Source organism: Acidocella facilis ATCC 35904 (assembly GCF_000687875.1).
GTDB classification, from domain to species: Bacteria; Pseudomonadota; Alphaproteobacteria; order Acetobacterales; family Acetobacteraceae; genus Acidocella; species Acidocella facilis.
Window position 1 is genome coordinate 393,372 of the sequence record NZ_JHYG01000001.1, and the last position, 55,290, is coordinate 448,661.

Here is a 55,290-nt window from a genome sequence, read left to right on the forward strand (position 1 = left end):
CTGACGATCGAGACCGAGCTGGTCGCGGTCCGCGATGCTGGCCTGGATGTGCGGCATTTCACCCTCGCTGGCGTGGCGGGCGCGTTGCCGCCCTTCAGCGCCGGCGCGCATGTGGATGTGCATCTGCCTGGCGGGCTGGTCCGGCAATATTCGCTGTGCGGCGACCCGGATGAAGGCGGCCCTTACGAAATCGCGGTGCTGCGCGAGCCCGCCTCACGCGGCGGTTCGGTGGCGATGCACGGGTTGCAGGAAGGGGCCAGGCTGACGATCAGCCCGCCACGCAACCTCTTCGCCCTGGATGAGACGGCATCGAAAACCCTGCTCTTCGCGGGCGGCATCGGCATCACGCCGCTTTTGGCGATGGCCCGGCGGCTGCACCGGCTGGGGGCGGAGTTCGAGCTGCATTATTGCGCCCGCACCCCGGCCAGGGCCGCGTTTCTGGAGGCGCTGCGGCAGGCGCCGTTCGCGGCCAGGGTGGTCACGCATTTCGATGACGGCGCGCCGGCCCAGGCCCTGAACGCCGCGGCCGTGCTGGCCCATCCGGATGCAGGCACGCATCTTTATGTCTGCGGCCCGGGCGGCTTCATGGCGCATGTGCTCGCCAGCGCCCAGGCGGCAGGGTGGGACGAATCGAGGCTGCACCGGGAATATTTCACAGCCCCGGCAACGGACACCGTCGGCGACCAGGCGTTCGAGATCGAGATCGCCAGCACCGGCCAGGTGCTCACCGTGCCGCCAGGGCGCAGCGCCTGGGCGGTTCTGGACGAAGCCGGGCTGTTCGTGCCGGTATCCTGCGAGCAGGGCATTTGCGGCACCTGCCTGGTCGGGGTGAAATCCGGCCTGCCCGACCATCGCGACAGCTATCTGACCGATGCGGAGCATGCCGCCAATGATCAATTCACCCCGTGCTGCTCACGCGCCAAAACAGCGAGACTGGTGCTGGATCTTTAACAGGGCGCTCGGTCCGGCTTGAATCAAGAGGCGATCAAGCCGGACCGTTCCGCCTACTGGATAGGCTGTAAATATGAAACGCGGCCGGTGCGAAACCGGCCGGGTTTTTAAAAATTTACGATCAGCCTTTTGCGTTTCGAAGCTCAAAGGCGGTCGCGAACTCAAAGCTGCCATCCGGCTTCTTACGCGGCGCGCCGAACAGCCTTGCCTTCACAAAGACATTGTTGCGCACCTTCACCGTCAACCAGATCAGAACAATCGGCAGCAGAACGCCAAGCAACAGCTCCAATAGCGGCAGCGCGCCGGAGGACGGGTCGGCCAGCGTTTGCATGGTGGCGCTGAGGGATTGCGGAATCATCAGCAGCAACAAGACCACCGCGCCAATATAGCCGCCATATTTATATTTGAAGATACTGAGCGAAACAGAGGCGAAAACGCCGAAAAACAACAGCCCGAGCAGGGTGGCGACGACCGCCGACGTGCCGGGATCCAGTTCCGGCCCCAGCTTGGCGCTGACCTGCGCGGCCTTCGCCAGCCCGATGAGAACCGCCAGCAGCATCATCAAAGTCGCAAGCACGATATTCATCCGGCGATAGCGGCGCATGCCTTCCGGCGAGGGAATGGAGGCGACAATCCGCGCCGCCATCAGGGGTTTTTGGACCTCTGACGCAATCTGTTTGAAGATTTCCGGCTTGGCCACGCCCTGGTCGGAAAGCGCCCTGGCGCGCAAGGCCGCATCCTTTAACTGGCGTCTGCTCATCGGCCTCTCCTTGCCATTGTCATTTTTTGAATGCCTGGAGATCTTGATAACCGGCGCGCGCCCCGGTCACAAGGCCATTTGTTTTGATGCAGATAGCAAAACCACGCGGCCTACATTTCGCGCAGCCGCCGCTGCCTACCGCGAGGCGGGCGCATGGAGGCTCATCGCAAAGCCTCCATGCCTTTTTGCACGCTCAAAGTTTCAAAACCGCCTTCACGCAGGCGCCGCTTTCCGACTCATGCACGGCCTCGTTGATCTGCGCGAAATCGTAAAACCGCATCATCTTCTCCGCCGGGAAGCGGCCCTGCGCGTGCAGTTCGATCAGCTTGGGCAGGAACACGGCCGGCTCGGCATCGCCCTCGACGATGCCGCGTATATGCTTGCCGCTGGTCAGCAGGTCGATCACCGGCACCGGCAGCACCTCATCCGGGCGCGAGGCGCCGATGATGCCCAGCGTGCCGCGCGGCGCCAGCGCCGCCAACGCCTGGGAGAGCACCGGGATCAGCGCCGTCGTGTCGATCGCGTAGGCCACGCCGCCGCCGGTGATTTGCCGGATCGCCTCGACAGGATTGTCCGTGCCGGCATTCACCGCATGGGTGGCGCCGAGATCCCTGGCGAGATCGAGCCGGGCCGGGTTGCGGTCCACGGCGATGATGGAGGTGGCCCCCACCAGCTTCGCCGCCATCACCGCCGAAAGCCCGACCGAGCCGGTGCCGAACACGGCGAGGCTCTCACCCACCCCGACCTTCAGCGCATTGATGACGGCGCCGGCACCGGTCTGGATGCCGCAGCCAAACGGCGCCAGCACCGCGAGATCGGCATCCGCCGCCACCTTCACCACATTGCTGTGATGCGCCACCACATGGCTGGCAAAGCTGGACTGGCCGAAGAAATGGCTGTGCACCGGGCCTGAATCACAGCTGAGCGCGGTGCTGCCATCGGCCCGCGCGCCGCTGAAATTGAGCGGAAAGAAGCCGTGGCAATAGCTGGGCGCATGCACCGCGCAAGAGGGGCAGGCCCCGCAGGCGCGGTAGCTCATCACCACCTTGTCGCCCACCGTAAAGCCGGACACCCCCGCCCCCACCTGCTCAACGATGCCCGCCCCCTCATGCCCCAGCACAATCGGCTGGGGCACCGGAAACACCTGGTCGCGCATCGCCAGATCCGTGTGGCAGATGCCAACGGCGGTGATGCGGATCAGCAGCTCATCCGCGCGCGGGGCTTCGAGGCTGAGGGTTTCGAGATGGAATTTACCACCCGGCGCGCGGGTGACAGCGGCCTGAATATGCATCCTGACCTCCTCAGAACGGCTTCATCGGCGCGTCGGCCTGCATCGTCATCCATTGCCACATGGAGAACTCCTCCCAGCTTGCGGGGCCGCCGACGGCGGTGCCGTTGCCCGAGGCGCCGCGCCCGCCGAACGGGTTGGCCACGTCATCGGCGACACTCTGGTCGTTGATGTGGATCAGGCCGGTTTTCAGCTGCCGGGCAATCTTCATGGCGCGGCCGATATCCTTGCCGATGATGCCGGCGGAGAGCCCATATTCGGTGTTGTTGGCGAGCGCGATCGCCTCCTCGTCGGTATCGAACGGCACGATATTCACCACCGGCCCGAAAATCTCCTCATCGAAGCAGGGCATGCCCGGGCGCACATCCTCCAGCACGGTGGGCTTGTAGAATAGCTGCTCATAGGTGCCGCCCGCCGCCAGCTTCGCGCCGGCCGCGACAGAGTCTGTGACCAGCTTGTGCACACGGTCCAGCTGGCGCTGGTTGATCAGCGGCCCCAGCGCCACCTGCCCGGAGGCCGGGTCGCCCACCGGCAGATGATTGGCCTTTTCCACCAGCGCCGCGGTCAGTGCCGGCACCAGCGACCGCTCGACCAGGATGCGCCCGGAGGCCATGCAGATCTGCCCCTGATGGAACCAGGCACCGAAGGCGACGTTGGAGGCGGCGGCGGCGAGATCGGCATCGCCGAGGACGATGACGGAATTCTTGCCGCCCAGCTCCAGCGAGACCTTCTTCAGATGCCGGCCGCAGCTCTCGCCCACCTTGCGCCCGGCGGCGGTGGAGCCAGTGAAGGCGACCATCTGGATATTGGGATCGGTGCAGACCGCCTCGCCCGCCTCCACATAGCCGGGGACCATATGCAGCAGCCCTTTCGGCAGCCCGGCCATCTCGAAGATGCGGGCGATGATGACGCCGCCCGAGACCACCGTCTGCGGGTCCGGCTTCAGCACCACGCCATTGCCGATGGCCAAAGCGGGCGCCACGGCGCGCAGCCCCAGGATCAGCGGGAAATTGAACGGCGAGATCACCCCGACAACCCCCAGCGGCACACGCCGCGCGATGGAGAGGCGCTCCGGGGTGGAGGGCAGCACCTGGCTCGGGATATGGTGCAGCAGGGCGGCGGCGGCGCGGCAGATCTCCACCGCCTCGCGCACCTCGTGCTGGCCCTTGGGGATGATGGCGCCGGTCTCGCGGGCGATCCAGAGCGCCAGCTCCTCCGCATGGGTTTCAAAAAGTTCGGCCGCCTTCAGCAAAATCGCCTCGCGCTGGCGCTCATGGGTGGCGAACCAGGCGGGCTGGGCCGCCGTCGCCGCCTGGGCGGCGGCGGCAATCTCCGCCGTACCGCCAATGCCGGCGCGGGTCAGCACGCCAGCGGTGGCGGGCTCCAGCACGTCAGCGATGGTGGGGGCGGCGACCCAGTCGCCATTGAACAGCTTGCCCTCCCAGCCGGTACCAAGGAAAGCGCCTTGGGTGATTGCGTCCAACATGATGCTAACTCCGTGTTTGATTGATTCAGGATGGTTCGGAAGCCGGGCTTGCGGCGGGCGGCTTCGTGGAGGGGCGGCGAGCGAAGCCACGCTGCCGGCCAGCCTCCCCGCCCCGCAAGTTCAACATGTAACCAACAGGCAGCAGGCGCAGCGCGTAGCGGCGCTCCACCCAGCCCCAGATGCCCTGCGGCAGCAGCAGGGCGAACCCCACCGCGGCGGCGCCAATGCCGATGAGATACCACACGCCCTGGGCGCCGAAGCCGGCCTCCACGGCGAAGAACAGGATGGCGCCGAGGATCGGCCCCTCGAACGTGCCGATGCCGCCGACGAGGGTCATGAAGATCATGTAGGCGGTCCATTGCACGCCGAAATAGGTGTTCGGCTGAAACGAGATCGAGGTGGCGAGCCACACCGCCCCGGCCATGCCCGCCCCCAGCGCCGCCAGTACGAAGATGATGCGCTTGGTGCGCCCGACCTGCACGCCCACCGAGCGCGCCGCCTCCTCATTGTCGCGGATCGCCTGCACCGCCGCCCCCAGCCGCGAGCGCAGCAGCAGGAACAGCAGCAGCGCCACCCCGGCCATGGCCAGCAGCCCGAACCAGTAGGTGTCCGCCCTGCGCGCGGCGGGGGCGAAGCTGTTGAGCGCCAGCAGCGAGGTACCCGTCGCCCCTTGCACGATCGGGTCCAGGCTGACCAGCAGCTGCACCAGCGCCGCCAGCACCCACATGCCGATGGCGAACTCCCCCGCCCGCAGCTTCAGCATGAAGCTGGACACGATAAGCGCCAGCACCGCACTGCTCACACCGCCCAGCAGCAGCGCCGCATAGACCGGCACACCGGCCTGGGAGAGCCGGATCGCGCCATAGGCGCCGAAGCCGAAGAAGAGCTGCTGCCCGACCGAGACCAGCCCGCCATAGCCGGCCAGCGCGTTCCAGGTGATCGCCAGCATCACATACACGAACAAGGTGGTCAGATGATCGACCGCATTCGCCGAGAGCAGCAACGGGCCCGCCAGGAGCGCTAAATTCAGCGCCACGATCAGGGCGGTGCTGGCGATGGAGCGGCGTGTCCAGCGCTGGACGTGATAGGCGTGCGTCATGCGACCCTCATGCGGAGACGGCGGAGATAGGCGCTGAGCGCGCCGCCCTGGTAGAGCCGGGCGATCAGCACGACGAGAAACACGGCATGGCCGGCGATTTGCGACAGATGCGTGTTGAGCGCCCCGCCCACGCCCTGCGCCACCCCCAGCACGATGCCGCCGATGAGCGTGCCCCAGAGCGAGCCGGTGCCGCCGATTACCACCGCCTCGAAGGCGTAGAGCAGCTGCGGGCCACCGGCATAGGGGTCGAAGCTCCCGCTCGCCCCCAACGCCGCGCCGGCCAACCCGACCATGACCATGGCCAGCGCCGTGGTGGCGGCGCGGACCAGCCTGGTATCGACCCCGGAGAGCCTGGCGGCATCCTCATCCTCCGCGGTGGCGCGGATGCGCCGGCCGATCTGGGTACGCGAGAGCAAAAGCTGCGTGCCCCCCAGCACCAGCAGCGCAGCGGCGAACACCAGACAGGCGAGCTGGCTGATGAAAATCCCGCCGATGGCCCAGCTGCCGTAAGAGAGTGTGCCGATATCCGCGGCGAAGGACTGCGTATCCGCGCCAAATATGCTGAACAGCACATTGTCGCAGATCAGCGCCAGGCCGAACGTGGCCAGCAGCGGCACCAGCGCGCCGCCTTTCAGGCTGGGCTCGATGATGCAGAATTGCAGCGCCACGCCCAGCAGCGCCATCACCGGCAACATCAAGGCGAGACCGCCCAGCGGCGAGATGCCAAGCGTCTGATAGATCACCATCATGATGAAGGCGCCCAGCACCGCCAGCGACCCATGCGCCAGATTGATGACGCGCATGACCCCGAACAGAAAGGAAAGCCCCGCCGCCAGCAGCGCGTAATACCCGCCGAGCAGTACGCCTTGCAGAAACTGATTAAGCCAGAACATCGCTACATCCTTTCAATGCGCTTGCCGGTTGAGGCCGAAATAGGCGTCCATCACCGCCTCGCGCGTCAGGCTGCCGGCGGCGCCGGAGAGCACGATGCGCCCTTCCAGCATGCAAACCAGCCGCGTCGCCGCCGCCATGGCGCGGCGCAGATCCTGCTCGACGAGAATGATGCTGGTGCCGGCCGCGCGCAGCTTCGGCAGGGCTTCGTAAACCCCATCGACCGCCACCGGCGAGAGGCCAAGCGAAAGCTCATCCAGCAGCAGCAGCTCAGGGTTGGTCATCAACGCCCGGCCGATCGCCACCGCCTGCTGCTGCCCGCCCGAGAGTAGCCCGGCCTGGCGCTTGAGAATGGGCTTGAGCTGGGGGAGCGCCTCCAGCACGGTCTCGAAATTCCACACCCCCTTGCGGCAGGCGGCGAGGTGCAGCGTGTCCTGCACGTTCATCCCCGGAAACAACCGCCGCCCCTCCGGCACCAGCGCGATGCCGCCCCGCACCCGCCGGTGCGCGGACAACCGGGTGACATCCTGCCCGCGAAACATGATCCGCCCCTGCACGGGACGGTGCGCGCCGGCGATGCTGCGCATCAACGTGCTCTTGCCCGCGCCATTGGCGCCGACGATGGCCAGCACCTCGCCAGGCGCCATGCTGAAGGAGAGATCATGCAGCGCGACCAGCAGCCCATGGCAGGCCTTGAGATTTTCAATCGTCAGCAGGGTCATGCCGGAACCTCCTCCGAACCGAGATAGGCGCTGATCACCACGGGGTCTTTCAGCACCGCCTGCGGCTCCCCTTCGGCGATGATGCGCCCGGCATCCATGCAGACCAGCCGGGTGACGACTTTGACCAGGATGTGCACGATATGCTCGATCCAGACGATGGCGATGCCGCGCCGGCGCAGATCCAGAATCACCTCCACCAGCTCCAGCGCCTCGCCATCGGTCAGGCCGCCGCCGATTTCATCGAGCAGCAGCAGATCCGGGCCAGTGGCCAGAGCGCGCGCCAGCTCCAGCCGCTTGCGCTCCAGCAGCCCCAGCGTTTCCGCCGGGCGGTTGGCGACGGCGAGCATGCCGCACAGCTCCAGCGAATCCACCGCCCGGTCATAAGCCTCGCGCTGCGCGAAGCCGCCGCCTTGCGTTGCCGCCACCAGCAGATTTTCGAACACCGTCATGCCGCCGAACGGCTTTGGCACCTGGTGCGACCGGCCAATGCCGTGGCGGCAGCGCCAGGCCGCGTCTTGCCCGGTGATCTCCTCCCCGCGCAGGGTGATGCGCCCCTCGCTCACCGGCACCGCGCCGGAGAGCAGGTTGAGCAGGCTGGTCTTGCCGGCCCCGTTGGGGCCGACAATGCCGACAGCCTCGTTCGCCGCCACGTGGAACCCCACGCCATTGACGACGGCCAGCGCGCCATAACGCTTCACCAGCCCGGTTGCTTCCAGCAGCTTGGTCATGAAGCCACCAAATGGCCGCGAAGGAAGCTGGCAACCTCCTCGATGGAGTCCATCCCTTCACGCACCAGCGGCGCGTAAAGCTGCCAGGAATGGCACATGCCATCCCAAACCCGCAGTTCGGCCTGCACACCTGCACCGCGCAGCCTCCGCGCGATGGTGACGGAATCGTCGCGAAGCATCTCCCGCGATCCGACATGAACGAGCACCGGCGGCAAACCGGAAAGCTCCGCGAATAAAGGTGTCACCGCCGGGTCGCGCAAATTCCGGCCGGGCAAATAGGCGCTGAGGAACAGACCGACCAGCTCCTTGGAGAGAATCGGATCATCGGAGACGCTGTGATGCGTCTCACCATCCCCCGCAAAATCCAGGGCAGGTGACATCAGGGCCAGGGCGGCGGGGCTTTGCCCTCCTCCGTTGCGTGCCCTGACGGCCGTGGACAAAGCAAGATTGCCACCCGCACTGTCCCCCGACAGGGCAATTGCCTCGTATCCTTCAGCCAAGGCCCAATGAAAGGCGGACAGAGCATCGTCATGGGCGGCGGGAAACGCGTGTTCCGGCGCAAGACGGTAATCCGCGGCCAGAACCGCGATGTTCGCGGCGCGGGCGAGATTGGCCGCCACCGTCCGGTGGGTCCGAGCGGACCCCAGCACGAAGCCACCGCCATGATAATAAATGATCAGCCTGCCGGGCACGGCATCGGCCGGCAGGATGAGATCCCCGCCCACCGGCCCCGCCTCAACGCGCCGGATCTCCAGCCCCTCTGGAACCGGCAGGGCGGCATGCGCGACGTTGAACCAATCCCGCAATTCCAAGGGACCGCCTTGCGGTGGAGGATTTGCCGCCATCACTGCCAAAAGAGCATCAAGTTCAACCAACGACATGCCGCGCCTCCTCACATCTTGTACGGCTCAAGCGGGCCCTGGATGGGCACGGAGGGATCCTCCGCATGCTCGAAGGTGCGGTAATCCAGCTTATATTTGCCAGACGTCGCCTTCAGCCATTGCGCGCCGATGAGATTGGTGGTGGCGACATTGGGCACCGGACCGTTGACGAAATCGATCCGGCCCATCACCGTGGTCGTCTGCAACCGGCTCATCGCCTTCGCCACCGCGGATTTGTCCTTTGGATTTCCGGCGGATTTCAGCGTCGCCACCATGGCGTCGAACAACGCCAGGGAAGGCCCGAGCTGTTGCTGCCATTGCCGCCCGGTCGTGGCCTGGTAGGTGCTGGCGAGCTGCGCCGAGCTGAGCCCGGTGAGCGCCGAACCATACGGGAAGGCCGGATGCCAGTAGGCGCCGGCATTGATCCGGTAGCCCAGCGGGCCCAGCGCCTCCATCTGCGAGGGAAACAGACCGGTTTTGGCGACGGTGACGATCTTCATCTGCCGGGTCAGCCCCTGCTGCGCCGCCTGGCGCCAGAAGCTGGTGAAATCCGGCGGGATCGGGAAGGTGCAAAATACCTCGCAGCCGGCCTTCTTGAACATCGCGATCTGCGCGGAATAATCGGTGGTACCGTCCTGGTAGCCACCAGGATCGACCATATCGAACCCGGCCTTGGCGAGGTCGGGCAAGAGATGCGCGCGGATGGCATTCCCGTCCGCATCGTTGGGGCACAGCACCGCCACCCGCTTGTTGCTGGCCACATCATTATTCCAGCTGGAAATGTAGAGATCCCGGAACTGCGCGGTGCCGAAGCAGAAATGGTAGGTCCATTTGAACGGCGAAGGCTGGCCCGGCTTGGCGCCGCGCCCGAAATACCAGGACTCCCAGGGTACGATGGTGGACAGGCACGGCACGCCCGCCGCCTCGCACGCATCGGCCACCGGATTGACCACTTCCGGCGTCGAGGTGGTCAGCATCAGATCGATCTGCTGGCCATTGATCAGATCCTTGGCGAGCTGGCTGGCCCGGGCGGGATCGGACTGGGTGTCGCGGTCGAAAATCGTGACCTCGTAGGTGGTGCCGTTCAGCGTCAGCCCGTTCGCGAATGCCTTGCGGACCAGCCCGAGAATGAACGGATCGCCCTCGCCGAAGCCGGCCAGCGGCCCGGTGCGCGGGCTGATGAAGCCGATGCGCAGCGTATTCGCCGCCGCCGCCCGCGCCGGGCGCCAGCCGGCGCCAAGCCCCAGCGCAACGCCGGCACCGGCGCCGACGAGCAGCCGGCGCGACAGCCCGTCACGGGTGTTTGAATCGTGAACGCTCATGGTGTTTCCCCGTTCTTTGCTGTTGGCATCTCAGAAGGCATGGATGTAGCGCAGAATGACATTGAAGCCGTTGGTGGTGTTCTTCTTCACCACCGGCAGATAGACATTCAGGAAGCCAATATTGTTCTGGTTGAACATGTAGGTCGCCCCCGGCCCCATCGAGAGGCTTTCCGTCTCGGTGCCTTTCTGGGTCACGCCATTCACCTGGTCATCGGTGAATTGCTTGAAGTAATAGCCGTTTAGCCCGACATTGAGCTTCGGCAGCACCTCGTAGGAGGCGGTGAAATTCACCCAGCCCGCATCACCCGCCTGGGTGGTGGTGCCGGCCGGCAGCGGCGCGCTGGAGGCCGGCTGGGAGTTGGTGAAATTATGCAGATAGTTGAACCGCGCCGACAATTCGGTTTTGGCGGTCGGCAGCACTGTCACCGACCAGTAGGGATTGATCGACCAGAAGCCCGAGCTGGGATTGATGTCCTTCGAGGTGTCATACGACCCGCTGGGCGAGATCACGTCGAATTCCATGCGCTGCGCGAAAACCGGGCGGCCGCCGCGAATGACCGGCGGAAACGCGATGAACGGACCCCAGGTGATGTCGCCAACCCCCATGCCGCGATTGGCGACCAGCCGGACTGGGCTGTCATGCGCGAAGGAGGCATTGAGATCGACCAGCGGCACGATCGCCATCGCCCCAAGCACCCCGCCGAACAGATGATAAGGCGACACATAGATGAACTGGTTGAGCGAGACGATCGCGGTGATGCTGGTGTTCTTGAACACCGGAATCGCGTTGCCATTGGTGTCGTTGATGGCGTTGAAATGCTGGATCTGGAAATATTGCTGGTAGATCAGACCAGGCGTGTATTTACCCAGCGCATCGAAGAAACTGGTGCCGCCGAGATTGATGCCCGACGGCTCGTTGACCGTCACCGCCTGGGCGGGCTTCAGCGCCGCGCCGCAGGCCAGCGCCAGGGCAAGAACCGCGGATGAAACAGCCTTGAATTTTCTTGTTTTCATTGAACGCTCCCATATTGGATACGCCTTTGCGGCGTTGATTTTAAGGAACCGATGGACCGGCCCAAGCTTTTATTATGTTATATTACATATTTTTGAGCGATACCGCACAGCACTCACGGCATTCCGATCCTCCCTTCCCTTACCTCTGCCGCCGCGTTGAATCCGGCGCTGGCGAAGCTTATCGCATCATGGCCTCGGCCACGCTGTTCCAGGGGAGACATGGAAATTTGTCCGAAAGGGACAGGCTCTCAAGACTCAATCTTGGCGGCACAGGCCGGATTTAGTGGTTCGTCTGCCGATACGCACTGGGGCTGCAGCCGAAACGCTCTCGAAATGCCCTGCTGAAATGCGAAAAATTATTGAACCCATAAGCGAATGCGATTTCGCCGACAGCAAGATGGCGTTGCGCCGTGGCGCGCAGCGCCTGGGCACAGCGCTCCAGGCGAGACTGCCAGATAAAATCTGACAAGGAGATGTCGCTCCCGGCAAAGGCGCGATGCAGATGCCGCTTCGAGCACCCGAACTGCTCGGCCAGGGTCTGCACCGAAAGCTCCGGGTCGGCGATATGGGTACGGATATAATGCTTCACCTGAAATTCCAGCGTCTGGGCGGCGGAAACGCTAGCGCGCTCCTGCGCCGCGCCGGCGATGGCAAGGCGCAGCAGATTGGTCGCCACCTCCCCAAGCCCCGCCGCTTCGCTGGCGTTGGCCCGCGCGCCCTCGGCCAGAATGCTGTTGATGTAATTCGGAAAAATTCTTCCTACGGCCGACACTTGGCCGAAATCATGCACCCCGAAACAATCCAGTTGGGCAGCGGGTAAATGCAACTCTGCCTTCGGCACCAGAATCACGAATTGGTGGACCTCGGTCAGATTCACCACCCGATAGGGCCGCGCCGTATCGTAAAATGTCCACCCCGCCCCGTCGAGCACCACCTCCCGCCCGGCCTGGGCGAACAGGCTGCGTCCGGATAATTGGACAGCGACTTTTACGAATTCACGTGGACCGTTATTGGCACTGCGCGCCTCCCGCACCACCGCCACAGAGGAGGATGAAAGCTCGCAAAGCTTGACCTGCCCCGCTTCCTGGAAGCGGGCACGGCCAAAAAACGGTGCGTCGTCAATGATGTTGGATTTCAACCCCCCCATCATTTGCCAAAGCGCATGATCCCAAACGGGCATCTGACTCGCGCCAACAGCCTCGATCCATGTCCCCGGCGTCGTTTCACATGACATGCCGTTTCATCCCAATGCCAGCAGCAGCTGTTTTAGTTTTGATTTTAACGGTCAGAATAGAGCGATCGGCGGAACGCCGTCAAGAATTTCGGGTCAGATCGATTTAATATATATCATATCATATCGGCCTCATGCCCAGGGCGCCTGCCCGTGTCAGCGACATCAACGGCAGACAACACCACCTCACCGGCGCCAAAGCGCGTGGGCGATCCCTCTACGATACAGATTCAGATTGACGCGCCAACTCAAAAGCTAGAGCAGTGGCAAGCCGACATAATTCTCCGCCAGGCTCCGCTGCGCCGCCTCGGATTGGCGGATATAATCCAGCTCCGCCATTTGCAGCCGCCGGGAAAATCCATCCATCTCCGGAAAGCGATGCGTCACCGAGGTAAACCACCAGGAAAAGCGTTCCGCTTTCCACACCCGCGCCAAGGCGCGCGCGGAATAGCCCTCAATCCCGCCAGCCTTGCCGGACTTGAAAAATTCAACAAGCGCCTCCGCCAGAAACGTGACATCGGAGGCGGCCAGGTTCATCCCCTTGGCGCCGGTCGGCGGGACGATATGGGCGGCATCCCCGGCCAGAAACAAACGCCCCCAGCGCATCGGCTCGGCAACAAAAGAGCGCAGCGGCGCAATGGATTTCTCAAAAGCGCCCCCGCGAGTTACCTTCCCGGCCAGCTGCGGGCCAAGCCGCAGGCAGAGCTCATCCCAGAACCGTTCATCCGGCCAATCCTCAAGCTTCTCCTCCAATCCGCACTGCACGTAATAGCGGCTGCGGGTCGGCGAGCGCATCGAGGCCAGGGCGAAGCCGCGCTCGTGATTGGCATAGACCAGCTCTTCATCCGCCGGCGGCACATCGGCGAGGATGCCGAGCCAGCCAAACGGATAGACACGCTCGAACTGGCGCAGCACCGTGGCGGGAATCGCCGCCCGGCTGACGCCATGAAACCCGTCACACCCGGCCACGAAGCGGCAGGCGAGCTGCTTCGCCTCCCCCTGCGCGGTCCAGGTCACAATTGGCTCATCCCCATCCAGCCCATGCAGCGCCACATCCTCGGCGTTCCAGACGATCTCGACCCCGCGCGCCGGCGCGGCATCGAACAGATCTTTCATCACCTCCTGCTGGCCATAAACAACAACATGCCGCCCGCCGGTGAGTGCTGCCAGATCGATGTGGAACAACTCTCCATCCAGCGCCAGATTGGTGCCGCCATGCACCAGCCCCTCACGCTCCATCCGCGCATTCAGCCCAAGCCTGCGCAACAGATCAACCGTCACCTGCTCGAGCACGCCAGCCCGCACGCGCGCCTCGACATAAGCCCGGTCGCGCCGCTCCAGCACCACCGCGCTTATCCCCTTCTGGGCCAGCAGATGCGCGAGCAACATGCCGGCAGGGCCAGCGCCGATGATTGCGATGTCAGTTTTCATGGTCAGGATGTTCCCCAAACGCCAGGATAACGGCGCGTTGTATATGTTACATCACATAATAATCAGCCGCGCCGCGCCGCCCATGGAGGCTACGCCAAAAAACTTGGATATTTCACCAAGTCCAGGCTAAGTGGCGGCATGCAGGATTCCAGCGCGGTACCAAGCTTCTATTTATATGGCGAATCCCACCGCGCCGCCGCCCCCGGCTTCGTGCACGCGGAAGCGCTGGATGACCGCTCCCGCCCCTCGGACTGGACAATCCGCCCGCATGCGCATCGCGAGCTGGCACAGCTGATTTTCATCAGCAAGGGTGGCGGCGACATGCGCGCAGAGGCCCGCACGCTGCGCTTTCAGGCGCCGAGCCTGCTGGTGGTGCCCGCCGGACTCGTCCATGGGTTCACCTGGGTGGCGGAAACCGCCGGGGTGGTGATCACCATGGCCAGCACCTACCTCGCCGGCCTCACCGCGCGCGATGCGGATGCCAGCGCCCTGTTCGCCAACGCCGCTTCACTGGCGCTGCCGCCGGGCGCGGCAGCGTCCTTGCAGCGCCACACACGGGATTTGATGCGTGAACTAGGCTGGTCCGCCCCCGGACATAAAACCGCGGTGGATGCGGCAATGCTGGCGATTTTGCTGGCCGGCATCCGCGCCTGCGCGCAGGCCGGCGCACCGGCGCCTCGCGCCGGGCACTACGCCGGGCTGGTCGCCAGGCTGCGGGCGCGCATCGAAGAGCGCTTCAGGCTGCGCGAACCTGTCCCCGCCTACGCGGCGGCTTTGGGCGTCTCCGTCACCGCCTTGCGCAACGCCTGCACACGCATCGCCGGCGCCGCCCCGGCCACCTTGCTGGATGAACGCGCGATGCTGGAAGCCCGCCGTGCGCTGCTTTATTCAAACCTGTCCGTCGCCGAGATCGGCTATGCGCTGGGCTTTGCCGATCCCGGACATTTTTCCCGGTTTTTCACGCGCCATGCCGGCCAGTCCCCGCGCGCCTTCCGGGCGGCGGCGCAGTGAGGCGGCGCTCAGGTCTGGTCGGGCCGCGCGGAGAGCAGATCACGTAGGCCAGGCTTCAGGATCTTGCCGGTGCCGGTGCGCGGCAGCGCCGCGACGAAGCTGACATATTTCGGAATCTTATAGCGCGCCAGGCGGGTATTGAGAAAGGCGAGGATCTCCTGCGCATCCGGCCCGGGCTCGGCCACCACCACCGCCAGATGCCCCACCTCGCCCCAGCGCGAATCCGGCACGCCGATGACCGCCGCCTCGCGGATCCCCGGCATCCCCGCCAGTACCGCCTCGATCTCCACCGGATAAACATTCTCGCCGCCGGAGATGAACATGTCCTTCTTGCGATCGACCAGGAAAAAGAACCCGTCCTCATCCTGGCGGGCGATATCGCCGGTGCGAAACCAGCCCTCAGCGGTGAAGGCCTTGGCGGTCTCATCCGGCGCGCGCCAGTAGGCGGTGAAGATGTTTTCGCCCTTCAGCAGCAACTCCCCGGCCATGCCTGGCGCCACATCATCGCCATTGGCATCGACGATACGCGTCTGGATGGAGGGCGGGATCAGCCCCGCGGCACCCGCCTTCTGGTCGATCAGCGGAATATGAACCGGCATGCAGGAGACCGTCCCGGCCTCGCTCATGCCAAACCCATCGGCAATGGCGATGCCATCGTGCAGCCAGGCGCGTATGTCGGCGGCCGGGTGCGGCGCGCCGCCGGAAAAAATACCGGTGAGGGTGCGCAGGCGTTGCGGGTCGAAGCCCGGCTCGGCGCGCAGCATCTTCGCCATTTGCGGCACACAAAAATAATGCGTGATCCGCAAGTCAGGATCGGAGAGCCGGGCCAATGTGCGGGCGGCGTCAAAGCCCTCGCTGATCAGCACCGCGCCGCCGCGCATGAAGGCGGGACGCAGATTGGTGATGATCCCCATGACATGAAACATCGGCGTTTCCGCCAGCATCGTGCTCTCATGGGTGACACGGGCCAGCAGGCCGAAATTCACCGCGGTCTGGGTGATGTTGCGTTCGCTCAGCAACACGCCCTTGGGCCGGCCGGAGGTGCCGGAGGTGTAGAGAATGAGGCTGGGCGCGGCACGGTCGAACGGCACCAGCGCCAGCGCCGGCGCCTGTTCAATCTCGCTACGCAGCGCGGGCAACAAGGTCTGCCGCATAGCAGCGCCGAGCGGGTCCAGAAACTCGGCATCGCCAACCAGCAAGGCGGGATCACAATCATCGAGCAGCCGGCGCTGCTCGGGCAATGCCAGGCGCCAGTTCAGCGGCACGAAAATCGCGCCGATGCGCGCGCAGGCGAGGTGCAGCAGCGCCTGCTCGGCGCAATTGCGCCCCAGCGCCGCGATGCGCTCCCCCGGCTTGATGCCGTAATGCGACACCAACAGCCCGGCGGTCTGGGCGATCGCCTCGTCCCATTGCGCGTAGTTCCATTTGCGGCCGCTGGCGAATTCCAGCACCGCCAGCGCTTCCGGCTGCAGCCGTGCCTGCAGGCCGGGATCGTCCACGATATTGACCATTGCGGTTCCTCCCCTGGTAGGCGCGCTCAGTCTTTCAAACGATAGGCGCCAAGCCCGGGCTTGTAGGTTTTTTCATCGATGAACTGCCGGATCCCCTCTTTTCGTCCATCATTATCATAGGAATTCGCCGCCTCCTGGGCACGCACCAGATAATCCTCGGCATTCTCATAGGTCATCTCCCCTACCCGGCGCACGGCATCCTTTGTCGCCTTCAGCGCCACGGGGTTCTTCTTCAGCAGCACGTTGGCAACCTCGGTCACGCGCTGGCGCAGGCCAGAGAGCGGCGGCGCCTCATTCACCAGCCCCCAGGCGGCGGCGGTTTTGCCATCCACCATCTCGCCCATCATGGCGTGGTACATGGCGTTGCGGAAAGAGAGCAGCTCCACCGCCACCTTGGTGGCCCCACCGCCGGGCAGAATGCCCCAATTGATCTCGGAGAGGCCAAACTGCGCCTCCTCTGCCGCAAAGGCGAGGTCACAGGCGAAGAGCGGACCGTAGCCGCCGCCAAAACACCAGCCATTCACCATCGCGATGGTCGGCTTCTGGTACCAGCGCAGCCGCCGCCACCAGCCATAGGATTCACGCTGCGCCTTGCGCGTGGCGCCCAGCCCCTGCGCCTCCGTCTCCCGGAAATATTCCTTCAAATCCATGCCCGCGGACCAGGCCGTGCCCTCACCGGTGAGCACCAGCACCCCGACATCCTCGCGGAATTCCAATTCGTCGAGCACCTCCATCATCCGCCGGTTCAGCCCCGGGCTCATGCAATTGCGCTTCTCCGGACGGTTGAATTTCACCCAGGCGATGCGGTTTTCAACCGTGAACGCGACGGTATCGGTCTCAGACATTTTCATTCCCCTTCAAAAGCAAGGCCCGCGGCAAAGCCGGCGCGCCTCATCTGCATCCGGTTTTAATGCTATATATCATAACATACAAGCCCCGACGATGCCGCCTCGGTGGGGGATGAGATTGCGTCGGCCTCAGGCCGCGGGCATAGTCGCGCCATGGCGCTGAAACTGAAATCCCCCGCCCCTGCCCCGGTTGAAAGCGCGGGCCCCAGCAATCCCCTGGAACAGCTTCTGGGCTACCAGCTGCGCCGCGCCTCCCAGGCGATGATGGCGGATCTCGGCACCGAGCTGGCGGATCTGGACCTCAAGGTCACGGAAATGTCGGTGCTGATGGTGATCGAGGAGAATCAGGACATCACCCAGAGCGAAATCGGCCGGGTGCTGGCCATCCAGCGCGCCAACATGGTGCCGCTGACCACGCAGCTGGAACGCCGTGGGCTGCTGCGCAAGGGGGTGACCACGGGGCGGGCGCAAGCGCTGCGCCTGACGCCCGCCGGGCGAGCGCTGATGCGCGAATGCCGCAAGCGCGTGGCCCGGCATGAGGCGCGCTTCCTGGCCGGTATCGGCAAAACCCAGCGCGAGGCGCTGTTGCGGCACTTAAGGATGGTCTGGGAGGGTTAACGCTATCTGCGTTTCGGTTGACGCGCCAGACAGCGCCACATCATGCGCCGCGCCTCAACCAGCGTCTTGCAGCGCCGTCTCCAGCCGGTGATAGCGGCGCTGGTGATAGACCAGCCCGGTGGCCTGGGGACATAGTTTGACCGCCCGCACATCGCAGAACAATACGCGATGCGTCCCAATTTCGACGACACTGGAAATCACCCCATCAAAGGCGGCGGTGGCGCTCTCCAGCACCGGCGCGCCCGTTTCCAGGCGCCCCCAGCCCGCCTGGGCGAAGCGCTCCGCCATGCTCAGCCCCTGCTGACCGGAAAACCAGCGCGAAAGCGGCTCGCCATCCGCATTGAGCACATTCACGCATAACGGCCCGCCCTGCTGAAACGCCCCCGAGAGCCGGCTGTTTTTATTCATGCAGACCAGCAGCGTCGCCGGCGTGTCGGTCACGCTGCACACGGCGGAGGCGGTGAAGCCCATATCGCCCTCCGGCGCGCGGGTGGTGATGATGTTCACCGCAGCCCCAAGCCGGGCCATCGCATCCCTGAACAAGGTGGTGTCGATTGTCATCGGGCTGGCCTTTCCAAAACTCAACGCATCACGAACGGATCAGGCAATGGCGCATCCGAGAGATTGATCCAGACCGATTTGGTTCTGGTATAATCCAGGATCGATTCAACCCCGCCCTCGCGCCCCAGCCCGCTTTCCTTGTAGCCGCCGAAGGGCACCAGCGGCGAGATGACCCGGTAGGTATTCACCCACACCACCCCAGCCCGGATGGCGCGGGCCAGCCGGTGCGCACGCGCGAGATTTTGCGTGAACACACCGCTGGCCAGGGCGAATTTCGAATCATTCGCCAGCGCCAGCGCCTCGTCTTCGGTATCAAACGCCATCACGCTGAGCACCGGGGCGAAAAACTCCTCACCCCAGCAGGGCGGCTTGGGCGTGTCGCAGAGCAGGATCGTCGGGCGCAGATAGAAGCCCGCCTCAAACCCCGCCGGCACATCGCCACCGGTGATCAGCACCGCGCCCTGGTCCTGGCTGTCCTTGATCAGCGCCAAGGCCCGGTCGCGCTGGCGCGCGGTGGCCAGCGGGCCCATCTGCGTGGCCGCGTCGGCCGGGTTGCCGATGACGATCTGCTCCGCCCGCGCCTTCAATCTTTCCAGCAGCGCCGGCAGCAGCGGGCGCTGCACCAGCAGCCGCGAGCCGGCCACGCAGCTCTGCCCGCTGGCCGCGAAAATCCCGGCGATGACCGCGCTGACCACATTATCGGGATCGGCATCCGCGAAGGCCAGCACCGGCGATTTGCCGCCCAGCTCAAGCGTCGTCGCGGCCAGGTTGGCGGCGGAATTGCGGACGATATGCCGCGCCGTCTCCGGCCCGCCGGTGAAGGCGATGCGCGCGACCAGCGGATGCGTGGTGAGCGCCTGGCCACATTGCGCGCCAGTGCCGGTGATGATGTTCACCACCCCCGGCGGGAAGCCGGCCTCATGCACCACACGGGCGAATTCCAGCAGCGGCGCGGCGCCATCCTCGGCGGCCTTCAGCACGATTGTACAGCCCGCCGCCAGGGCCGGGCCCAGCTTCACCGCCGCCAGGAAAAGCTGCGAATTCCAGGGTACCATGGCGGCCACCACCCCCACCGGCTCGCGGCGCAGCGTCACCTCCATCTCCGGCTTGTCCACCGGCACGTGCAGCCCCATCACCTTGTCGGCCAGCCCGCCATAGAAGCGGAAATATTCGGCGATATAGGCGATCTGGCCGCCGGTCTCGCGGATGATCTTGCCGGTATCCCGGGTTTCCAGCGCGGCCAGGCGCGGTGCCGCCTCGGCCAGCAGATCCCCCAGCCGGGAGAGCAGCTTGCCGCGCGCGGTGGCGGTGAGCCCGGCCCAGGCGGGGGCGCGCAAAGCGGCATCGGCGGCGCGCACGGCGCTGTCCACATCCTGCGCGCTGGCGGCGGGCATCAGCGCCCAGGGGGCACCGGTTGCCGGGTCCAGGCTTTCGAAATGCGCCGCCGCATCCTCGAACCGCCCGTCGATATAATGCTGAAACCGCTTGAGTTCAGGCATATTCAGGGGCTTTCTGGAAATGCGGCATCACCTCTTCGATGAAGCGCCGCAGCGAGGCCTGCTTACGCGCAAAGCTCATGCCGCTATCGATCCACAGGCTGAACTGGTCATAGCCCAGCGCCTCATAGGCTTTCAGCCTTGCCACCACCTCGTCGGCGGTGCCGATGACCAGGCTCTTGCGCACAATCTCCGGGGCGTATTGCGGCATCGCGGCCATCTCTTCGGCCGTCAGCGCTTCCATCATGCCGCGCGTCACCGGCTTTTTGTTCTGGAACCAGGCGCCGAAATAGCAATAAAACCGGCTCAACTCCTCGGCCCCTTGCGCGGCGTCTTCCTCGTCGGCGGCGACATAAGTGTGCTGCAGCAGCATGATCTGCGGGCGCTTGACCTGCGGGTTGGCGTCGCAGGCGGTGTTGAAGCGCTGCATCAGACTCTCCACCTCCGCATCGCCGCTGGCCAGCGGCGTGACCTGCACATTGCAGCCCGTGCGCACCGCGAATTCATGCGAGTTCGGGTCACGCGCCGCCACCCAGATCGGCGGCCCGCCCGGCTGCAGCGGCTGCGGCACCGCGCTGGTTTTCGGAAACTGCCAATATTCGCCCTGATGTTCGTAATCGCCCTGGAACAGCTTCTGCACCGCGGGCACCAGCTCGCGCATGCGCAAGCCTGCCTCCATCGGTGTCAGCCCCGGCTGCAGCCGCTCATACTCGAAGCTGTAGGCCCCGCGCGCGATGCCAAGCTCCAGCCGGCCACGGGTGATCAGATCGGTCATCGCCGTCTCCCCCGCCAGCTTGATCGGGTGCCAGAACGGCGCGATCACCGAGCTGGTGCCCAGCCGGATCTTCGTCGTCTTCGGCGCCAGATAGGCGATCTGCAGGAACGGGTTGGGCGCGATGGTGAATTCCATGCCGTGATGCTCGCCGATCCAGGCGGCCTCCATGCCGCCGGCTTCGGCCTGCGTCACCAGCACCTCCAGCTCGTCCAGCAGCTCAATCTGGCTCTGCCCCGCGGAGAGGCGTTCCATATGCACAAACAGCGAGAATTTCATAATGTCGCTCCGTCGTAAAGCTATTGCGCGGCCTGCAACAGCACGGTTTCATCAAGAAAACGGCCAAGAACGTCATTCACAACCCCGGGTGCGGCCAGGCTCATCATGTGGCGCTGGCCGGGTAGCGCCACGGCCCGCCCTTGCGGGGCGGCGTCTGCCATGCGGCGGGACATAGCGGGCGAGGAATTCTCATCCTCCTCGCCGGTCAGGAACAAGGCCGGCATCGCCAGGCTCCCCAGCCGGCCTTCATGCGCGGCATCGGCGCGGGCAAACAGCCCATAGGCGCGGGCATAGCCGACCGGATCCACCGTCGCCAGCGCGGCGCCGACCCAGGCGGCGGTCTCCAACTGCTCGGGCGGCACCGGCGCGCCGAACCAGCGATCAATCGCCGCCTGCCGCCAGCCCAGCTCACCGGCCCCGGCCCGCAAGGCGGCGGCGCGTGCGGCCACGGCGCTGCGCTGTGCCGGCGTACGGCAATAGACCGCATTCATCGGCACCACCGCCCGCACCCGTTCAGGATGCGCCAGCGCGAATTCCAGCGCGACCAGCGCGCCCATCGAGTGGCCGACGAGGCTGACACGCGCCAACCCCAGCCCATCGAGCAGCGCCAGGAGCTGTGCCGCATAATCGTCGAGCGTGGGCACCTGCGGCGGCAACGCGCTGCTGCCATGGCCCAGCGTGTCATAGGCCACGACATCCCAGCGCGACGCGAAGGCGGCCATCTGCGGCGCCCAGAAGCCGGCATGCATGCCCACCCCATGGATCAACACCAGCGCCGGGCCGGCGCCCGCCCGGCAATAGCCGGTGCCGCCCAGCCGGCCGAGATGATAGCCCTCAGCCATTCAGGTCGCCCAGCTCGGCCAGATCCTTGTAACGATCGCCGATGCGATGGTGCGGGCGCCCGCCGATGGAGGCGCCGAGTGCCACCAGGATTTCATCCGGGCCTGGCGCATCGTCGATGCTGAACTGCACGGTGAGATAATGCGAGCGCATCCCCTCATCATGTTTGTGCATCAGCGGAATCTGGATCGAGGCGCCCGGCCCGCCACGGGTGTTGGTGAAGGCGAGATAGGATTTCGCTCCGACGGCGCGGCGGTAGTGATTGCCAAAGCGCAGCGTATGGATCAGCGCCGAGGCATGTTCAACCTCCCCCGCACTGCCGACGATGGCGCATTTGCCATAGCCTTCCACCGCCTCGCCCGAGCCGGCCAGGCGCAGGATTTCGGCGGTCAGCATCTCGCCCAGCACCGGCCCGATGGCGCGGATTTCCGGCGAGAGATCCTCCACGAAGCCCCGCCCGGCCCAGGGATTGGCGAGCACCGCGGCGGCGCCGAACAGCTTGAACGGCCCAGGCGCGGCGCGCCCGCCCTCGATGCGGATATCTTCGGTGTAGGTGACGAGCTTGCGCAGGGACAGCGTCATGGCGAACTCCTTATTGTCTTATGGTATACCATAAGATTGACAAGAGCGGGCTGTAAAGAGGAAACTGGCATTGCGGGTCGTTTTTGACTCACGACATGATAAACAAAGCCACGGGAAACAGGTCTTCTTCCATGCCGGACAGCCAACCAGACGCATTGCTGATCGACCGCCCCGCGAAAACCTTGCGGCAATTGGCGCTTGAGAAAATGCGCGAAGCCATCCTCACGATGAAATTCCGCCCCGGCGAGCGGCTGGTGGAACGCGCCTTGTGCGAGCGGCTGGGGGTCAGCCGCTCAGTCGTGCGCGAGGTGCTGCGGCATCTGGAATCCGAAGGGCTGGTCGAGACGATTCCCAATCACGGCCCGGCCGTGGCGGCCCCGGAGCCGGCGAAGATCGCGCAGATCTATGAGCTGCGCTCGATGCTGGAGGCGCTGGCCGCGCGCCACTGCGCCGCCCGCGCCACCCCGGCCGACCTCGCCGCCCTGCGCACGGCGCTGGAGGCGGTGCGCGCCGGCTACGGCGCCGGCGAGCCCTTCACCGTGCTGGCCGCCACCGCGCGGTTTTACGAGGCGATGTTCCGCGCCGCCGGACGGCAGGTGGCGTGGGAGCTGCTGGTGGCGTTGAATGGGCGGATCACCCATCTGCGCGCCCGCACCATCTCGACCTCGGGGCGGGAGCGCGACGGGATGGCGGAGATGCAAGCGATCCTGGACGCCATTATCGCGCGCGATCCGGACGCGGCGGCGGCGGCTTCGGTGCGGCATCTGCAAAACGCCCTGCAGCTGGCCCTGAAGCAGGGCCCCGCCGAAAGCCAGAGCCCAAACTGACCCGCCGCAACGCACAAAAAATCGCCAGACCGCCGCTTTTTGCAAAGACGCCTCATCGGCCTCACCCAGTTTGGCGATAAATACGGCAAGCCGGGCGCGTTTTCCTCTTTACAGCGTCTTTCCCTCGCTCTTATGGTATACCATAAGATAAACATACCGAGGCCCGCTCCGATGTTCTACGAGATGCGTACCTACAGGCTAAAGACCGGCATGGTTCCGGCCTATCTGAAACTGGTCGAGGAGGAGGGCATCGCCATCCAGAGCGCGCATCTGGGCGGGCTGGCGGGCTATTTCTTCACCGAGATCGGCCCGCAGAACGAGATCGTGCATATCTGGGCCTATCCCAGCCTGGATGAGCGCGACCGCCGCCGCGCCGCGCTCATCCGCGATCCGCGCTGGCTGGCGTTTCTTCCCAAAATCCAGGCCCTGATCGAGACGATGGAGACGAAAATCCTGCGTCCCGCGCCCTTCTCGCCGCTGCCTGGCAACCCGCTCAACAAGGAGGTCTGATGATGCGACGCTTAGGCTTGGGGCTTTGTCTGGCATTGGGCGGCATCGCCGCCGCGCAGGCGCAGAGCAGCATGGTGTTCACCAGCTGGGGCGGCACCACCCAGCAGGCCCAGCAGAAAGACTGGGCCGACCCGTTCACCAAGACCACCGGCATCAAGGTGCTGCAGGACGGGCCGACCGATTACGGCAAGTTCAAGGCGATGGTGGAGAGCGGCAATGTCTCCTGGGACGTGGTCGATGTCGAAGGTGATTTCGCGCAGGCAGCCGCCAAGGCCGGCCTGCTCGCCCCGATCGATCTGCCCGCGGCGGATGCCGCCCAGCTCGACCCGCGCTTCAACAGCCCCGACGCCGTCGGCTCTTTCTATTATTCCTTCGTCATCGCCTACAATAAATCGAAATTCAAAGGCGACGCGCCGAAGACCATGGCGGATCTGTTCGACACCGCGAAATTTCCCGGCAAGCGCTGCTTCTATAAATGGTCCTTCGCCGGCGTGCTCGAAGCCGCCTTGCTGGCCGACGGGGTGAAGCCGGACCAGCTCTACCCGCTGGACCTCGACCGCGCCTTCAAGAAGCTCGACAGCATCAAGAGCGACATCGTCTGGTGGAGCACCGGCGCGCAATCCCAGCAGCAGCTGGCGTCCGGCCAATGCCCGATCAGCCTGATGTGGAATGGCCGGGTGCAGGCGCTGCAGGATAGCGGCGTGCCGGTTGCGATGAGCTGGGACGACAACCTCACCACTGGCGACATGCTGGTGATCCCCAAGGGCGCGCCGCATCTGGCGGCCGCGCAAAAATTCATCGCCTACGCCACCAGCGCCAAGGCGCAGGCCGCCTTTGCCACCGATACCGGCTATGCCCCGGTGAATAAAGGTGCCGCCGCGCTGATGGGCCCGAAAGCCCTGGCCGCGCTGCCAGGCGCTCATGCCGCCAGCCATGTGGATCTGAACATGGCCTACTGGGCCGCGCATCGCGATGACATCGCCAACCGCTGGTATGCATGGCAGACCAAATAAGCCTGAGCAGAGCGGCGCCCGCCGCTTCGCGTGAAGCAAGGCGCCGCCGCGCCAGGGGCTTTGCCCCGGCGGCGCCGGTTCTCGCCTTCCTGCTGCTCTGTTTCGCGCTGCCGGTGCTGGCGCTGCTGCTGCGCTCGATCCTGGAGCCGCATCCCGGGCTGCAGAATTACGCCGCGCTGCTCGCCACCGGCACCTACGCGAATGTGCTCGAAAACACCTTTCTCATCTCCTTCATCGTCACCGCCATCACCGCTGTGGTCGGGCTGCCTCTGGCCTGGTTCATCACCGTGGCGCCGCGCCGCCTCGGCCGGCTGGTCTTTGGCATTGTCATTCTTTCGATGTGGACCAATCTGCTGGCGCGCACCTATGCCTGGATGGTGCTGCTGCAGGATACCGGGCCGATCAATAATTTCCTGATCTGGACCGGGCTCATCAAAAATCCCCTGCCGCTTTACGGCAGCTTGGCGGGGGTGGTGATCGGCATGGTCTATATCATGCTGCCCTTCATGGTGATTTCCCTGCGCGGGCCGCTGGCCGCGCTCGACCCGGCGATGTTCCAGGCCGCCTCACTGTGCGGCGCCGCGCGGCTGCAGAGCTTCACCCGCATCTTTCTGCCGCTGCTGCTGCCGGGGCTGGGGGCGGGCGGGCTGATCATCTTCGTGATGTCGCTTGGCTATTACATCACCCCCTCCCTACTCGGCGGCGCGCAGGACATGATGCTGGCGGAACTCATCGCCCAGCAGGTACAAACGCTGCTCAATTGGGGGCTGGCCGGCGCGGCCTCCTTCGTGCTGCTGGTGGTCACGCTGGCGCTCTATGCCGTGCAGGCGCGCTACCTCGCCCCGCATGGCCGGAAAGGGCACTGATCGATGTTGATGGAGTTCTCACTGCTCGGCTGGTGGCGGGTCGTGCTCTCGGCGGTGGCGGGGCTGGCGGCGTTGTTTCTGCTCGCCCCTCTGGGGCTGCTGATCGCGCTGTCTTTCGACAGCTCGCAATGGCTGCAATTCCCGCCCCCGGGCTGGACGCTGCAATGGTACGCGCAGGTCTTCGCCGACCCGAACTGGCTGGCCTCGCTGCTCACCTCGCTTGAGCTGGGGGCGGTCGTCACCCTCGCCTCGGTACTGCTGGGGCTGCTCGCGGGCTTTGCCATCGCGCGCGGGAGCTTCCCCGGACGCGAGACCCTGCGCGGCTTTTTCCTCACCCCGATGATCATGCCCTCGATCGTGTTGGGCATCGCGCTCTATGCGGTGTTTCTGCGCCTGCATCTGGCCGGCACGTTTTTGGGCTTCGTGCTGGCGCATCTGGTGCTGGCCCTGCCCTTCTCCATCGTCGCCATCACCGGCGCGCTGGAAGCGACCGACAAATCCCTGGAGGACGCCGCCATGCTGTGCGGCGCCGGGCTGTGGGAGGCGCGGGTGCGGGTGATTTTGCCCGCCATCCGCCACGGCATTTTCTCCGCCGCCATCTTCTCCTTTCTCACCTCCTGGGATGAGGTGGTGGTGGCGATTTTCATGGCCAGCCCTGGCCTGCAAACCCTGCCGGTGCGCATGCTGGGCGAGGTGCGGCAGAATCTCTCGCCGGATATCGCCGTGGTCTCCTCCCTGCTCGTGCTCGGCACGTTGCTGCTGATGGGATTGGCGGCCATTTTCAACAAGGATGCAAAGCGATGAGCGCCTATCTTGAGCTACGCAACCTGCGCAAGGAGTTCGGCGATTTCGTCGCCATCGACAATATCTCGCTGCGCATCGAGAAGGGCGAGTTCATCACCTTTCTCGGCCCGTCCGGCTCGGGCAAGAGCACCACGCTCTACGCCATCGCCGGCTTCGTCGAGCCCAATGCCGGCGATGTGCTGCTCAATGGCCGCTCACTGGTCGGGGTGGCCCCCAATCATCGTGATATTGGCATGGTGTTTCAGCGCTATACGCTGTTTCCGCATCTCAGCGTCGCGGAAAACATCGCCTTTCCGCTGCGTGTGCGCCGCCGGCCAAAAGCCGAGATCGAGGCGAAGGTGGCGCAAATGCTGGAGCTCGTCCATCTCACCCCGATGCGCGCGCGCAAGCCCGCCCAGCTCTCCGGCGGCCAGCAACAACGCGTCGCCCTGGCCCGCGCGCTGGCCTATGATCCGCAGATCCTGCTGATGGACGAGCCGCTCTCCGCCCTCGACAAGAAACTCCGCGAAGATATTCAAGGGGAGATCAAACGCATCCATGCCGAGACCGGGGTGACCATCATTTACGTCACCCACGACCAGGAGGAGGCGCTGCGTCTGTCGGACCGGATCGTGTTGTTCAACCATGGCGGTATCGAGCAGGTCGGCACCGGCGAGGATCTCTATGACCGCCCGCGCAGCAGCTTCGCCGCCGGGTTCATCGGCAATTCGAATCTGATCGAGATCCGCCTGGATGCCGGCGCCGCCCATCTGCCCGATGGCACCAGCCTGCGGCATTTCAATCACCCGGATCAGGGCGCCAAACGGCTGATGGTGCGCCCGGAGGATATGCATCTCGCCGCGGAGGGGATTGCCGGGCAGGTGACGGAGCGGATTTATCTCGGCGATGTCATCGCCTACACGGTGCGGACAGGCTGGGGGCAGGATCTATCCATCCGCGCCCAGCGCCGGGCGGCGCAGCACCAGGCCTATATTGGCGAGACGGTGAAAATCGACTTCAACCGTGAACAGGCCTACATCATTCCCGAGTAGGCCACGGACCCTGTGCACCTATGGCTTGATATAGCTGCCGAACAGCACCTCGTAACCTACATCGAACCCGTTCGCCGTGCGCGCCAAAGCCCGCCGCATCACCGAGGCTGGCACCGGGCGATGCCCGGCACGCGGCGTCTGCGCGCCGATCGCTTTCAAAGCCCGCAGAAAATCCCTGCCACTTGCATGATGCTCGACAAACATCTCCGCCTCGATTTGCGCCCGCCACGGAAACGCACGCGCCTCGGGATAATCATGCAAGCCGCCCGCCTCGCCCAGCACCGCCCGCCATTCCGCGAACGTCCCTGCCCCCAGCGTGGCGAAGCGCATTTCGCCACCTCGGGCCAGCATCGCCGCCAGCCGCTCCAAAGATGTCGGCAAATCCTCAAACCATTGCATCGCCAGGCTGGAGACGATCAGCTCGAAGCACCCCAACCCTGCATCCGGCGCCTGCCCATCCATCCGCAGAAACCGCCCGCGCCCTCCCAGGCGCGCTTCGCAAACCGCCAGCATTTCAGCGGAAATATCCGTCAGCACCAACTCCGCCTGCGGAAACAGCCGCGCCAGATGCTGGCTCAACCCGCCCGTCCCGCAGCCGATTTCCAGAATCCGCCGTGGCGCCCCGCCCAGCCTTGCCGCCAGTGCCGCCGCCACACGCGGCTGCACCTGCGCGATCTCGTCATAACGCGTCGCCGCCTTGGCGAAATGCCGCGCGATCAGGCTCACAGCAACCGCCCGATCGCATCCGCCAGCGCGTCGATCTCGCTTTGCGTATGCAGTGCGCACAAGGCCAGCCGCAAGCGCGACGTGCCGGCCGGCACCGTCGGCGGGCGGATCGCCACCGTCGCGAACCCATCCCGTTCCAAAGAGGCCGCCAGCGCCAGAGCTTTCGCCTCCTCGCCCAGAATCAACGGGACGATCTGGGTGAAACTCTCGCCCGTATCCAGCCCCATCGCCCACAGCCGCGCGCGCAGATGCGCTGCCAGCCCGTGCAAATGTGCCCGCTCAGCCGCCATTTGCGGGATCAAATCCAGCGCCGCGTTCATCGCCCCCAGCACCGCCGGCGGCAGGGCGGTGGCATAAATCACCCCCCCGCAGCGATTGACCAGATACTCCCGCAGCATCGCCGAGCCCGCCACATAGGCGCCGAACCCGCCCAGCCCCTTGCTGAACGTGCCCATCGCCAGCCCGTTTTTCAGCCCATGCGCCAGCCCGAAGCCGGTCTCGCCCAGCACGCCGGTCGCGTGCGCCTCGTCGATATAAAGAAACGCCCCGAATTTTTCCGCCAGCGCCTGCAGGGCGGCCATATCCGGCCCGTCCCCATCCATGGAAAACACCGACTCGGTGATGATGAAGCGCGGCCGGTCCAATTCCGCATCCCGCGCCAGCAGTTCTTCCAGATGCTCCAGATCGTTATGCCGGAACCGGATCTGCCTTACCCCGGCCGCGATGCAACCTTGGATCAGGCTGGCATGGTTCAGCCGGTCCGCATAAACCAGCGGCGCCGCGCCCAGTGTTTTCACATCCAGCAGTGCCGGCAGCAGCGTGAGATTGGCCTGCGCGCCGGAGACGAACACCAAGGCCGCCTGCGCCCCCTTCCCCGCCGCCAGCTTGGCCTCGATCTCCTCCAGCGGCGCCAGATTTCCCGCCACCAGCCGCGAAGCCCCGGCCCCGGCGCCGAAACGCTGAGCATAATCCCGCGCCGTCTCGATCAGCGCCGGATGATGCGCCAGGCCGAGATAATCATTGGAGGAAAAATCGATCAGCGCCGGCCCGTCACCATAGCGCAGCCGCGCGTTGGGCAGTTTCACCACCGGGCGCAAGCGGCGCCTGCGCCCGGCCGCGGCCGCCTCGTCCAGCGCCCGGCCCCATAGCTCGTCGAACTCAAACATCGGGGCCGGGTCTAGCCCAAAAGGCCTGGGGAGCGAAATCTAGCCTAAGGACGATGGTCCTGGGCATCCGCCCCTTTTTTGTAAAAAAGGGGCGGCCCCAAAAAACTTTTGGAAGTTTAAGGCTTTGTCTTAGGCCGCGAAATCCAGCCCGATATCCAGCACCCTGGCGCTATGCGTCAGCCAGCCAGCGGAGATCAGATCCACCCCGGCCTCGGCAATCGCCGGGGCGGTCTGGGCATTGATCCGCCCGGACGCCTCCGCCACCGCCCGCCCGGCGATCATCCCCACCGCCTCGCGCAACACATCCGGCCCCATATTATCCAGCAAAATCGCATCCGGCCCGAACCGCAGCGCCTCTTCCAGCTGTACCAGATTATCCACCTCGATCTCGATCTTCACCAGATGCCCGGCATAGGCCTTGGCCGCCTGCATCGCTGGCTCCACCCCGCCGGCAATGGCGATATGGTTGTCCTTGATCAAAATCGCATCATCCAGCCCGAAGCGATGATTCGCCCCGCCCCCGGCCCGCACCGCATATTTCTCGGCAAAGCGCAGCCCCGGCGTGGTCTTGCGGGTGCAGGAAATCCTGGCCTTGGTATGGGCGATGGCCCGCGCTATGCCGTTGGTCGCACTGGCAATGCCCGAGAGATGCCCGAGGAAATTCAGCGCCACCCGCTCCCCGCTCAGCAGCGCCCGGGCATTGCCGGAAATCCGCGCAATCTCCACCCCCGGCGCCAGCGCCGCGCCATCCTGCAGCACGGGCTGAAAGCTGATCTCGGGATCGATCAGATGAAAGGCAATGCGGGCGAAATCCAGCCCCGCCAGCACCCCCTCCTCGCGCGCATTCAACACCAGAGCGGCTTGCGCATCCGGCGGGATCACGCCCTCCGAGGTCACATCCCCGGCCCGGCCCAGATCCTCCAGCAGCGCCGCCCGCACAGCGGGTTCGATCATGATATCGGGAAGTTTCGTCACACTCATCATCAAGCCGCCTGAGACAAAGGTTGGTCGATGCGCGCATGCGCCCCGACGGAATGTTTACGCGCCCGCGCCGCCTGCACGATGGCCAGCGACAGCTCGGCGGCGGGATTACCGGCCATTGCCGCCAGCGCCGCCTCGGCCCGCGCCAGCCCGGCTTCCGAGCGCATTACCCCGCAATCGGCGGACATGATTTCGCGCACAGCTTCAGCGTCAGGTGCCGGCGGGGCCGCCATGTCCGGCAGCGACCGCAATGGGCGCGCTGTCATCCCGGCCATCACCCGGCCCGCCTGCGCCCCGCAGATCGCCGCCTCCAGCAGCGAGTTGCTGGCCAGCCGGTTGGCGCCGTGCAGCCCGGTGCAGGCCACCTCACCGGCGGCGAACAGCCCGTCCACATCGCTGTGGCCATCCGAATCCACCGCGACACCGCCCATATGATAATGCGCCGCCGGGCGCACCGGGATAGGGTCGCGCGCCGGATCAATCCCAGCCGCCAGGCAGGCGGCCTGGATGGTCGGGAAATGGTTCGCGAAATCCGCCAAGGGCCGCGCATCCAGATACACTTTATGCCCGGCCGCCAGATGCCCGAACACGCCCCGCGCCACCACGTCACGCGGCGCCAGATCCCGCCCGTTCATGAAATGCGCCCCGGTTTCGTCGATAATCCGCGCCCCTTCGCCGCGCACGGCTTCCGAGACCAGCGGGCAGGGAAAGCTCTCGCTTGCCAACGCCGTCGGGTGGAACTGCACGAATTCCAGATGTTTCAGCCCCGCCCCGGCCGCCTTCGCCAGCATCAGCCCCTGGCCGATGGCGCCCGCCGGGTTGGTGGAATAGCGAAACAGCCCGCCAATACCGCCCGTCGCCAACAGCACCCGGTCCGTCGCCAGATTGAACAGGCGCATACCCTGGCGCAGCTGCACCCCCTCGACCCCGGCCTCGCCGACGAAAATCCGCGTCGCCACCGCCTGGAGCAGCGTGATCGAGGGCGTCTGCGCCATTTTTTCGATCAGCGCGCGCATGATCGTCGCCCCGGTCTGGTCGCCGCCGCCATGCAGGATGCGATGGCGGGAATGCGCCGCCTCCAGCCCCAGCGAGAGTGCTCCATCCGGCCTGCGGTCAAACGCCACGCCATAGCCCAGCAGCGTGTCCACCAGAGCCGGCCCGGCGCCGACAATCCTCTCCACCGCCGCGCGGTCGCACAAGCCCGCCCCGGCAGCCAGCGTGTCCTGGATATGGAGCGCGACATCGTCATCCGCCCCCACCGCAGCCGCCATGCCGCCCTGGGAGAGCCAGCTCGCCGCCCCCTCGCCCAGAGGCCGCGGATTGATCAGCGTCACCGGCGCCGGGGCGGCTGCCAGCGCCGCCATCAGCCCCGCCACGCCGCCGCCGATGATGGTGATCATTTGACCGCCAGCATCCGCTCGACCGAACGCCGCGCCGCCTCGAAATGCTCGGCCGGGATGGTCACTTCGGTCCGCATCTCCTCCAGCGCCGTGCGGATATTGCGCAACGTGATCTTCTTCATATGCGGGCAGAGATTGCAGGGGCGGACAAACTCCGTCTCCGGCGCACCCTGGGCGATATTATCGCTCATCGAGCATTCGGTGATCAGCGCCACCCGGGCGGGTTTCTTCTCGCGAACGAAATCCGCCATCACCGCGGTCGAGCCTGAGAAATCCGCCACATCCACCACTTCAGGCGGGCATTCCGGATGCGCCAGCACCACCACGCCGGGATGCTGGGCCCGCAGCGCATGGATATCCTCCGGGGTGAAGCGCTCATGCACCTCGCAATGGCCCTTCCAGGCGATGATCTTCACCCCGGTTTCCTTGGCGACGTTCTGCGCCAGAAACTCATCCGGGAGCATGATCACTTCCGGCACGCCCAGCGATTCCACCACCTTCTTGGCATTACCCGAGGTGCAGCAGATATCGGAGGCGGCCTTCACCTCGGCGGTGGAATTCACATAGGTCACCACCGGCCGGCCGGGATAGCGGGCGCGCATCAGCGCCACATCGGCGGCGGTGATGCTGTCGGCAAGCGAACAGCCGGCCTCGCTGTCGGGGATCAGCACGATCTTGTCAGGGTTCATCAGCTTGGCGGTCTCGGCCATGAAATGCACGCCGGCCAGCAGGATCACATCCGCATCCACAGTCTGCGCCTCGCGCGCCAGCGCCAGGCTGTCGCCGACAATATCCGCCACGCCGTGGAAAATCTCCGGCGTCTGGTAGTTATGCGCCAGGATGACGGCGTTGCGGGTTTTTTTCAGCTCCAGAATGGCCTTCGCGTCCTCCTCCATCGCGGCCCATTCGAAGGGCGGGATCACGCGGGAGACACGGTTATAAAGCTGGTCCAGCGGCATGGCGGCTCTCCATTTATACTCAACATGAGTATAATCATTGGGCCGGTTATACTCAGAGTGAGAATAAGCTTCAAGTCAATTTTCTTACAGGCGCGGCGGCAGATCCCGCACGGCTGCCATGTGTGGAGGGCTTAATATTTGCAAAAGTTTTTGGTGCAGCTTTTTTTCAAAAAGCTGCGAAAAACGTTCGGGGTGGTGACGACGCCGTTGCACACACACGAACCTTCTGTGGCCCTTTTTGAAAAAAGGGCCACGCCCCAAAAACTTTTGAAATTTAGCGCACCAGCGGCAGCTTCGTCCCCGACAACCCCCGCTCCGCCAGCACCTCCGCCCGGAACCGGAACAGCTTCGCCGGCCGCCCCGCCAGGCCCGAGGCCAGCTCGCCAGTTTCCTCCACCAGATTCTGCGTCTCGATCAGCCGGCGGAAATTCGGCTTATGCAGGCTCTGCCCGGCCAGCGCCTCCATGCTCTGCTGCAATTCCAGCAACGTGAATTCCTTCGGCAACAACTCAAACACCACCGGACGATATTTGATCTTGGCGCGCAGCCTGGCAATCGCCGTGGCCAGAATCCGGCGATGGTCATGGGTCATTTCCAGCCCGGTGCCGGGGAGAACATGCGCCTGGGTCTTGCGCATCGCCTCGGGCAGCAATCCGGCCTCCCACAGCAATTCGTAGCGCTGCAAAACCAGCTCTTCGTTCCAGCCCTCGCCTTCGGGGAACAGCCAGGCCAGACGCGCCCGGCGCGTCGGCTCTTCCCCTGCCCAGCCCTCCAGCGCCGCTCGCAAAGGCGCCAAGGACGGCGGCCCCTTGCGGGCATCCTCCCAGGGGAAATACTCATACCATCCCCGCCATTGCGCGCCGGGATAGGAAGCGCCGACCTCGCGGGTCAGCCCCAGATACGAAATCGAAACGCTACGATCCGCGCCCCCGCGCTGGTCCGCGAAGGTGTAGAGCTGTTCCACATAGCCCAGCGGATGATGGGTCTGCGCCTCCACCCAGGCGCGCAGACCCGCCTGCAGGCTGCGATGGCCGGTCTGCAACGGGCCCGAGGGCAGCGCAAACCCGTCCTCGATGGTCAGCACGCGCGGCTCCCCGCCGGTCACGGCGACCAGCACCGCGATCAGATCCGCCTGCACCCCGCTATCCGGCATGGTCAGAACAGGAAATAGCGTTGCGCCATCGGCAGCACTTCGGCCGGCTCACAGACCAGCAGCTCGCCATCCGCCCGCACCTCATAGGTTTCGGGATCGACCTCCAGATGCGGGGTGGCGTTATTATGGATCATCGAGGCCTTGCCAATGCCCCCGCGCACATTCTCAACCGGCGCCAGCGGGCGGGAGAGTTTCAGCCGCCCGCCAATATCCTCCGCCAAAGCCGCCTGGGAGACGAAGAGCAGCGAGGATTCAATCCCCGCCCGGCCATAGGCGCCGAACATCGGCCGGTAATGCACCGGCTGCGGGGTGGGGATGGAGGCGTTCGGGTCGCCCATCTGCGCCATCGCAATCGAGCCGCCCTTCAGCACCATATCCGGCTTGATGCCGAAAAAGGCCGGGCTCCACAGCACCAGATCCGCCAGCTTGCCGGTCTCGATGGAGCCGACATGCCGGGAGAGCCCCTGCGCGATGGCGGGGTTGATCGTGTATTTGGCGATATAGCGCTTGATCCGGGCATTATCGGCCGCCCCGTCCCCGGCCAGAGACCCGCGCTGGATTTTCATTTTATGCGCGGTCTGCCAGGTGCGGATGATCACCTCGCCGACACGGCCCATCGCCTGGCTGTCGGAGGAGAACATCGAGAGCACGCCGAGATCATGCAGAATATCTTCGGCCGCGATGGTCTCCTTGCGGATGCGGCTTTCGGCGAAGGCGATATCCTCGGGGATCGAGCCGTCCAGATGATGGCAGACCATCAGCATGTCCAGATGCTCATCCAGCGTGTTCACCGTGTAGGGCCGGGTCGGGTTGGTGGAGCTGGGCAGCACGTTGGGCAGGGCCGCCACACGGATGATATCCGGCGCATGGCCACCGCCGGCCCCCTCGGTATGGAAAGCATGGATGGTGCGGCCCTTGAAGGCGGCGATGGTGTCCTCGACAAAGCCGCTTTCATTCAGCGTGTCCGAATGCAGCATCACCTGCACGTCGAACCGGTCGGCCACACTGAGGCAGTTATCGATGGCGGCCGGGGTGGTGCCCCAATCCTCATGCAGTTTCAGCGAGGACGCGCCGGCGCGGATCATCTCCTCCAGCGCCTCCGGCCGGCTGGCATTGCCCTTGCCGGTGAAGGCGATGTTCATCGGGAAGGCTTCCGCCGCCTGCAGCATACGCGCCAGATGAAACGGCCCCGGCGTGCAGGTGGTGGCGGCGGTGCCGGTGGCGGGCCCGGTGCCGCCGCCGACCATGGTCGTCACCCCGCTGGAGAGCGCTTCCTCGATCTGCTGCGGGCAGATGAAATGGATATGCGCATCGATGCCGCCGGCGGTGAGGATCTTGCCCTCGCCCGCGATCACCTCGGTCCCCGGCCCGATAATGATATCCACCCCCGGCTGCACATCCGGATTGCCGGCCTTGCCGATCTTGCCGATGCGCCCGCCGACGATGGCGACATCCGCCTTCACGATGCCCCAATGGTCGATGATCAGCGCATTGGTGATGACGGTATCCACCGCCCCTTGCGCGTTGGTGATCTGGGACTGGCCCATGCCGTCGCGGATCACCTTGCCGCCGCCGAATTTCACCTCCTCGCCATAGAGGGTGAAATCCTTCTCCACCTCGGCGAACAATTCCGTATCGGCCAGCCGCACCCGGTCGCCCACGGTGGGGCCGAACATATCCGCATAAGCGGCGCGCGTGATTTTCGCCATTACTCAGCGCTCCCCATGGTCAGGCCGCGAAAGCCGTAGATTTTGCGCGCCCCGCGGAAAGGCACCAAGGTCACTTCCCGGCTCTGGCCGGGCTCGAAGCGGATCGCCGTGCCGGCCGCGATATCCAGCCTTTTGCCTTGCGCCGCGGCGCGGTCGAACACCAGCCCGGCATTGGTCTCGGCGAAATGATAATGCGAGCCCACCTGGATCGGCCGGTCGCCCTTATTGGCCACGAGAATGACGGTCTTTTCCAGACCTTCATTCAGCTCGATCTCGCCTTCGGGCGTAAAAACCTCGCCCGGGATCATCGGATCGGCTCGTGCACGGTGACAAGCTTGGTGCCGTCCGGGAAGGTGGCCTCCACCTGCACGTCATGGATCATCTCCGCCACCCCTTCCATCACCTGGTCGCGGGAGACCACATGCGCCCCCGCCTCCATCAGATCCGCCACCCGCCGCCCATCGCGCGCGCCCTCGACCACGAAATCCGTGATCAGCGCCACCGCCTCGGGATAATTCAGCTTCACCCCGCGCTCGAGGCGCTTGCGCGCGACGATGGCGGCCATCGCCACCAGCAATTTGTCTTTTTCTCGCGGTGTCAGAATCACAATCTTGCCCCTCAGCTTTGCCAGACGCGCGGCAGCCCAAATTCGCTTAATATCGCCAGCGCCGCAACCACAGAGCGACGAAGCGTGATCGCATCCGGCGCCAGGATGCGGGCCAGCAGCAGATCATCATGCAGGCTCACCCCCGCGCCGGGCAGTGCAGCGCGCAAGCCGGGCAGTTTCGCCGCAAGGTCAGGCCCGATGGCGAACAGGCTGGCCATCGCCCGCGCCCCGCCGGCCAGCCCCGGCTGGTCGAGCTGGGCGAACAAATCCCCCTCCAGCCGCGCCACATCGCGCCAGAGAGTCTTGCCGGCGCGGGTGATGCTGATGCGGTCTTTCAGGCAGCCGGAACGCAACGCCTCGCCCATCGCCAGCCGCCCGAAGAGCAGGCTCTCCACCCCGACCAGCGTGGCGCCGGGGGCGATGTCGATGTCTAGTTGCCGATCCAGGGAAAACCCGTCGAACAGGATGGTTTCCTGCGGCAGGTAGAACAGGCGGGCCTCCGGGGCGAGGGTCAGGCGGGTGCTGATACGCGCCGGGGCCTCGCCCAGCGCCCGATAGATGCGCTCCGCCGCCTGCGAGGCGAACATGCAGCACGCACCCGCACCTAGATCCAGATGCGTTTCCACCGCGTCGCCGCTGGCGATGCCCCCGGAAATATTGATCGCCACCAGCTCGGGGATTGGCCCGCTCCGCAGCAGCCGGGCTTTCAGGCAGCCTTGCTGGTAGAAGCTGCGCAGCCGGGTGCGCCCGTTCTGCGCAGCCAGCGCCAGGTCCAGCCGGCCCGCCGCGCGTTGGTGCGGGGCGGCGCGCAGCGCGTCGCGGGCGGAGATATGAGTCATTGGCCCAGCATGAGCAAGGCTAAAGACCGGGGCAAGGGGGCAAATGACTTAGCGGCGGTGGGAGAAATTATAAACGTTTTTTGGTGCCGCTTTTTTGAAAAAAAGCGGCGAAAAATTTTGGGGTGTTGGCAACGCCGTTGCCAACACCCCAAATGTTTGTGGGGGGCTTTTTGTAAAAAGCCCCCCACACCCCCCAAAAACTTTTGCAAACTTAAGGCTAAGTCCTGCCCCATAAATACAAAGGGGAGGCTAAAAGCCTCCCCTTTGCGGCGCCGCGCCAACACCCCCAGGCGATGTTGCGAGCTCGGGCGCCACCGCCCCAACAGCTTTTATCCGTATCGGCTGTGGGAGCGGGTCTCAGAAGCGCAAGGCGAGCTCCGCCTGCACGGATTGGGTGTGATCACTGGCGGCCAGCGCGGCCTCGTAGCGCAGGCTGAGCTGCCAGGCCCCGCGCCCGATGGTGAGCCCGGCGCCAAGCTGGGCACTGACCGGGGAGAGATGCGTGGCGCTGGTGGAGGTCAGGCTGCCATCAGCGGCGACAAGGCTGGTCGAGGCGCCAGGATTGGTGGCATTCACCGTCACCCCCAGCAGTGCCCGCGGCACAATCTCCACCCCGCTGGCGGTCAGGAAGCGTTTCGCCACGCTCATCCGCAGATAGGGCGCGACATAAGTGCCGGAGGCGCTCTTGGTCTGCACCGCGAATCCCTGGGTGGCGGCCGTTTCAGAGAGGGCGCCGAGGCTGATATGGGTGATACGCAGCCCGATGGCGGGACGCAGGACCAGCCCGTTCAGTTCGATGGGCAGCGCCGCCTGCAAGCCGCCCGAGATCAGCCCGCCGGTGCCTTTGCCGATGGCATAGCCAGCCCCGGTCGGCCGGGTAGTGCGATCCGTCAGCAGCCCGCCGGAGAGCGCGCCGTTGATCTCGACCCGGCCGAGGCCAAAGCCGCCATAAAGCCCCAGCCGCACAGCCTGCATCGAGGTCTTGCCGGATTGCTTGTCCAGCAGATCCTGCTGGTCATAGCCCACCGCGAAACCGATCCGGCCATTCCCCAGCTTCCGGTCCAGCCCAGCCAGAACCCCGCCACCCTGGGCGGAATAGGCGCTGGTGGAGAGATCCGTGGCGCTGGCCTGCACCCAACCACCCAGCCGGCACATCCCGGCTGCCAAAGCGGTGGCGAGATTGCCCGCCTCACCGGAGGCTTGCGGCACCTGGATGGAGCAGAACTGGCCGGTGCCGGACGCGGGCGGGGCCAGCAGGGTCTGGGTCAGCGCGTCGCCGGACAGCGCCTCATCCTGCGCCGCATTGGCGAAGAGGCTGGCATCCTGGGGGGCGACCACAACGCTCTGCGCCAGGCTGAGCAGCGGCACGGTCTGGGTGGTGGTGGAGGTAGTCGTCACCGTGGCGGCGCTGGCGAGCGCACTGGGGGCCAGGCTCTGCGCCGTGCTGACCAGGAGCGGGCTGGCCGCCGGGCTGCTCGTCAGGGTGCGGGCATGCTGGGCCGAATCGGTGCTGACGATGCTGGTGAAATCCCCGCTCACCCCACCGGCGGCGTTCAGGAAGGCGTAGGTCCCCGGCGCGTAGGTGCCGGGCGAGAGCACATAGGCCAGCGTGCCGCCAAGCTGGGCATGGCCGGTGACGATGAGCTGATTCATCCCGGTTGGGGTGACGACAACCCGCAGCGTGCCGGTCGCCCCTTGGGTAAAATTGCCCTGGATGGTCAGAGGCGTGCCGACCAGCCCGGCGGTCAGCGTGCCGTTATTCGTCACCTGCCCCACCGCCCAGTTGCCGGTGACGGTCCAGGCCGCGTTCGGGGCCACAGTCAGGCTGCCGGCCCCGAAATTCACGATCGGGCTGGAAAGATCGCCATGCCCGGCGAGGGTGATGGCACTGGCGGTGCCGGTGCCATCAATGGCGCCGTTGATCTGGGCCCCGGTGCCGAGCGTCAGGCTGGAGGCGCCGTTATGCAAGGCGATGGCGCTGCCCCCGGTGCCGGTGACCATACCCGTCTCGTCGATGGTGACCGCGCCGCCGACCAGAATGCCGATGCCGCCGGTGATGCTGCCCTGATTATTGATGACACTGCCCGCCGTCGCCGAAACCCCGACAACGCTCCCGGTGATCTGTCCGGCCGCCGCATTGGTCAGGCTGCCCGCCGCGCCGAGCTTCACCCCGACGACGCCGCCATTGATGTTGCCCGCATTGTCGAGGCTGGCGCCGTTGGTGAGCTGCACGCCGGTCTGGCCGCCATGGATCAGCCCGGTATTGGTGATCTCGCCGCCATGGCCGATATCGATCAACCCGACCGTGCCGCCGGCAAGGCTGCCGCTATTGGTCACAGCGCTGTCGCCCATCAGATAGACCCCGAAGGCGGGCCCGGTGATCAGCCCGGCATTATTGATGCTGGAGCCGCTGCCATTGGCATAAACCCCGGCGCTGGCGCCCAGAATGCGGCCGCTGGCCTGGTTGGTGAGGGTGCCTCCGGCAAAGAGCGAGACCGCATCGCCAGTGCCGGCGGAAATCTGCCCGCTATTGGAGACACTGCCCGCCGCGCCACCGGTATAGACGCCGATATGGCCGCCGAAGATGGAACCGCTATTCGCCACGCTGCCCCCCTGGGTGAGGCTGACACCGTCAATGCCGCCGCCAATGGCGCCGCTATTGATCACACTCACCCCGGCGCCGTTGCCCTGTACCGCATAGCCCGGCGCATCGATGATGGCGCTGTTGATCAGGGCGCCATTGCCGGGCAGCGCAATGCCGATGGCGGTGCTGGAAAGCAGATTGGTGGTGTTGTCGATGGCGCTTGGTTGCTGGGTCTGCGCCATCGTCGGCTGGACGAGCGAAATGGCGGCAGGCAGAGCCAAAACCGGGGCGCAAACGGTCAGCGGCGCCTTGCGCGCGAGCCTCCTCAGGGTGGTCATGGGATGGGGGTCTTTCAACAAGCCCCCATTTTGCGGGCATGGCTGTTTAATTACGGATAAGTTATTTTTAGAGAGAAAACGTGAAAGAAAAGTTAATCGCCCGCAATGTTGATTTGCTTTTCTTTAATCAGCCCCGCAGGCCGAAATGCCCACAAAGCCTTGCCTCCCGCGCCGGGGCGGCGTAAGCCCCGGCCTCACGATCATTCAAAGTTCAATCCGCAGGGCAGTATTATGAAGCAGCAGGCTAACCTCATCCGCGCCGGCCAGGTCATCGAGCACGATGGCGCGCGCTGGACCGTGCTGAAGCAGCAAATCATCACCCCCGGCAAAGGCGGCGCCTTCATCCAGGTGGAAATGCGCAATCTCAAGACCGGCAATAAAACCAACGAACGCTGGCGCACCGCCGATACCGTCGAACGGCTGACCACCGAAGACCGGGACTATACCTACTCCTACACCGATGGCGATAACCTCGTGCTGATGGACCCCGAAACCTTCGAACAATTCATGGTCCCCACCGCCATCCTCGGCGATAGCGCCCCCTTCCTGCAGGATAACATGGCCGTCTCCGTCGCCCTCGTCGAAGGCGACCCGGTCGGCATCACCCTGCCGCCCCACGTCACCCTCGAAATCGTCGAGGCCGACCCGGTGGTCAAAGGCCAAACCGCCTCCTCCTCCTACAAGCCCGCGAAACTTTCCAACGGCGTCAAAACCCTCGTCCCACCCTTCATCGAAGCCGGCGAACGCGTCGTCGTGCGCACCGAAGACGGTAGCTACGTGGAACGCGCCAAGGGGTAAGCAAGGCCAGGGGCTCCGCCCCTGGACCCGCTGGGGCCGTCGCACCGGAGGTGCGCCGGATCTGAAACCGGCGGCCCTTTGGGCCGACGGCCCCAGACCCCCATTAGTTTAGGTTCCGGGTGGGAGGGGTAACTCGCCGCCCGGTTTTTCTGTTTTATGGCCCTTGTCCGGGGCGGCGAGTTACCCCTCCCACCCGGAACCCAAGTAGCGGGGTCTGGGCCTCAGGCCCAGCGGGGGTCCAGGGGGCGGCGCCCCCTGGGTTGCCCATCTCTAGGAGCGTATTTCCATGATGCCACGTCTTTCGGCGCATATGACGGTGATGCACAACGCTGCGAACAAGGCGGCGAAGCGTTTGTTGCGTGATTTCATGGAGGTTGAGAATCTCCAGGTTTCGGTGAAGGGGCCGGGGGATTTTGTCAGCCAGGCGGACATGCGCGCGGAGCAGACGCTGCGTGAGGAGCTGGAGAAGGCGCGCCCTGGCTATGCGTTTTTGATGGAGGAGAGTGGGGCGTCGGGGTCGGATAAATGGTCCTGGCGCTGGGTGGTTGATCCGCTGGATGGAACCACGAACTTTCTGCATGGCATTCCGCATTGGGCGATTTCGATCGCGCTGGAAAAGCGGCTGCCGGATGGCGGCAGCGAGATTGCGGCGGCGGTGGTGTATTGCCCGGTGAATGGCGAGATGTTCTGGGCCGAGAAGGGGGTGGGCGCGTATCTGAACGATAAGCGTCTGCGGGTTTCGGCGCGCCGGGAGTTGCATACGGCGTTGTTCGCGACGGGGATTCCGTTTGCGGCGACCTCGGCGAAGAACCGTCTGGCCTTTGCGCGCACGCTGGGGGCGTTGATGCCGGCGACGGCGGGTGTGCGCCGGTTTGGCTCGGCGGCTTTGGATCTCGCCTGGGTCGCGGCCGGGCGGTATGATGGCTATTGGGAAATGGGCATCAAGCCGTGGGATATTGCGGCGGGCATGCTCATTGTGCGTGAAGCCGGCGGTTATGCGACCGATGGCGAGGGCAAGGATCTGGTGGATGACGTGGTGGTGGCGGCGAACCCGCATCTGCACGGCAAGCTGCTGGAGCTGGTGCAGGACGGGCTTTCCGCCAGGAAGGGTTAAGGCTAGTTTGCCAGATGTGAAGATTTCAGTCTGGCTGTGCGGCCTCCTCCTCGTTGCTCCGGCCTACGCGCACGCGCAGGTTACGGTGAATCCAGCGGCCCTGCGGCAATTGCAGGGGCTGCCCGAACCCGCGCCAGTGGCGGTGCCGGCGGCCAAGCCGGCAATGGAGCGGCCGCATAAGAACTATAAGCGGCATACCGAAAACCGTGCGGCGGTGAAGCCGGTGCCGGCGGTGGCCAAGCCGGCCCCGGCTCCCAAACCGGCCCCGCCGGCGCCGCAGCCGGTGGTGGCGAAGCCTGTAGCGCCCCCTGCCCCGCCGAAGCCGTCGATTCCCAGTTTGGCGACCCTTGATTTCGCGCCCGGCAGCGCCGCCTTGCCGGCGAATGCGCAGGCAGTGCTCAAGCCCTTCTGTGCGGCCAGCACGCCGGTGCCGGTGATCGCGCATGCGCCGCGTGACCCGAACGATGCCTCCGGCGCGATGCGGCTTTCTCTGGCGCGGGCCTTTGCGATTCGTGATGCGCTGACCGCCTGCGGGGTGAATGCGGCGAATGTGATCCCGCGCGCGGCGGGTCCGGCGAAGAGCGGGGACAGCAATCAGGCCGAGATCGGCGCAGGGGCGAAGCCATGACCAGACCGACCAATTATCTGATCCGGATGATTTTGTTCTGCATCATCGTCTATGGCGGGGCGGCAGCGCTCTCGCCGGTGCTGGCGCGGTTCTTCATGGCCAATCCGGTGATCAATTCGGTAATCCTGCTGGTCGAGATTTTCGGCGTGTTCTGGAATATCCGGCAGGTGCAACGGCTCTATCCGGAGGCGGCCTGGGTGGAGGAATTTCGGCGCAACCGGCAAAAGCTGGTGGAAGCCCCGGCGCCGACGCTGCTGGCGCCGATGGCGCGGATGCTGCAAGGGCGCGCGGATGGCGAGCGACGGCTGACCCTCTCCGGCCAGTCCATGCGCACGATTCTGGACGGGATTTCCACCCGGCTCGACGAATCCCGGGAATTGTCGCGCTATATCACCGGGGTGATGATCTTCCTCGGCCTGCTCGGCACCTTCTGGGGGCTGCTGCATACGGTGTCCTCGGTGGCCGAGGTGATCAACGGCATGAACCTGACCACCGGCGGCGATGTGAATGCGATGTTCGCGCAGCTGAAAACCGGGCTGGCGAAGCCGCTGGCGGGGATGGGCACGGCCTTCTCGGCCTCGATGTTCGGCCTTTCGGGCGCGCTGATCCTGGGTTTTCTGGACCTCACGGCCGGCCAGGCGCAGAACCGGTTTTTCAATGAGCTGGAGGAATGGCTGGCCTCGCTGACCAGGCTGGGCACGGGCATCCTCTCCGGCGATGGCGAGGGCAGCGTGCCGGGCTATGTGCAGGCGCTGCTGGAGCAGACGGCGGAGAATATGGACCAGCTGCAGCGTGTGCTGGCGCGTGGCGAGGAAAGCCGCGAGCAGGGCAACCAAGCGCTGCGGGCTCTGGGCGAGCGCATGGGGGATCTGGACGAGACGCTGCGGGTGCAGCAGCAGCTGATGGAGAAGCTGGCGCGCAACCAACTCAGCCTCACCCCGATCCTGACCAAGATGGCGGAGGAGCGCGAAAGCGCCACCGACCCGCTGCGCGCGCATCTGCGCAATATCGAGCTGCTGCTCAACCGCTTCATCACCGAGACCGACCAGGGCCGGGCGCAGAGCCTGAGTGAGTTGCGCGCCGATCTGCGGCTGCTGACACGGACGCTGGCCAACCGGCTGGATGAGCCGCGAACCAACCGGCTGGACGAGCCGCGCGGATGAGCCGGCGGCGCGGCGGCGGCAATAACGGGCTGGAGGCCTGGCCGGGCTATGTGGATGCGCTCTCCACATTGCTCATGGTCACCATCTTCGTGTTGCTGGTGTTCGTGCTGGCGGAGGCGTTTCTCTCCTCCGCGCTGAACGGCTCGGACAATACGATCACCCGGCTGAAGGAGCAGATCGCCGAGCTAACCCAGAGCCTGTCGATGGAGACGGCGAAGGACAGCACGCTCGCCCAGGAGCTGGCGGCGCTGAATGCGCAGCTGGCGGCCGCACAGAGTGCGAATGCGGCGCTGAGCCAGCAGGCGACGCAGGATAAGAGCACGATTTCCGGGCTGCAAAGCGCTGAGGGCGCGTTGCAGGCACAGCTTTCGGACGCGCAGGCGCAGCTGGCGGCGGCGAGCGGGCGGCTGGCCAGCCTGCAAGGCGGCGGCGATACCGCCTCCAAGCTCGCGGATGCGCAGAAACTGAACAAGCAGGATGCGGCGCAGATCGCGCTCCTGAACCAGCAGATGGCGGCCTTGCGGGCGCAGCTGGCGGCGTTGCAGCAGGCGCTGGACGCGGCCCAGGCGGCGGATGCGAAGGATAAGGTGCAGATCACCGATCTCGGCAAGCAGCTGAATGAGGCACTGGCCCGCAAGGTGGAGGAGTTGCAGCAATATCAGAGCGTGTTCTTCAAGACGCTGAGCCAGAGTCTGCAGGGCGAGAAGAACATCAAGGTGGTCGGCGACCGCTTCGTGTTTGAGAGCGACGTGCTGTTTCCGGTGGATGAGGCGACGATCACCCCGGCCGGCAAGGCGGAGATCGCGCAGGTGGCGAATGCGGTGAAGAAGATCGCCACGAAGATCCCGGATAATGTGAACTGGGTGCTCTCGGTGGATGGCTATGCGGATGCGCAGCCGATCAAAGGCGGGCCGTATAAGTCGAATTTCGACCTCTCGGCGGCGCGCGCACTGGCGGTTCTGGATCTGCTGATTGCCGACGGGGTGCCGGCGAACCGGCTGGTGACCTCCGGCATGGGCGCCAACAACCCGATTGCCACCGGCAACACGCCGGCGGATTACGCGCAGAACCGGCGGATCGAATTCCGGCTGACCACGCCCTGATGGAGATGGGGGCGCGCAAGGCGGCGCTGCGGGCGGAGCTTCTGGGGCTACGCGCGGCGCAGGACCCGGCGCTGGGGGCAGCGCTTTGCGCGCATGTGCTGGCGAGCGGGATTATCCCGCCGGATGCGGTGGTCGGCGGCTTCATGCCGATGCGCGGCGAGATCGATATCCTGCCGCTGCTGCACGCGCTGGCGGCGCGCGGCCAGGCCTTGGCGCTGCCGGAAACGCTGCCTTTGGGTCAGCCCTTGGTGTTTCGCGCCTGGATTCCGGGGACGAAGATGCTGCCGGGGCGGTTTCGCACCACTTACCCGGATGCGGTTGAGATTGTGCCGGATTTTCTGCTAATCCCGCTGCTGGGGTTTGATGCCAGGGGACACCGGCTGGGCTATGGCGGTGGGTATTATGACCGGACCTTGGCCGCCTTGCCGGGGGCATTCCGGCTCGGTTGCGCCTATGCGATGCAGGAGGTTGCAACGCTGCCGGTGGAGGCGACGGATTTGCCGCTGCATGCCGTGGCGACCGAGGCCGGAATCAGAAACTTCTACCCCTGAACATCCGCCGGCGTCTGCCCGTTCGGGGTCTGCCCGCCGGGGGTCAGATGGTCGATAATGCCCGGCAAATGCTGGGCGAGCGTGGCGCTGACCTGGCTGGTGTCGAGGCCATATTTATCCGCCAGCCCCTGCAGCACCGGCTGGCCGAGCACGCGCTGGATGCTGTCCTGGTCCAGCGGCAAATTCTGTCCATTGCCGATCCAGGAGGCGACATGCTCGCCAAAGCCGGTCTGGGCGAAGCGGTCGACCAGACCGTCAACGCCGTCGATCCCGTGCTGGGACATTTCATTCATCAGCGGGCCGGCAAGCTGGTTGCTCTGCATTGACTGAAACTCGGTGAACAGGCCGGAGAGGTTTCCGAACAGCGACATGGCGGGCTCCTTTTGAACAAGGCCCTAGCTTAGCCTGGCCGCCGGAAAAAAGCATCCTGAATGCGCAACGGATTCACCAAACCGTTATATTCATGAGGAATTGCAAAAGTTTTTCCGCTTGCGGCCAGGGGGGCGCGGGCCCAGCTTCAGGGGACAGCAACCGAAAAGGAGCCCGAAATGTCCAAATTGCTCGGCCAGGAGGCGCTGAACACCCTGCCTCCGAAATGGGCGCTGGCGCAGGATGGCAAATCCATCACCCAGGACTTCAAGTTCAAGAGCTTCGCCGAGGCCTTCTCGTTCATGACGCATGTGGCGCTGCTGGCGGAGAAGGCGGATCATCATCCGGATTGGTCGAACAGCTATAACAAGGTTTCGATCAGCCTGAGCAGCCATGATGCGGGCGGGGTGACGGAGAAGGATGTCGGGCTGGCGACGGCGATCAGCGATTTCGTCTGGTTGCCGCAGTAACAGCTTGAAAGAGATGGGGGCGTTTTTGCCCCCCCTCAAAAATTTTTGTGACTTTATTTGCCGGGTTTCACCGGAATCCAGCGCGGGCCGGGATCGCCGCCGCTGCCATCCGCGCCGGTGACCATGAATATGGCCGGCATCTGGCCCAGACCCTGCACCTGTTTGCGCAGATCCGCCGCACTGGCGACGACGACGCCGTTCACCTGCTCGATGACATCGCCCGCGACGATCCCGGCTTTTTCCGCCGGCCCCTTGGCGGAGAGCACGGAGACGCCCGTTGCCGCTGGCGGGCCGGCCAGCCCCAGCCCATATTGCGGCAGATCCACCGGGGCGGCCGGTTTCGCATCGGCCTGGGCGATGCTCTCATCCTGCTTGGGCGGCGGCGCCTGGATCACCAGGCTGGCCTGGCCCGGCTTGCCGTCGCGCACATAATCCACGGTCACGCTCTGCCCGGTCTGAAATTCGGCGATGCGGATGGTGAGCGCCTGGGGATCATCGATCGCGGCGGTGCTGATGGCGGTGATCACGTCGCCGGGCTGCAGCTCGCCGGCGGCGGGGGAATGCGGGTCCACCGCGCCGACCAGCACGCCCTTGGCGGAGGAGAGTTTCAGCGCCGCCTGGATCTGCGGGGTCAGCTCCTCCACCGCCACGCCGAGCCAGCCGCGTTGCATCTTGCCGTCATGGGCCAGCGCCTCGGCCACCGGCTCGGCCATCGCCGAGGGGATGGAGAAGCCGATGCCATCCGAGGTGCCGGAGGGCGAATAGATCGCGGAATTCACCCCGATCACCTGGCCCTGCAGATTGAACAGCGGCCCGCCGGAATTGCCCTTGTTGATGGCGGCGTCGGTCTGGATGAAATCGTCGAACTTGGTGTCGCCGATCTGCCGGTGCAGGGCGCTGATGATGCCGGCGGTGTTGGAATTGGGCATGCCGAACGGGTTGCCGATGGCCAGCACCCAATCTCCCACCCGCATCTGCGCGGAATTGCCGAACGGCACATAGGGCAGCGGATGCCCGGCATTGATTTTCAGCACCGCGAGATCAACATCCTTATCCACACCGGCGATGATGGCGGGATAGACCGTGCCGTCAGGGAAGGTGACGGTGACGTTGCTGGCCCCATTCACCACGTGATGATTGGTGAGAATATAGCCGGCGGGGTCGAAGACGAAGCCGGAGCCCAGCGACTCGATGGTTTTCGGCGGCGGCACCACCCCGCCATCGGCGGCGTTCTTGGTGTCGGCGGCGGGGTGGAAGCCGGTATTGCCATCGCCGCCATCGCTGCCATCGCCGTTATTGTCGCCATTATCGCCCGCGGCGGGCGGGGTGGCGGAGACCGGCGCCATCGAGGCGATGGAGACCACGGCGGGGCCGACCTTGGCCGCCAGATCCGCCAGCGGCGGCGGCAGCGCCTGGGCGTCATTCGGCGCCAGGCTGGGCGGGGCGGCATGCGCGGCCATGCCGGCGAGCAGGAACAAGGCAGGGAGCGGACGCGCCAGAAACTTCATGCGGCCAAGAGTGGCGGCGGCGGACGATCTTCGCAAGAGGGGCGACAGCGACTATCTCTAGGACATGACCGAAGCAGAGATTCGCGCGGCCCTCGCGCCCTTTAAAATCGAAAACCGGATCGACGGTGTGCATGTTCAGGACGGGCTGGTGCAGGTGAGCCTGCGCGCCGCCCGCCAGGAAGCGGCGGGGCTGGAAGGGCTGCGCCGCGAGATCGAGGCGAGGCTGAAAGGGCTGCAAGGGGTGAAATCCGCGACCGTGGTGCTCACCGCGCATGCGGCCCCCTCTCCGTCTTCGCCCCCCACCCCCGCGCCCGCCGCCGAGCCGCCTTTACTGCCGGAGGTGAAGCATGTTGTGGCCGTGGCCTCGGGCAAAGGCGGGGTGGGCAAATCCACCGTCGCGGTCAATCTGGCGGTGTCACTGGCCCAGCGCGGGCTGAAGGTGGGGCTGCTGGATGCCGATATTTACGGCCCCTCCCTGCCGAAAATGCTGGGTCTGGCGACCAAGCCGCAAGTGCGCGACGGGCGGATCCAGACGCTGGATGCCTGGGGGGTGAAGTCGATGTCCATCGGCTATCTGGTGCCCGAGGACAAGGCGATGATCTGGCGCGGCCCGATGGTGATGGGGGCGCTGAACCAGATGCTGGGTCAGGTCGATTGGGGGGCTTTGGATATTCTGGTGGTGGACATGCCGCCGGGCACCGGCGATGCGCAGCTGACCTTGGCGCAGAAGGCCAAGCCCTCGGGCGCGGTGATCGTCTCCACCCCGCAGGACCTTGCGCTGCTGGATGCGCGGCGTGGCGTGCAGATGTTCGAGCAGGTCGGCGTCAAGGTGCTGGGCGTGGTGGAGAACATGTCCTTCTTCTGCTGCCCTGCCTGCGGGCATCGCGCGGAGATTTTCGGCCATGGCGGGGCGGAGCGCGAGGCGGAGCGGATCGGCGTGCCGTTCCTGGGCGAGATTCCGCTGGAGATCGCGGTGCGCGAGGCCGGGGACGAGGGTAAGCCGGTGGTGGCGCATGATGAGAACGGCAAGGTGGCTGTGGCGTTCCGGCAGCTGGCGGCCAGCGTGAGCAAGGCGCTGGGGCTGTAACTTGGCCGAGATCGGCTTCTATCACCTCACCCGGACGGGGCTGACGCAGGCGCTGCCGGCGCTGCTCGGGCGCACGCTGGCGGCCGGCGAGACGGCGCTGGTGGCCTGCCCGGATGAGACGATGATGGCGGCGCTGGATGATGCGCTGTGGCAGGCGCAGAACCCGGACTGGCTGCCGCACGGCACCGCGCAGTCCCCCTACCCGGAGCTGCAGCCGATCTTCCTGACCACGGACATGCAGAACCCGGCCGGGGCGCGGTTTCTGTTTCGCGTCGGCGGGGTGGAAGCGCCGGTGGAGGGGTTTGCCCGGGCGTTCGATCTGTTCGATGGCAATGACGAGGCGCAGGTACTGGCCGCGCGCGCCCGCTGGAAGGCGGAGAAGGCGGCGGGGCATGTGCTGGCTTACTGGAAGCAGGAAGACTCCGGCTGGGTGAAAGCCGGGTAAAAGTTTTTGGGGCCGCCCCTTTTTGAAAAAAGGGCCGCCCCCCAAAAACTTTTGCGCTTTAGTCCTTTACGATGGGCCTGACGTCGCCGTCTTCAAGCAGATCCAGCATGTCGGTGGCGTGATCTTCCTCATCCGCCAGTATCTCTTCCAGCAACGAACGGGTGGACGGATCCCCCGCCTCGCTGAAATATTTGATCAGATCACGATAATGCTCGATCGCCACGCGCTCGGCGACGAGATTGCCCTTCACCATTTCGGTCAGCGTCTCGGCATGGCCATATTCCGTGGCCGAGCGTGAGGCCAGGCCTTCCGGATTGAAATTCGGCGTGCCGCCGAGCTGGTCGATCCGCTCGGCGAGGCGCTCCATATGCTCGCGCTCCTCCGCCGCGTGCTCGGCGAATTCCTCGCCGACGCTCTTGGAGGTGATGCCGGACACGGAGATCGAGTTCATCGTGTAGCGCAACACACAGACGATTTCCGTCGCCAGCGCGCCTTGCAGAAGTTCGATGGCGCGCGCGGGGTTTTTATAATCCGGCGTCACCGCGCCATCCGCGATGGATTTTTGCGCCTGGGCGCGCAGCACGTTCATGTCACGCAGGAAATAATTGCCGCTCTCTTGGGTCTTGGCCATGATTGATCTCCGAAACTATCGGACATCCACTTGGCCCTGACGCTGCCCGGATGAAACCAGCGCAATGTGACGGGCGGCTTGAAACCTGTTCATGTCGGCAGCCGCGCGCCATATACCGGGCAAAGCCATTGGCGCAGATGCGGCCAGAGCTCGTGATCCTGCAGCCAGGTCAGGTCCTTGTCCAAAACCTCCCGCAACTTGGCTTGCGCGGCCTTGCCGAGATGCAGGCGGATCCCCTTCAGCGTGTGCGCCGGTGCCGCGATATAAAGCTGGTCATAGAGCGCCACCTGCTGGTTCAGCTCGGTCGCCACCCAGATCGGCAATATTTCGCGGGCGCGGGCATGGGCGTCCTCACGCGCGCCGGGGGTGCCCCCCTGCGGCGCGGCGCGCGCGCTTGAATGCAGGCTGTTATCTTCCGGTTCGGGCCGCACGAACCGCGCATGTTCGGCGTCGGCCAGGACGATCAGCGTGTTCAAATGAGTAGGCATGGCCACTCCCCTTATTGCGTTAAACCAGCAATAGCGTCGCCAGAATCGCCGCGTCCTTGATCCTGGTCAAAAAAAACCGAAGGCGGAACGATTGATAAAGCCTCCAACCTATGGTTGCATCATACCTACAGGCCCATGACCACCCAGAAGATGAAGAGGCTCGACATGCTCCCACCCCGCCCGCTTGCCGACCGCCGATGAAAACCGCCCTGATCACCGGCATCTCCGGGCAGGACGGCGCCTATCTGGCGCAGCTGCTGCTGGAGAAGGGCTATCATGTCGCCGGCATGGCGCGGCGCTGTTCAAACCCTGACCAGGCGCGTGCGCGGTTGCGTTGGCTGGGCATCGCGGACGAGGTGGAGATTCTGGACGGGGATCTGACCGATCTCTCCAGCCTGTTGCGGCTGCTGACCCGGGTGCGGCCCGACGAGGTTTATAATCTCGGCGCACAAAGCTTTGTCGCGCTCTCCTGGCAGCAACCGATTCTCACCGGCGAGGTGACCGGCATGGGGGTGTTCAACCTGCTGGAGGCGGTCCGGCTTTCCAACCTCCCGGTGCGGTTCTACCAGGCCTCATCCTCGGAAATGTTCGGCAAGGCGCAGGCGCCGCTGCAGAGCGAAACCACGCCATTCTATCCGCGCAGCCCCTACGCGGTGGCGAAGCTGGCCGGGCACTGGATTACCGTGAATTACCGCGAAAGTTTCGGGCTGCACGCCTCTTCCGGCATTTTATTCAACCATGAGAGCCCATTGCGTGGCATGGAATTCGTTACCCGAAAGATTACAAATGCCGTGGCGGGGATCAAGCTGGGCTTGAATCAAGGGCTTGAGCTAGGCAATCTTGAAGCGACACGGGACTGGGGACATGCCCGTGATTATGTGAAAGCGATGTGGCTGATGATGCAGCAAGACAGTCCGGGAGATTATGTCATTGCAACCGGACATAGCGTGAGCATCCGATCATTCTGCGAGATCGCCTTTCGCCATGCCGGGCTCGATTACCGGGATCATGTACGGGTGAATCCGGCTTTTTTCCGCCCGGCGGAAGTGGATTGCCTGCGCGGCGACGCGGCCAAGGCGCATCAGGCGCTAGGCTGGGCGCCGCAGGTCGGGCTGGAGGCGCTGGCCGCCGAGATGGTGGAGGCCGATCTGCACCGTCTGTCGCGCGCCGCATGACCAGGCTGCTGATCACCGGCGCCAGCGGTTTCGCCGGACGGCATCTGCTGGCGCATCTGCGCCAGGACGCGCCGCATCTGGAATTGCTCGCCCCCTCGCTCGACATTACCGACCAGAAGGCCATCGAGGCGCTGATCGCAACGGCGCAGCCGGATATTTTGCTGCATCTGGCGGGCATTTCCTCGCTCCGGCATGCCGCCGCCCACCCGGAGCGTACCTTCGCGGTGAATGTGTTGGGGAGCCTCAATCTCGCCGAGGCGGTGCTGGCGCATGCGCCCGCCTGCCGCTTCATCTTCGTCTCCAGCACGGAAGTCTATGGCCGCGCCTTCATCGATGGCGAGGCGGTGACGGAGGCGACGGTGCCCGAGCCGGTCGGCCCCTATGCGCTGAGCAAGGCCAATGCCGAGGAGGCCCTGGCCGCGCTGCCGGGGCTGAAGCTGCTGCGCCTGCGGGTGGCCAACCATACCGGGCCGGGGCAGCTGCCGGATTTCGTGGTGCCGACCTTCGCGCGGCAGATCGCGCGGATCGAGGCGCGGCTGCAGCCGCCGGTGCTGAAGACGGGAAATCTCGATAGCTGGCGGGATTTCCTGGATGTTCACGATATCTGCACGGCCTACACGGCAGCCTGCGCCTTGCCCGACTTCGCGCCCAAGGAGGTGCTGAACATCGCCAGCGGCAAGCCGCAGCGCATCGGCACGCTGCTGGACATGCTGCTGAGCATGGCGCGCGTGGAAATCTCCGTGCAGCCGGATGCGGCGCGCCATCGCCAGGGCGAGATCCGCTATACGCTGATCGATGCCAGCCGGGCCAAAACGCGGCTGAACTGGGCGCCGCAGCGCGCCATGCGCGAAACCCTCGCCGCGACGCTGGCTTATTGGCGCGCGGAGGCGGCCAAGGAAGCTGGCTAGAGCAATATGTGTTTAGGTTGACGCGCCAGCGTCAAGATAAACACATGGAATTGCTCGCCAATACCAAAGGTTCGGGGGCTTGGCTGCGCCTGCGCCAAAACCTCGAGGTTTTTGCCGCTTTTTTGTAAAAAAGCGGCACCAAAAAACTTTTGCGTTTTTTGCAGGGGGTTTTTACTTCCCCGTCCAGCTCGGCTTGCGCTTCTCGATGAAGGCGGCCATGCCTTCCTGCTTGTCCTGGCTCGCCGCCAGGCCGAAGAACATCCGCCGCTCGAAGCGCACCCCTTCCGACAGGCTGGTCTCGAACGCGGCATTGACCAGCTCCTTGTTCGCTTTCACCGCCAGCGGGCCGAGCCCGGCGATGGTCGCGGCCTGGGCCAACGCGGTTTCGATCAGCTTCGCCGCCGGGACGATCTCGGCCACCAGCCCCGCGCGCTCGGCTTCCTCGGCCCCCATCATCCGGCCGGTGAGGCACATCTGCATCGCCTTGGCCTTGCCGACGGCGCGGGTGAGGCGCTGCGAACCGCCCATGCCCGGCGCGGTGCCGAGCGTGATCTCCGGCTGGCCGAATTTCGCGGTATCGGCGGCCAGGATGTAATCCGCCATCATCGCCAGCTCGCAGCCCCCGCCGAGCGCGTAACCCGAGACGGCGGCGATCCAGGGCTTGGAGGTGGCGCGCAGCATGCGGTCATAGCCGGCGAATTTGTCCGGCCCGTACATCTCGGCAAAGCCCTGGGGCTGCATCTCCTTGATATCCGCCCCGGCGGCAAAAGCCTTCTCCGAGCCGGTGAGCACCAGGCAGCCTTGCCCCGCATCCGCCTCGAACGCGGCGAAGGCGGCTTCGAGATCCGCCAGAACCTGGGCGTTGAGCGCGTTCAGCGCTTTCGGCCGGTTCAGGGTGACCAGCGTCACCGCGCCATGCTGTTCGACGATCAGCGTCTCATAAGCCATGATTTTGGCATCCTTCCTTGTGGTGCGGCCAGATTAGCATGGTTACGAAAAATCCGGCGCACGCTTGGCCAGAAAGGCTGCAATGCCCTCCTGCCCCTCCACGCCGCGCAGGGCGGTGGCAATGGCGCGGGCTTCCCATTCCATCTGCTCCTCCAGCCCGGTGGAAAGGCTGCGTGACAGCAGCGCCCTGGTGCCGGCCAGCGCCGCGCCCGGCCCCTGGGCCAGCGTCCGCGCCACCGTCAGCGCCTCGGCCTGCGGGTCATCGGCGACGCGGGTGATCAGCCCGATGGCGGCGGCTTCCTGGGCGCCCACGCGGCGATTGGTGAGCGCCAGCTCCTGGGCCCGGCGCAGCCCGACCAGACGTGGCAGCAACCAGCTCGCCCCCAGATCCGGCGTCAGCCCGATGGCGGTATAGGCGACTGTGAAATGCGCGGCGGGCGCGGCGATGACGATATCCCCCAGCATGGCGAGCGACAGCCCCGCCCCTGCCGCCGGACCATTCACCGCCACGACCAGCGGCTTGCCCATGCGCGCCAGGCGGGAGACGGCGCCATGCAGGATGGTGGTCATTTCCTTGGCCAGATGCGAGACCCGCGCCCCCGCCGCGGCGAAGCCGTGAATATCGCCGCCGCCGCAAAACAACGGACCATTGCCGGTGAGCAGCACGGCGCGGATGGAGGCATCCTCATCGCACTCGATCGCGGCGTCGAACAGAGCGCGGGACATCTCCGGGTTCAGCGTATTGGCCGCATCTGGGCGGTTGAGAGTGATGCGGGCAAGCCCGCTTTCGCGGGTGAAAAGCAACGGCGGCGGCGGGTTCATGAACAAACCTCTTGGTACATTATTTACTAACGCGTAGGTTCCATGCTTCATTGCCCCCGTCAAGATGAAGCCTGGATGTGATGGATAAGAGCGCGCCCGCGATCCCCCCTTTCCGCACCGCGCGCGAGCGTGAGCAGGAGCGCGCGGCCAAGCGCGACGCGGTGCTGCGGGCGGCGGTGCGGATGTTCAACGAGCGCGGCTACCATACCACCTCGCTCGACGATGTCGCCGCCAGCCTCGGCATCTCCAAGCCGCTGATCTATCATTATCTGGGGGCGAAGGAGCAGGTGCTGTTCGAGTGTCTGCGGCTTGGAATCAGCCGGCTGCGCGAGGCGGTGCGGCAGGCCGAGGCGCTGCAAGGCAATGGGCTTGAGCGGCTGAAGCTTTTCCTGTGCATCTATGCGCAGGTGATCATGGATGATTTCGGGCGCTGCGTGATCCGCACCGGGGACGAGGTGCTGGCGCCGGAGAGCCGGGCGCAGTTCCGCGCGCTGAAACGCGAGATCGACGAGGCGCTGCGGCGGTTTCTGCAAGCGGCGTCCGATGATGGCTCGGCGCGGATCAGCGATGTGAAGCTGACCGCCTTTGGCCTGGCCGGCGCGCTGAACTGGACGGCGCGCTGGCAGGAGGCCGAAGGCGATCTGCCGCCGGAGCCGCTCGCCGCGAAGCTGGTGGATATCCTGCTTCGCGGGATTGAGCCGAGAGGATAGTTACTCCTTGATGCCGTAGGCGGCGTCGTAGATTTTATGCGTGTAGGCACCTTCCGGCTGTTTGGTGATCACCGGATCGGTCTTGTCCGCCATCAGCACGCTCACCGTACGCTGGTAGGCGGCTGGGTCGAGATAGCCATCCTTGTCCTTGCCGTCGGTGAGCAGCGTGGCGATGGAGCCCATCATCCTGGTCTGATGCGCCGCATCCAGCACCCCGGCGGTGTCGTTATCCATCACGATTTTTACCGCTTCGGCCTGGTGGGCGGCGGCATAATCCCAGCCCTGCATCGTGGCTTTTACGAACTTCGCCAGGTCGGCCGCCTTCTGCGGGTTGGCCAGCTCGGCATCGGTGGTGTACAGCCCGTCTTCGAGCATCGCCACGCCTTCATTCTGATATTTGAAGACGACGAGCTGGTCCGGCTTCATCCCGGCTTCGATCAGCTGCCAATATTCATTATAATTCATCGTCGAAATGCAGGCGGCCTGCTTCTGCAGCAGCGGCTGCACGTTGAAGCCTTGTTTGAGAACCTTGACATC

General features: G+C 65.2%; 58 protein-coding genes (2 of these 58 running past the window's edge). 21 read left to right on the top strand and 37 right to left on the bottom strand.

Annotated features, from left to right (window positions below; all coding sequences use genetic code 11):
• On the top strand, positions 1-951 hold the 3' portion of the coding sequence (locus T331_RS0101965) for a PDR/VanB family oxidoreductase (RefSeq protein WP_035178753.1). It extends 12 nt beyond the left edge of the window; 951 of the gene's 963 nt are visible here — the last part of the coding sequence; its start codon lies off the left edge, out of view; its stop codon occupies positions 949-951.
• A gap of 121 nt (positions 952-1,072) precedes the next feature.
• Here the strand turns inward: T331_RS0101965 and T331_RS0101970 are convergent, their stop codons facing one another.
• The 12 genes from T331_RS0101970 to pobA form a co-directional block, all read right to left on the bottom strand.
• Complete coding sequence (locus tag T331_RS0101970; RefSeq protein ID WP_026438819.1) at positions 1,073-1,711, bottom strand: hypothetical protein; 639 nt, start codon at positions 1,709-1,711, stop codon at positions 1,073-1,075.
• A 193-nt stretch (positions 1,712-1,904) separates the two neighbouring features.
• Positions 1,905-3,002, bottom strand: coding sequence for an NAD(P)-dependent alcohol dehydrogenase (locus T331_RS0101975; RefSeq protein WP_026438820.1), 1,098 nt, complete (start codon positions 3,000-3,002; stop codon positions 1,905-1,907).
• Between the two features lie 10 nt (positions 3,003-3,012).
• Positions 3,013-4,485 (bottom strand): benzaldehyde dehydrogenase, encoded by a 1,473-nt coding sequence (locus T331_RS0101980; RefSeq protein ID WP_051622015.1) that lies wholly within the window; start codon positions 4,483-4,485, stop codon positions 3,013-3,015.
• Between the two features lie 25 nt (positions 4,486-4,510).
• Positions 4,511-5,584 carry a branched-chain amino acid ABC transporter permease gene (locus T331_RS17015; RefSeq protein ID WP_081822085.1) on the bottom strand — a complete coding sequence of 358 codons (1,074 nt, stop codon included), beginning with the start codon at positions 5,582-5,584 and terminating at the stop codon, positions 4,511-4,513.
• Positions 5,581-6,477 (bottom strand): branched-chain amino acid ABC transporter permease, encoded by an 897-nt coding sequence (locus T331_RS0101990; RefSeq protein WP_026438822.1) that lies wholly within the window; start codon positions 6,475-6,477, stop codon positions 5,581-5,583. The genes T331_RS17015 and T331_RS0101990 overlap by 4 nt, the downstream gene beginning before the upstream one ends.
• 12 nt (positions 6,478-6,489) lie before the next feature.
• Positions 6,490-7,197, bottom strand: a complete 708-nt coding sequence (locus T331_RS0101995; RefSeq protein ID WP_026438823.1) for an ABC transporter ATP-binding protein — start codon at positions 7,195-7,197, stop codon at positions 6,490-6,492.
• The gene (locus T331_RS0102000) at positions 7,194-7,925 is read right to left on the bottom strand and encodes an ABC transporter ATP-binding protein (protein ID WP_026438824.1); all 732 of its coding nucleotides are present in this window, start codon (positions 7,923-7,925) and stop codon (positions 7,194-7,196) included. The genes T331_RS0101995 and T331_RS0102000 overlap by 4 nt, the downstream gene beginning before the upstream one ends.
• On the bottom strand, positions 7,922-8,737 hold the full coding sequence (locus T331_RS0102005) for an alpha/beta hydrolase (RefSeq protein ID WP_081822086.1): 816 nt from the start codon (positions 8,735-8,737) through the stop codon (positions 7,922-7,924). Before T331_RS0102005 ends, T331_RS0102000 begins: the two co-directional genes overlap by 4 nt.
• 80 nt (positions 8,738-8,817) lie before the next feature.
• Positions 8,818-10,128 (bottom strand): ABC transporter substrate-binding protein, encoded by a 1,311-nt coding sequence (locus tag T331_RS0102010; RefSeq protein WP_026438826.1) that lies wholly within the window; start codon positions 10,126-10,128, stop codon positions 8,818-8,820.
• Between the two features lie 30 nt (positions 10,129-10,158).
• Positions 10,159-11,142 (bottom strand): SphA family protein, encoded by a 984-nt coding sequence (locus T331_RS0102015; RefSeq protein WP_008493192.1) that lies wholly within the window; start codon positions 11,140-11,142, stop codon positions 10,159-10,161.
• Positions 11,143-11,422: 280 nt separating this feature from the next.
• On the bottom strand, positions 11,423-12,376 hold the full coding sequence (locus T331_RS0102020; protein ID WP_081822087.1) for a helix-turn-helix domain-containing protein: 954 nt from the start codon (positions 12,374-12,376) through the stop codon (positions 11,423-11,425).
• 252 nt (positions 12,377-12,628) lie between these two features.
• Entirely contained in the window at positions 12,629-13,804 is a 1,176-nt protein-coding gene (gene pobA, locus T331_RS0102025; RefSeq protein ID WP_026438828.1) for a 4-hydroxybenzoate 3-monooxygenase, read from the bottom strand.
• A 138-nt stretch (positions 13,805-13,942) separates the two neighbouring features.
• On the opposite strand from pobA, the gene T331_RS0102030 reads away from it, so the two are divergent.
• On the top strand, positions 13,943-14,815 hold the full coding sequence (locus T331_RS0102030; protein WP_026438829.1) for a helix-turn-helix domain-containing protein: 873 nt from the start codon (positions 13,943-13,945) through the stop codon (positions 14,813-14,815).
• Positions 14,816-14,823: 8 nt separating this feature from the next.
• On the opposite strand, the gene T331_RS0102035 is transcribed toward T331_RS0102030, so the two are convergent.
• Entirely contained in the window at positions 14,824-16,326 is a 1,503-nt protein-coding gene (locus T331_RS0102035) for an AMP-binding protein (RefSeq protein WP_026438830.1), read from the bottom strand.
• Positions 16,327-16,352: 26 nt separating this feature from the next.
• On the bottom strand, positions 16,353-17,171 hold the full coding sequence (locus T331_RS0102040) for a p-hydroxycinnamoyl CoA hydratase/lyase (RefSeq protein WP_026438831.1): 819 nt from the start codon (positions 17,169-17,171) through the stop codon (positions 16,353-16,355).
• 156 nt (positions 17,172-17,327) lie between these two features.
• On the opposite strand from T331_RS0102040, the gene T331_RS17020 reads away from it, so the two are divergent.
• Entirely contained in the window at positions 17,328-17,792 is a 465-nt protein-coding gene (locus T331_RS17020) for a MarR family winged helix-turn-helix transcriptional regulator (protein ID WP_051622017.1), read from the top strand.
• A 54-nt stretch (positions 17,793-17,846) separates the two neighbouring features.
• Here T331_RS17020 and T331_RS0102050 read toward each other — a convergent pair whose 3' ends face one another.
• Genes T331_RS0102050 through T331_RS0102070 form a run of 5 tightly spaced genes read right to left on the bottom strand, consistent with a single transcriptional unit; the run spans position 17,847 to position 22,322 of the window.
• Complete coding sequence (locus tag T331_RS0102050) at positions 17,847-18,353, bottom strand: flavin reductase (protein ID WP_026438832.1); 507 nt, start codon at positions 18,351-18,353, stop codon at positions 17,847-17,849.
• A 20-nt stretch (positions 18,354-18,373) separates the two neighbouring features.
• The gene (locus T331_RS0102055) at positions 18,374-19,852 is read right to left on the bottom strand and encodes an aldehyde dehydrogenase (protein ID WP_026438833.1); all 1,479 of its coding nucleotides are present in this window, start codon (positions 19,850-19,852) and stop codon (positions 18,374-18,376) included.
• A complete protein-coding gene (locus T331_RS0102060; protein WP_026438834.1) occupies positions 19,845-20,900 on the bottom strand; it encodes an LLM class flavin-dependent oxidoreductase in 1,056 nt (351 codons plus the stop codon). Before T331_RS0102060 ends, T331_RS0102055 begins: the two co-directional genes overlap by 8 nt.
• 20 nt (positions 20,901-20,920) lie before the next feature.
• Positions 20,921-21,742 carry an alpha/beta fold hydrolase gene (locus T331_RS0102065; protein WP_026438835.1) on the bottom strand — a complete coding sequence of 274 codons (822 nt, stop codon included), beginning with the start codon at positions 21,740-21,742 and terminating at the stop codon, positions 20,921-20,923.
• Positions 21,735-22,322 (bottom strand): amino acid synthesis family protein, encoded by a 588-nt coding sequence (locus T331_RS0102070; RefSeq protein WP_026438836.1) that lies wholly within the window; start codon positions 22,320-22,322, stop codon positions 21,735-21,737. Before T331_RS0102070 ends, T331_RS0102065 begins: the two co-directional genes overlap by 8 nt.
• A 131-nt stretch (positions 22,323-22,453) precedes the next feature.
• Here T331_RS0102070 and T331_RS17025 point away from each other — a divergent pair, with 131 nt between their 5' ends.
• The 6 genes from T331_RS17025 (at position 22,454) to T331_RS0102100 (ending at position 27,373) form a co-directional block, all read left to right on the top strand.
• Positions 22,454-23,149, top strand: coding sequence for a GntR family transcriptional regulator (locus tag T331_RS17025; protein WP_035178761.1), 696 nt, complete (start codon positions 22,454-22,456; stop codon positions 23,147-23,149).
• A gap of 171 nt (positions 23,150-23,320) precedes the next feature.
• Complete coding sequence (locus tag T331_RS0102080) at positions 23,321-23,659, top strand: NIPSNAP family protein (RefSeq protein WP_008493207.1); 339 nt, start codon at positions 23,321-23,323, stop codon at positions 23,657-23,659.
• Positions 23,659-24,672, top strand: a complete 1,014-nt coding sequence (locus T331_RS0102085) for an ABC transporter substrate-binding protein (protein WP_035178764.1) — start codon at positions 23,659-23,661, stop codon at positions 24,670-24,672. The genes T331_RS0102080 and T331_RS0102085 overlap by 1 nt, the downstream gene beginning before the upstream one ends.
• Positions 24,657-25,538, top strand: coding sequence for an ABC transporter permease (locus T331_RS0102090; RefSeq protein ID WP_026438838.1), 882 nt, complete (start codon positions 24,657-24,659; stop codon positions 25,536-25,538). The genes T331_RS0102085 and T331_RS0102090 overlap by 16 nt, the downstream gene beginning before the upstream one ends.
• A 9-nt stretch (positions 25,539-25,547) precedes the next feature.
• A complete protein-coding gene (locus tag T331_RS0102095) occupies positions 25,548-26,342 on the top strand; it encodes an ABC transporter permease (RefSeq protein WP_244876875.1) in 795 nt (264 codons plus the stop codon).
• A complete protein-coding gene (locus T331_RS0102100; RefSeq protein WP_008493212.1) occupies positions 26,339-27,373 on the top strand; it encodes an ABC transporter ATP-binding protein in 1,035 nt (344 codons plus the stop codon). The genes T331_RS0102095 and T331_RS0102100 overlap by 4 nt, the downstream gene beginning before the upstream one ends.
• An 18-nt stretch (positions 27,374-27,391) precedes the next feature.
• On the opposite strand, the gene T331_RS17030 is transcribed toward T331_RS0102100, so the two are convergent.
• From T331_RS17030 to T331_RS0102160, 11 genes are all read right to left on the bottom strand, one after another.
• Positions 27,392-28,099, bottom strand: coding sequence for a methyltransferase domain-containing protein (locus T331_RS17030; protein ID WP_051622022.1), 708 nt, complete (start codon positions 28,097-28,099; stop codon positions 27,392-27,394).
• The gene (locus tag T331_RS0102110) at positions 28,096-29,265 is read right to left on the bottom strand and encodes an aminotransferase class I/II-fold pyridoxal phosphate-dependent enzyme (protein WP_026438840.1); all 1,170 of its coding nucleotides are present in this window, start codon (positions 29,263-29,265) and stop codon (positions 28,096-28,098) included. Before T331_RS0102110 ends, T331_RS17030 begins: the two co-directional genes overlap by 4 nt.
• 129 nt (positions 29,266-29,394) lie before the next feature.
• Complete coding sequence (nadC, locus tag T331_RS0102115; protein ID WP_026438841.1) at positions 29,395-30,249, bottom strand: carboxylating nicotinate-nucleotide diphosphorylase; 855 nt, start codon at positions 30,247-30,249, stop codon at positions 29,395-29,397.
• Positions 30,249-31,646, bottom strand: coding sequence for an L-aspartate oxidase (locus tag T331_RS17035; protein WP_035178768.1), 1,398 nt, complete (start codon positions 31,644-31,646; stop codon positions 30,249-30,251). The genes nadC and T331_RS17035 overlap by 1 nt, the downstream gene beginning before the upstream one ends.
• Positions 31,643-32,605 (bottom strand): quinolinate synthase NadA, encoded by a 963-nt coding sequence (nadA, locus tag T331_RS0102125; RefSeq protein WP_026438842.1) that lies wholly within the window; start codon positions 32,603-32,605, stop codon positions 31,643-31,645. The genes T331_RS17035 and nadA overlap by 4 nt, the downstream gene beginning before the upstream one ends.
• A 274-nt stretch (positions 32,606-32,879) precedes the next feature.
• Positions 32,880-33,758, bottom strand: a complete 879-nt coding sequence (locus tag T331_RS0102135) for an NUDIX hydrolase (RefSeq protein WP_026438843.1) — start codon at positions 33,756-33,758, stop codon at positions 32,880-32,882.
• A 2-nt stretch (positions 33,759-33,760) separates the two neighbouring features.
• Positions 33,761-35,467, bottom strand: coding sequence for an urease subunit alpha (ureC, locus tag T331_RS0102140; protein WP_026438844.1), 1,707 nt, complete (start codon positions 35,465-35,467; stop codon positions 33,761-33,763).
• Positions 35,467-35,775 carry an urease subunit beta gene (locus T331_RS0102145; RefSeq protein ID WP_026438845.1) on the bottom strand — a complete coding sequence of 103 codons (309 nt, stop codon included), beginning with the start codon at positions 35,773-35,775 and terminating at the stop codon, positions 35,467-35,469. The genes ureC and T331_RS0102145 overlap by 1 nt, the downstream gene beginning before the upstream one ends.
• Positions 35,772-36,074 (bottom strand): urease subunit gamma, encoded by a 303-nt coding sequence (locus T331_RS0102150; RefSeq protein WP_008493223.1) that lies wholly within the window; start codon positions 36,072-36,074, stop codon positions 35,772-35,774. The genes T331_RS0102145 and T331_RS0102150 overlap by 4 nt, the downstream gene beginning before the upstream one ends.
• A gap of 11 nt (positions 36,075-36,085) precedes the next feature.
• Positions 36,086-36,913, bottom strand: coding sequence for an urease accessory protein UreD (locus T331_RS0102155; RefSeq protein WP_035178770.1), 828 nt, complete (start codon positions 36,911-36,913; stop codon positions 36,086-36,088).
• Between the two features lie 357 nt (positions 36,914-37,270).
• Positions 37,271-39,835, bottom strand: a complete 2,565-nt coding sequence (locus tag T331_RS0102160) for an autotransporter outer membrane beta-barrel domain-containing protein (RefSeq protein ID WP_026438847.1) — start codon at positions 39,833-39,835, stop codon at positions 37,271-37,273.
• A 231-nt stretch (positions 39,836-40,066) separates the two neighbouring features.
• On the opposite strand from T331_RS0102160, the gene efp reads away from it, so the two are divergent.
• The 6 genes from efp to T331_RS0102190 all read left to right on the top strand — a co-directional run bounded on the left by efp (position 40,067) and on the right by T331_RS0102190 (position 45,192).
• Entirely contained in the window at positions 40,067-40,633 is a 567-nt protein-coding gene (efp, locus tag T331_RS0102165) for an elongation factor P (protein ID WP_008493226.1), read from the top strand.
• A gap of 286 nt (positions 40,634-40,919) precedes the next feature.
• Positions 40,920-41,747, top strand: coding sequence for an inositol monophosphatase family protein (locus T331_RS0102170; protein ID WP_081822089.1), 828 nt, complete (start codon positions 40,920-40,922; stop codon positions 41,745-41,747).
• Between the two features lie 16 nt (positions 41,748-41,763).
• Positions 41,764-42,375 carry an OmpA family protein gene (locus T331_RS17040; protein WP_008493228.1) on the top strand — a complete coding sequence of 204 codons (612 nt, stop codon included), beginning with the start codon at positions 41,764-41,766 and terminating at the stop codon, positions 42,373-42,375.
• Positions 42,372-43,538 carry an Mce/MlaD family protein gene (locus T331_RS0102180; RefSeq protein ID WP_026438849.1) on the top strand — a complete coding sequence of 389 codons (1,167 nt, stop codon included), beginning with the start codon at positions 42,372-42,374 and terminating at the stop codon, positions 43,536-43,538. Before T331_RS17040 ends, T331_RS0102180 begins: the two co-directional genes overlap by 4 nt.
• A complete protein-coding gene (locus T331_RS0102185) occupies positions 43,535-44,641 on the top strand; it encodes a peptidoglycan -binding protein (protein WP_026438850.1) in 1,107 nt (368 codons plus the stop codon). The genes T331_RS0102180 and T331_RS0102185 overlap by 4 nt, the downstream gene beginning before the upstream one ends.
• On the top strand, positions 44,641-45,192 hold the full coding sequence (locus T331_RS0102190; RefSeq protein WP_035178773.1) for a 5-formyltetrahydrofolate cyclo-ligase: 552 nt from the start codon (positions 44,641-44,643) through the stop codon (positions 45,190-45,192). The genes T331_RS0102185 and T331_RS0102190 overlap by 1 nt, the downstream gene beginning before the upstream one ends.
• Here the strand turns inward: T331_RS0102190 and T331_RS0102195 are convergent.
• Positions 45,183-45,563, bottom strand: a complete 381-nt coding sequence (locus T331_RS0102195; protein WP_026438852.1) for a YidB family protein — start codon at positions 45,561-45,563, stop codon at positions 45,183-45,185. The two genes, T331_RS0102190 and T331_RS0102195, sit on opposite strands and share 10 nt — an antisense overlap.
• A gap of 177 nt (positions 45,564-45,740) precedes the next feature.
• Between T331_RS0102195 and T331_RS0102200 the strand changes: the two genes are divergently transcribed.
• Entirely contained in the window at positions 45,741-46,031 is a 291-nt protein-coding gene (locus tag T331_RS0102200; protein WP_026438853.1) for a 4a-hydroxytetrahydrobiopterin dehydratase, read from the top strand.
• Positions 46,032-46,084: 53 nt separating this feature from the next.
• Here T331_RS0102200 and T331_RS17045 read toward each other — a convergent pair whose 3' ends face one another.
• Positions 46,085-47,539 carry a trypsin-like peptidase domain-containing protein gene (locus tag T331_RS17045; protein WP_051622025.1) on the bottom strand — a complete coding sequence of 485 codons (1,455 nt, stop codon included), beginning with the start codon at positions 47,537-47,539 and terminating at the stop codon, positions 46,085-46,087.
• Between the two features lie 64 nt (positions 47,540-47,603).
• On the opposite strand from T331_RS17045, the gene T331_RS0102210 reads away from it, so the two are divergent.
• Both T331_RS0102210 and T331_RS0102215 read left to right on the top strand, forming a co-directional pair.
• Complete coding sequence (locus T331_RS0102210; RefSeq protein WP_026438854.1) at positions 47,604-48,626, top strand: Mrp/NBP35 family ATP-binding protein; 1,023 nt, start codon at positions 47,604-47,606, stop codon at positions 48,624-48,626.
• 1 nt (position 48,627) lies between these two features.
• Complete coding sequence (locus T331_RS0102215; protein WP_026438855.1) at positions 48,628-49,071, top strand: DNA polymerase III subunit chi; 444 nt, start codon at positions 48,628-48,630, stop codon at positions 49,069-49,071.
• A 58-nt stretch (positions 49,072-49,129) separates the two neighbouring features.
• Here the strand turns inward: T331_RS0102215 and T331_RS0102220 are convergent, their stop codons facing one another.
• Positions 49,130-49,702, bottom strand: a complete 573-nt coding sequence (locus tag T331_RS0102220; protein ID WP_008493238.1) for a ferritin-like domain-containing protein — start codon at positions 49,700-49,702, stop codon at positions 49,130-49,132.
• An 89-nt stretch (positions 49,703-49,791) separates the two neighbouring features.
• Complete coding sequence (locus tag T331_RS0102225) at positions 49,792-50,190, bottom strand: baeRF12 domain-containing protein (protein ID WP_081822090.1); 399 nt, start codon at positions 50,188-50,190, stop codon at positions 49,792-49,794.
• Positions 50,191-50,387: 197 nt separating this feature from the next.
• On the opposite strand from T331_RS0102225, the gene gmd reads away from it, so the two are divergent.
• The gene (gene gmd, locus T331_RS0102230) at positions 50,388-51,365 is read left to right on the top strand and encodes a GDP-mannose 4,6-dehydratase (protein WP_026438857.1); all 978 of its coding nucleotides are present in this window, start codon (positions 50,388-50,390) and stop codon (positions 51,363-51,365) included.
• Positions 51,362-52,273, top strand: a complete 912-nt coding sequence (locus T331_RS0102235) for a GDP-mannose 4,6-dehydratase (protein ID WP_026438858.1) — start codon at positions 51,362-51,364, stop codon at positions 52,271-52,273. Before gmd ends, T331_RS0102235 begins: the two co-directional genes overlap by 4 nt.
• A gap of 171 nt (positions 52,274-52,444) precedes the next feature.
• Here the strand turns inward: T331_RS0102235 and T331_RS0102245 are convergent, their stop codons facing one another.
• Both T331_RS0102245 and T331_RS0102250 read right to left on the bottom strand, forming a co-directional pair.
• Positions 52,445-53,221, bottom strand: a complete 777-nt coding sequence (locus T331_RS0102245) for an enoyl-CoA hydratase-related protein (protein WP_026438859.1) — start codon at positions 53,219-53,221, stop codon at positions 52,445-52,447.
• Between the two features lie 42 nt (positions 53,222-53,263).
• Positions 53,264-54,043: an enoyl-CoA hydratase/isomerase family protein gene (locus T331_RS0102250; protein WP_051622027.1), complete on the bottom strand. Its 780-nt coding sequence runs from the start codon at positions 54,041-54,043 to the stop codon at positions 53,264-53,266.
• Between the two features lie 80 nt (positions 54,044-54,123).
• Here T331_RS0102250 and T331_RS0102255 point away from each other — a divergent pair, with 80 nt between their 5' ends.
• The gene (locus T331_RS0102255; protein WP_026438861.1) at positions 54,124-54,753 is read left to right on the top strand and encodes a TetR/AcrR family transcriptional regulator; all 630 of its coding nucleotides are present in this window, start codon (positions 54,124-54,126) and stop codon (positions 54,751-54,753) included.
• On the opposite strand, the gene T331_RS0102260 is transcribed toward T331_RS0102255, so the two are convergent.
• Positions 54,754-55,290, bottom strand: the 3' portion of a protein-coding gene (locus T331_RS0102260; protein WP_026438862.1) for an ABC transporter substrate-binding protein. The gene runs 474 nt beyond the window's last position; only the last 537 of its 1,011 coding nucleotides appear in the window; its start codon lies beyond the right edge, outside the window; it ends in the stop codon at positions 54,754-54,756.

Coding starts and splice junctions, on each gene's coding strand:
- T331_RS0101990 (WP_026438822.1), bottom strand. CDS start 6,477: ATGTTCTGGCTTAATCAGTTTCTGCAAGGCGTACTGCTCGGCGGGTAT.
- T331_RS17035 (WP_035178768.1), bottom strand. CDS start 31,646: ATGATCACCATCATCGGCGGCGGCGTGGCGGGGCTGATGGCGGCGCTG.
- T331_RS0102195 (WP_026438852.1), bottom strand. CDS start 45,563: ATGTCGCTGTTCGGAAACCTCTCCGGCCTGTTCACCGAGTTTCAGTCA.
- gmd (WP_026438857.1), top strand. CDS start 50,388: ATGAAAACCGCCCTGATCACCGGCATCTCCGGGCAGGACGGCGCCTAT.
- T331_RS0102110 (WP_026438840.1), bottom strand. CDS start 29,265: ATGTTTGAGTTCGACGAGCTATGGGGCCGGGCGCTGGACGAGGCGGCC.
- T331_RS0102155 (WP_035178770.1), bottom strand. CDS start 36,913: ATGACTCATATCTCCGCCCGCGACGCGCTGCGCGCCGCCCCGCACCAA.
- T331_RS0102095 (WP_244876875.1), top strand. CDS start 25,548: ATGGAGTTCTCACTGCTCGGCTGGTGGCGGGTCGTGCTCTCGGCGGTG.
- T331_RS0102030 (WP_026438829.1), top strand. CDS start 13,943: ATGCAGGATTCCAGCGCGGTACCAAGCTTCTATTTATATGGCGAATCC.
- T331_RS0102070 (WP_026438836.1), bottom strand. CDS start 22,322: ATGACGCTGTCCCTGCGCAAGCTCGTCACCTACACCGAAGATATCCGC.
- efp (WP_008493226.1), top strand. CDS start 40,067: ATGAAGCAGCAGGCTAACCTCATCCGCGCCGGCCAGGTCATCGAGCAC.
- T331_RS0102225 (WP_081822090.1), bottom strand. CDS start 50,190: ATGCCTACTCATTTGAACACGCTGATCGTCCTGGCCGACGCCGAACAT.
- T331_RS0102220 (WP_008493238.1), bottom strand. CDS start 49,702: ATGGCCAAGACCCAAGAGAGCGGCAATTATTTCCTGCGTGACATGAAC.
- T331_RS0102245 (WP_026438859.1), bottom strand. CDS start 53,221: ATGGCTTATGAGACGCTGATCGTCGAACAGCATGGCGCGGTGACGCTG.
- T331_RS0102100 (WP_008493212.1), top strand. CDS start 26,339: ATGAGCGCCTATCTTGAGCTACGCAACCTGCGCAAGGAGTTCGGCGAT.
- T331_RS0102035 (WP_026438830.1), bottom strand. CDS start 16,326: ATGGTCAATATCGTGGACGATCCCGGCCTGCAGGCACGGCTGCAGCCG.
- T331_RS0102080 (WP_008493207.1), top strand. CDS start 23,321: ATGTTCTACGAGATGCGTACCTACAGGCTAAAGACCGGCATGGTTCCG.
- T331_RS0102135 (WP_026438843.1), bottom strand. CDS start 33,758: ATGCCGGATAGCGGGGTGCAGGCGGATCTGATCGCGGTGCTGGTCGCC.
- pobA (WP_026438828.1), bottom strand. CDS start 13,804: ATGAAAACTGACATCGCAATCATCGGCGCTGGCCCTGCCGGCATGTTG.
- T331_RS0102055 (WP_026438833.1), bottom strand. CDS start 19,852: ATGCCTGAACTCAAGCGGTTTCAGCATTATATCGACGGGCGGTTCGAG.
- T331_RS0102255 (WP_026438861.1), top strand. CDS start 54,124: ATGGATAAGAGCGCGCCCGCGATCCCCCCTTTCCGCACCGCGCGCGAG.
- T331_RS0101980 (WP_051622015.1), bottom strand. CDS start 4,485: ATGTTGGACGCAATCACCCAAGGCGCTTTCCTTGGTACCGGCTGGGAG.
- T331_RS0102065 (WP_026438835.1), bottom strand. CDS start 21,742: ATGGCTGAGGGCTATCATCTCGGCCGGCTGGGCGGCACCGGCTATTGC.
- T331_RS0102015 (WP_008493192.1), bottom strand. CDS start 11,142: ATGAAAACAAGAAAATTCAAGGCTGTTTCATCCGCGGTTCTTGCCCTG.
- T331_RS0102180 (WP_026438849.1), top strand. CDS start 42,372: ATGACCAGACCGACCAATTATCTGATCCGGATGATTTTGTTCTGCATC.
- T331_RS0101975 (WP_026438820.1), bottom strand. CDS start 3,002: ATGCATATTCAGGCCGCTGTCACCCGCGCGCCGGGTGGTAAATTCCAT.
- nadC (WP_026438841.1), bottom strand. CDS start 30,249: ATGATGAGTGTGACGAAACTTCCCGATATCATGATCGAACCCGCTGTG.
- nadA (WP_026438842.1), bottom strand. CDS start 32,605: ATGCCGCTGGACCAGCTTTATAACCGTGTCTCCCGCGTGATCCCGCCC.
- T331_RS17025 (WP_035178761.1), top strand. CDS start 22,454: ATGCCGGACAGCCAACCAGACGCATTGCTGATCGACCGCCCCGCGAAA.
- T331_RS0102185 (WP_026438850.1), top strand. CDS start 43,535: ATGAGCCGGCGGCGCGGCGGCGGCAATAACGGGCTGGAGGCCTGGCCG.
- T331_RS0102235 (WP_026438858.1), top strand. CDS start 51,362: ATGACCAGGCTGCTGATCACCGGCGCCAGCGGTTTCGCCGGACGGCAT.
- T331_RS0102210 (WP_026438854.1), top strand. CDS start 47,604: ATGACCGAAGCAGAGATTCGCGCGGCCCTCGCGCCCTTTAAAATCGAA.
- T331_RS0102040 (WP_026438831.1), bottom strand. CDS start 17,171: ATGTCTGAGACCGATACCGTCGCGTTCACGGTTGAAAACCGCATCGCC.
- T331_RS0101995 (WP_026438823.1), bottom strand. CDS start 7,197: ATGACCCTGCTGACGATTGAAAATCTCAAGGCCTGCCATGGGCTGCTG.
- T331_RS0102250 (WP_051622027.1), bottom strand. CDS start 54,043: ATGAACCCGCCGCCGCCGTTGCTTTTCACCCGCGAAAGCGGGCTTGCC.
- T331_RS0102190 (WP_035178773.1), top strand. CDS start 44,641: ATGGAGATGGGGGCGCGCAAGGCGGCGCTGCGGGCGGAGCTTCTGGGG.
- T331_RS0102145 (WP_026438845.1), bottom strand. CDS start 35,775: ATGATCCCGGGCGAGGTTTTTACGCCCGAAGGCGAGATCGAGCTGAAT.
- T331_RS0102000 (WP_026438824.1), bottom strand. CDS start 7,925: ATGACCAAGCTGCTGGAAGCAACCGGGCTGGTGAAGCGTTATGGCGCG.
- T331_RS17015 (WP_081822085.1), bottom strand. CDS start 5,584: ATGACGCACGCCTATCACGTCCAGCGCTGGACACGCCGCTCCATCGCC.
- T331_RS0102010 (WP_026438826.1), bottom strand. CDS start 10,128: ATGAGCGTTCACGATTCAAACACCCGTGACGGGCTGTCGCGCCGGCTG.
- T331_RS0102020 (WP_081822087.1), bottom strand. CDS start 12,376: ATGTCATGTGAAACGACGCCGGGGACATGGATCGAGGCTGTTGGCGCG.
- T331_RS0102085 (WP_035178764.1), top strand. CDS start 23,659: ATGATGCGACGCTTAGGCTTGGGGCTTTGTCTGGCATTGGGCGGCATC.
- T331_RS17045 (WP_051622025.1), bottom strand. CDS start 47,539: ATGAAGTTTCTGGCGCGTCCGCTCCCTGCCTTGTTCCTGCTCGCCGGC.
- T331_RS0102200 (WP_026438853.1), top strand. CDS start 45,741: ATGTCCAAATTGCTCGGCCAGGAGGCGCTGAACACCCTGCCTCCGAAA.
- T331_RS0101970 (WP_026438819.1), bottom strand. CDS start 1,711: ATGAGCAGACGCCAGTTAAAGGATGCGGCCTTGCGCGCCAGGGCGCTT.
- T331_RS0102160 (WP_026438847.1), bottom strand. CDS start 39,835: ATGACCACCCTGAGGAGGCTCGCGCGCAAGGCGCCGCTGACCGTTTGC.
- T331_RS0102090 (WP_026438838.1), top strand. CDS start 24,657: ATGGCAGACCAAATAAGCCTGAGCAGAGCGGCGCCCGCCGCTTCGCGT.
- T331_RS0102060 (WP_026438834.1), bottom strand. CDS start 20,900: ATGAAATTCTCGCTGTTTGTGCATATGGAACGCCTCTCCGCGGGGCAG.
- T331_RS0102170 (WP_081822089.1), top strand. CDS start 40,920: ATGATGCCACGTCTTTCGGCGCATATGACGGTGATGCACAACGCTGCG.
- ureC (WP_026438844.1), bottom strand. CDS start 35,467: ATGGCGAAAATCACGCGCGCCGCTTATGCGGATATGTTCGGCCCCACC.
- T331_RS17020 (WP_051622017.1), top strand. CDS start 17,328: ATGGCGCTGAAACTGAAATCCCCCGCCCCTGCCCCGGTTGAAAGCGCG.
- T331_RS0102050 (WP_026438832.1), bottom strand. CDS start 18,353: ATGACAATCGACACCACCTTGTTCAGGGATGCGATGGCCCGGCTTGGG.